The 55367-nt window shown below is 74.6% G+C and carries 58 protein-coding genes, 3 tRNA genes and 1 pseudogene (2 of these 62 only partly in view); 13 read left to right on the top strand and 49 right to left on the bottom strand.

The window, feature by feature from the left end; all coding sequences use genetic code 11:
- Window positions 1–140, bottom strand: the start of a protein-coding gene (locus F593_RS23800) for a purine-cytosine permease family protein (protein WP_022928462.1). Its footprint begins 1462 nt before the window's first position; only the first 140 of its 1602 coding nucleotides appear in the window; its start codon is at window positions 138–140; its stop codon lies off the left edge, out of view.
- 121 nt (window positions 141–261) lie between these two features.
- Here F593_RS23800 and F593_RS0109205 point away from each other — a divergent pair, with 121 nt between their 5' ends.
- Window positions 262–1773 carry a PucR family transcriptional regulator gene (locus tag F593_RS0109205; RefSeq protein ID WP_022928460.1) on the top strand — a complete coding sequence of 504 codons (1512 nt, stop codon included), beginning with the start codon at window positions 262–264 and terminating at the stop codon, window positions 1771–1773.
- Window positions 1774–1858: 85 nt separating this feature from the next.
- Here the strand turns inward: F593_RS0109205 and F593_RS28060 are convergent, their stop codons facing one another.
- The gene (locus F593_RS28060; RefSeq protein WP_022928459.1) at window positions 1859–2566 is read right to left on the bottom strand and encodes a hypothetical protein; all 708 of its coding nucleotides are present in this window, start codon (window positions 2564–2566) and stop codon (window positions 1859–1861) included.
- 88 nt (window positions 2567–2654) lie between these two features.
- Here F593_RS28060 and F593_RS0109195 point away from each other — a divergent pair, with 88 nt between their 5' ends.
- A complete protein-coding gene (locus F593_RS0109195; protein WP_022928458.1) occupies window positions 2655–4100 on the top strand; it encodes an ArnT family glycosyltransferase in 1446 nt (481 codons plus the stop codon).
- Window positions 4101–4135: 35 nt separating this feature from the next.
- Entirely contained in the window at window positions 4136–4639 is a 504-nt protein-coding gene (locus F593_RS0109190) for a GNAT family N-acetyltransferase (RefSeq protein ID WP_022928457.1), read from the top strand.
- A gap of 95 nt (window positions 4640–4734) precedes the next feature.
- On the opposite strand, the gene F593_RS0109185 is transcribed toward F593_RS0109190, so the two are convergent.
- Window positions 4735–4805 (bottom strand) — tRNA-Cys (locus tag F593_RS0109185).
- A 139-nt stretch (window positions 4806–4944) separates the two neighbouring features.
- Between F593_RS0109185 and F593_RS0109180 the strand changes: the two genes are divergently transcribed.
- Window positions 4945–5018, top strand: a tRNA-Val gene (locus F593_RS0109180).
- A gap of 143 nt (window positions 5019–5161) precedes the next feature.
- On the opposite strand, the gene F593_RS0109175 is transcribed toward F593_RS0109180, so the two are convergent.
- Window positions 5162–6247, bottom strand: coding sequence for a hypothetical protein (locus F593_RS0109175; protein ID WP_022928456.1), 1086 nt, complete (start codon window positions 6245–6247; stop codon window positions 5162–5164).
- A complete protein-coding gene (locus F593_RS0109170) occupies window positions 6244–6810 on the bottom strand; it encodes an RNA polymerase sigma factor (RefSeq protein WP_022928455.1) in 567 nt (188 codons plus the stop codon). The genes F593_RS0109175 and F593_RS0109170 overlap by 4 nt, the downstream gene beginning before the upstream one ends.
- 161 nt (window positions 6811–6971) lie before the next feature.
- Between F593_RS0109170 and F593_RS0109165 the strand changes: the two genes are divergently transcribed.
- Complete coding sequence (locus F593_RS0109165) at window positions 6972–7334, top strand: hypothetical protein (RefSeq protein WP_028721558.1); 363 nt, start codon at window positions 6972–6974, stop codon at window positions 7332–7334.
- Between the two features lie 15 nt (window positions 7335–7349).
- Entirely contained in the window at window positions 7350–7676 is a 327-nt protein-coding gene (locus tag F593_RS0109160) for an MTH1187 family thiamine-binding protein (protein WP_028721557.1), read from the top strand.
- A gap of 102 nt (window positions 7677–7778) precedes the next feature.
- Here the strand turns inward: F593_RS0109160 and F593_RS0109155 are convergent, their stop codons facing one another.
- Genes F593_RS0109155 through F593_RS0109135 form a run of 5 tightly spaced genes read right to left on the bottom strand, consistent with a single transcriptional unit; the run spans window position 7779 to window position 12702 of the window.
- A complete protein-coding gene (locus tag F593_RS0109155; RefSeq protein ID WP_051160477.1) occupies window positions 7779–9083 on the bottom strand; it encodes an ABC transporter substrate-binding protein in 1305 nt (434 codons plus the stop codon).
- A 3-nt stretch (window positions 9084–9086) separates the two neighbouring features.
- Window positions 9087–10289, bottom strand: a complete 1203-nt coding sequence (locus tag F593_RS23790; RefSeq protein WP_022928454.1) for a branched-chain amino acid ABC transporter permease — start codon at window positions 10287–10289, stop codon at window positions 9087–9089.
- Window position 10290: 1 nt separating this feature from the next.
- Complete coding sequence (locus tag F593_RS0109145; protein WP_022928453.1) at window positions 10291–11169, bottom strand: branched-chain amino acid ABC transporter permease; 879 nt, start codon at window positions 11167–11169, stop codon at window positions 10291–10293.
- A 1-nt stretch (window position 11170) separates the two neighbouring features.
- Complete coding sequence (locus tag F593_RS0109140; RefSeq protein WP_022928452.1) at window positions 11171–11890, bottom strand: ABC transporter ATP-binding protein; 720 nt, start codon at window positions 11888–11890, stop codon at window positions 11171–11173.
- Window positions 11890–12702, bottom strand: a complete 813-nt coding sequence (locus tag F593_RS0109135) for an ABC transporter ATP-binding protein (RefSeq protein ID WP_022928451.1) — start codon at window positions 12700–12702, stop codon at window positions 11890–11892. The genes F593_RS0109140 and F593_RS0109135 overlap by 1 nt, the downstream gene beginning before the upstream one ends.
- 121 nt (window positions 12703–12823) lie before the next feature.
- On the opposite strand from F593_RS0109135, the gene F593_RS23785 reads away from it, so the two are divergent.
- Window positions 12824–13465 carry a TetR/AcrR family transcriptional regulator gene (locus F593_RS23785; protein WP_022928450.1) on the top strand — a complete coding sequence of 214 codons (642 nt, stop codon included), beginning with the start codon at window positions 12824–12826 and terminating at the stop codon, window positions 13463–13465.
- A gap of 241 nt (window positions 13466–13706) precedes the next feature.
- On the opposite strand, the gene F593_RS28055 is transcribed toward F593_RS23785, so the two are convergent.
- Entirely contained in the window at window positions 13707–14387 is a 681-nt protein-coding gene (locus F593_RS28055) for an RES domain-containing protein (protein ID WP_022928449.1), read from the bottom strand.
- Complete coding sequence (locus F593_RS0109120; protein ID WP_022928448.1) at window positions 14384–14773, bottom strand: hypothetical protein; 390 nt, start codon at window positions 14771–14773, stop codon at window positions 14384–14386. The genes F593_RS28055 and F593_RS0109120 overlap by 4 nt, the downstream gene beginning before the upstream one ends.
- 122 nt (window positions 14774–14895) lie before the next feature.
- On the opposite strand from F593_RS0109120, the gene F593_RS0109115 reads away from it, so the two are divergent.
- Both F593_RS0109115 and F593_RS0109110 read left to right on the top strand, forming a co-directional pair.
- Window positions 14896–15288 carry an ACT domain-containing protein gene (locus F593_RS0109115; protein WP_022928447.1) on the top strand — a complete coding sequence of 131 codons (393 nt, stop codon included), beginning with the start codon at window positions 14896–14898 and terminating at the stop codon, window positions 15286–15288.
- A gap of 136 nt (window positions 15289–15424) precedes the next feature.
- The gene (locus tag F593_RS0109110; RefSeq protein WP_022928446.1) at window positions 15425–17749 is read left to right on the top strand and encodes a penicillin-binding transpeptidase domain-containing protein; all 2325 of its coding nucleotides are present in this window, start codon (window positions 15425–15427) and stop codon (window positions 17747–17749) included.
- A 9-nt stretch (window positions 17750–17758) separates the two neighbouring features.
- On the opposite strand, the gene F593_RS0109105 is transcribed toward F593_RS0109110, so the two are convergent.
- A complete protein-coding gene (locus F593_RS0109105; protein WP_022928445.1) occupies window positions 17759–18439 on the bottom strand; it encodes an alpha/beta fold hydrolase in 681 nt (226 codons plus the stop codon).
- Window positions 18440–18546: 107 nt separating this feature from the next.
- Here F593_RS0109105 and F593_RS0109100 point away from each other — a divergent pair, with 107 nt between their 5' ends.
- Window positions 18547–19626 carry a C45 family autoproteolytic acyltransferase/hydrolase gene (locus F593_RS0109100; protein ID WP_022928444.1) on the top strand — a complete coding sequence of 360 codons (1080 nt, stop codon included), beginning with the start codon at window positions 18547–18549 and terminating at the stop codon, window positions 19624–19626.
- Window positions 19627–19638: 12 nt separating this feature from the next.
- Here F593_RS0109100 and F593_RS28050 read toward each other — a convergent pair whose 3' ends face one another.
- Complete coding sequence (locus tag F593_RS28050) at window positions 19639–20052, bottom strand: Imm63 family immunity protein (protein ID WP_022928443.1); 414 nt, start codon at window positions 20050–20052, stop codon at window positions 19639–19641.
- Between the two features lie 252 nt (window positions 20053–20304).
- Window positions 20305–20378 (bottom strand) — tRNA-Gly (locus F593_RS0109090).
- A gap of 107 nt (window positions 20379–20485) precedes the next feature.
- On the opposite strand from F593_RS0109090, the gene rsgA reads away from it, so the two are divergent.
- A complete protein-coding gene (rsgA, locus tag F593_RS0109085) occupies window positions 20486–21580 on the top strand; it encodes a ribosome small subunit-dependent GTPase A (protein WP_022928442.1) in 1095 nt (364 codons plus the stop codon).
- On the opposite strand, the gene F593_RS0109080 is transcribed toward rsgA, so the two are convergent.
- The 3 genes from F593_RS0109080 to F593_RS0109070 form a co-directional block, all read right to left on the bottom strand.
- Window positions 21577–22353, bottom strand: coding sequence for a hypothetical protein (locus tag F593_RS0109080; protein ID WP_022928441.1), 777 nt, complete (start codon window positions 22351–22353; stop codon window positions 21577–21579). The two genes, rsgA and F593_RS0109080, sit on opposite strands and share 4 nt — an antisense overlap.
- Before the next feature lie 112 nt (window positions 22354–22465).
- Complete coding sequence (gene whiG / locus F593_RS0109075; protein WP_022928440.1) at window positions 22466–23254, bottom strand: RNA polymerase sigma factor WhiG; 789 nt, start codon at window positions 23252–23254, stop codon at window positions 22466–22468.
- Window positions 23255–23317: 63 nt separating this feature from the next.
- Window positions 23318–24199: a tyrosine-type recombinase/integrase gene (locus tag F593_RS0109070; protein WP_245540790.1), complete on the bottom strand. Its 882-nt coding sequence runs from the start codon at window positions 24197–24199 to the stop codon at window positions 23318–23320.
- 52 nt (window positions 24200–24251) lie between these two features.
- Here F593_RS0109070 and F593_RS0109065 point away from each other — a divergent pair, with 52 nt between their 5' ends.
- Window positions 24252–24662, top strand: a complete 411-nt coding sequence (locus F593_RS0109065; RefSeq protein ID WP_022928438.1) for a hypothetical protein — start codon at window positions 24252–24254, stop codon at window positions 24660–24662.
- A 133-nt stretch (window positions 24663–24795) separates the two neighbouring features.
- Here the strand turns inward: F593_RS0109065 and F593_RS28045 are convergent, their stop codons facing one another.
- The 8 genes from F593_RS28045 to F593_RS0109025 form a co-directional block, all read right to left on the bottom strand.
- Window positions 24796–25836, bottom strand: a complete 1041-nt coding sequence (locus F593_RS28045) for a L,D-transpeptidase family protein (protein ID WP_022928437.1) — start codon at window positions 25834–25836, stop codon at window positions 24796–24798.
- A 112-nt stretch (window positions 25837–25948) separates the two neighbouring features.
- Window positions 25949–27157 (bottom strand): Rossmann-fold NAD(P)-binding domain-containing protein, encoded by a 1209-nt coding sequence (locus F593_RS0109055; protein ID WP_157251686.1) that lies wholly within the window; start codon window positions 27155–27157, stop codon window positions 25949–25951.
- A complete protein-coding gene (locus F593_RS0109050; RefSeq protein WP_022928435.1) occupies window positions 27154–27942 on the bottom strand; it encodes a lysophospholipid acyltransferase family protein in 789 nt (262 codons plus the stop codon). The genes F593_RS0109055 and F593_RS0109050 overlap by 4 nt, the downstream gene beginning before the upstream one ends.
- Window positions 27943–27945: 3 nt before the next feature.
- Window positions 27946–29637, bottom strand: a complete 1692-nt coding sequence (gene ilvD, locus F593_RS0109045) for a dihydroxy-acid dehydratase (RefSeq protein ID WP_022928434.1) — start codon at window positions 29635–29637, stop codon at window positions 27946–27948.
- Between the two features lie 129 nt (window positions 29638–29766).
- Window positions 29767–30327, bottom strand: coding sequence for a hypothetical protein (locus F593_RS0109040; RefSeq protein WP_022928433.1), 561 nt, complete (start codon window positions 30325–30327; stop codon window positions 29767–29769).
- Window positions 30324–31277 (bottom strand): bifunctional hydroxymethylpyrimidine kinase/phosphomethylpyrimidine kinase, encoded by a 954-nt coding sequence (gene thiD / locus F593_RS23765; protein WP_022928432.1) that lies wholly within the window; start codon window positions 31275–31277, stop codon window positions 30324–30326. Before thiD ends, F593_RS0109040 begins: the two co-directional genes overlap by 4 nt.
- A 69-nt stretch (window positions 31278–31346) precedes the next feature.
- Entirely contained in the window at window positions 31347–32498 is a 1152-nt protein-coding gene (locus tag F593_RS28040; RefSeq protein WP_022928431.1) for a DNA-processing protein DprA, read from the bottom strand.
- Window positions 32495–34003 (bottom strand): YifB family Mg chelatase-like AAA ATPase, encoded by a 1509-nt coding sequence (locus tag F593_RS0109025; protein ID WP_022928430.1) that lies wholly within the window; start codon window positions 34001–34003, stop codon window positions 32495–32497. The genes F593_RS28040 and F593_RS0109025 overlap by 4 nt, the downstream gene beginning before the upstream one ends.
- A gap of 190 nt (window positions 34004–34193) precedes the next feature.
- Between F593_RS0109025 and F593_RS0109020 the strand changes: the two genes are divergently transcribed.
- On the top strand, window positions 34194–34586 hold the full coding sequence (locus tag F593_RS0109020; protein ID WP_022928429.1) for a YraN family protein: 393 nt from the start codon (window positions 34194–34196) through the stop codon (window positions 34584–34586).
- Between the two features lie 19 nt (window positions 34587–34605).
- Here F593_RS0109020 and F593_RS23755 read toward each other — a convergent pair whose 3' ends face one another.
- The 23 genes and pseudogenes from F593_RS23755 to F593_RS23710 form a co-directional block, all read right to left on the bottom strand.
- Entirely contained in the window at window positions 34606–35253 is a 648-nt protein-coding gene (locus F593_RS23755; protein ID WP_051160476.1) for a ribonuclease HII, read from the bottom strand.
- A gap of 22 nt (window positions 35254–35275) precedes the next feature.
- Window positions 35276–35995 (bottom strand): signal peptidase I, encoded by a 720-nt coding sequence (gene lepB, locus F593_RS0109010; protein WP_022928428.1) that lies wholly within the window; start codon window positions 35993–35995, stop codon window positions 35276–35278.
- 142 nt (window positions 35996–36137) lie between these two features.
- Window positions 36138–36476 (bottom strand): annotated as a pseudogene (rplS, locus tag F593_RS23750) (50S ribosomal protein L19); the annotation flags it as partial.
- Between the two features lie 108 nt (window positions 36477–36584).
- Window positions 36585–37286 (bottom strand): tRNA (guanosine(37)-N1)-methyltransferase TrmD, encoded by a 702-nt coding sequence (trmD, locus tag F593_RS23745; RefSeq protein WP_022928426.1) that lies wholly within the window; start codon window positions 37284–37286, stop codon window positions 36585–36587.
- Window positions 37287–37290: 4 nt separating this feature from the next.
- Complete coding sequence (rimM, locus tag F593_RS28035) at window positions 37291–37965, bottom strand: ribosome maturation factor RimM (protein WP_022928425.1); 675 nt, start codon at window positions 37963–37965, stop codon at window positions 37291–37293.
- 2 nt (window positions 37966–37967) lie between these two features.
- Entirely contained in the window at window positions 37968–38237 is a 270-nt protein-coding gene (locus F593_RS0108990) for a KH domain-containing protein (protein WP_022928424.1), read from the bottom strand.
- Window positions 38238–38247: 10 nt separating this feature from the next.
- On the bottom strand, window positions 38248–38496 hold the full coding sequence (gene rpsP, locus F593_RS0108985; protein ID WP_022928423.1) for a 30S ribosomal protein S16: 249 nt from the start codon (window positions 38494–38496) through the stop codon (window positions 38248–38250).
- 187 nt (window positions 38497–38683) lie between these two features.
- Entirely contained in the window at window positions 38684–40108 is a 1425-nt protein-coding gene (gene ffh / locus F593_RS23735) for a signal recognition particle protein (protein WP_084629772.1), read from the bottom strand.
- 63 nt (window positions 40109–40171) lie between these two features.
- Window positions 40172–41173, bottom strand: a complete 1002-nt coding sequence (locus tag F593_RS23730) for an SPFH domain-containing protein (RefSeq protein WP_033206644.1) — start codon at window positions 41171–41173, stop codon at window positions 40172–40174.
- Window positions 41174–41268: 95 nt separating this feature from the next.
- Window positions 41269–41697, bottom strand: coding sequence for an NfeD family protein (locus F593_RS0108970; protein WP_022928422.1), 429 nt, complete (start codon window positions 41695–41697; stop codon window positions 41269–41271).
- A gap of 101 nt (window positions 41698–41798) precedes the next feature.
- A complete protein-coding gene (ftsY, locus tag F593_RS0108965) occupies window positions 41799–42824 on the bottom strand; it encodes a signal recognition particle-docking protein FtsY (protein WP_022928421.1) in 1026 nt (341 codons plus the stop codon).
- 31 nt (window positions 42825–42855) lie between these two features.
- Window positions 42856–46137, bottom strand: a complete 3282-nt coding sequence (locus tag F593_RS23725) for a chromosome segregation SMC family protein (RefSeq protein ID WP_022928420.1) — start codon at window positions 46135–46137, stop codon at window positions 42856–42858.
- A gap of 3 nt (window positions 46138–46140) precedes the next feature.
- The gene (locus F593_RS0108955; protein ID WP_022928419.1) at window positions 46141–46836 is read right to left on the bottom strand and encodes a ribonuclease III family protein; all 696 of its coding nucleotides are present in this window, start codon (window positions 46834–46836) and stop codon (window positions 46141–46143) included.
- Window positions 46837–46844: 8 nt separating this feature from the next.
- Window positions 46845–47096: an acyl carrier protein gene (locus tag F593_RS0108950; RefSeq protein ID WP_022928418.1), complete on the bottom strand. Its 252-nt coding sequence runs from the start codon at window positions 47094–47096 to the stop codon at window positions 46845–46847.
- A gap of 12 nt (window positions 47097–47108) precedes the next feature.
- Window positions 47109–48179: a phosphate acyltransferase gene (locus F593_RS23720; protein ID WP_022928417.1), complete on the bottom strand. Its 1071-nt coding sequence runs from the start codon at window positions 48177–48179 to the stop codon at window positions 47109–47111.
- Between the two features lie 37 nt (window positions 48180–48216).
- The gene (rpmF, locus tag F593_RS0108940) at window positions 48217–48408 is read right to left on the bottom strand and encodes a 50S ribosomal protein L32 (RefSeq protein WP_022928416.1); all 192 of its coding nucleotides are present in this window, start codon (window positions 48406–48408) and stop codon (window positions 48217–48219) included.
- 45 nt (window positions 48409–48453) lie between these two features.
- Window positions 48454–48999, bottom strand: coding sequence for a YceD family protein (locus tag F593_RS0108935; RefSeq protein ID WP_022928415.1), 546 nt, complete (start codon window positions 48997–48999; stop codon window positions 48454–48456).
- Between the two features lie 38 nt (window positions 49000–49037).
- The gene (locus F593_RS0108930; RefSeq protein ID WP_022928414.1) at window positions 49038–50696 is read right to left on the bottom strand and encodes an AMP-binding protein; all 1659 of its coding nucleotides are present in this window, start codon (window positions 50694–50696) and stop codon (window positions 49038–49040) included.
- A 149-nt stretch (window positions 50697–50845) separates the two neighbouring features.
- Window positions 50846–51319: a hypothetical protein gene (locus tag F593_RS0108925; protein ID WP_022928413.1), complete on the bottom strand. Its 474-nt coding sequence runs from the start codon at window positions 51317–51319 to the stop codon at window positions 50846–50848.
- Window positions 51320–51566: 247 nt separating this feature from the next.
- On the bottom strand, window positions 51567–52091 hold the full coding sequence (gene coaD, locus F593_RS0108920; RefSeq protein WP_028721549.1) for a pantetheine-phosphate adenylyltransferase: 525 nt from the start codon (window positions 52089–52091) through the stop codon (window positions 51567–51569).
- Complete coding sequence (rsmD, locus tag F593_RS0108915; RefSeq protein ID WP_022928411.1) at window positions 52088–52627, bottom strand: 16S rRNA (guanine(966)-N(2))-methyltransferase RsmD; 540 nt, start codon at window positions 52625–52627, stop codon at window positions 52088–52090. Before rsmD ends, coaD begins: the two co-directional genes overlap by 4 nt.
- Entirely contained in the window at window positions 52624–54954 is a 2331-nt protein-coding gene (locus tag F593_RS23715; protein ID WP_022928410.1) for an ATP-dependent DNA helicase RecG, read from the bottom strand. The genes rsmD and F593_RS23715 overlap by 4 nt, the downstream gene beginning before the upstream one ends.
- 47 nt (window positions 54955–55001) lie before the next feature.
- Window positions 55002–55367: the 3' portion of a DAK2 domain-containing protein gene (locus tag F593_RS23710; protein ID WP_022928409.1), read on the bottom strand. It continues 1311 nt past the right edge of the window; the window shows 366 of its 1677 coding nt (coding positions 1312–1677); the start codon falls outside the window, past its right edge — the gene reads right to left on this strand; the stop codon is at window positions 55002–55004.

Genomic DNA, 55367 nt, shown 5'->3' with positions numbered 1-55367 from the left:
CAGACGTGGCCGTGGCGCTCGTCCTCGGGCACGTAGTCGATGGAGCGCACCTCGACCCCGCGCAGCGCCCGGGGCGCGGAGGCGTCGGGGTCGCGGGCGCCCGGCGCGCTCGGTGGCGGGAGGGTCTCGGGGTGCGTCATGGTGCCGTGGTCCTTTTCGCGGGGCGGGGTGCGCCCGTCGTCGGGGACCACCCTCTCCGGACGAGCGTCACGCAGCAATGGGAGGCGCCCACGAAGATCGCGCTCTAAGTTGTGGTGTCGCATGAGCCCCCGTCTCCCGTCCTCCCCCGGCGGCCTCACGGTCGACGAGCTCCTGCAGGCCCCCGCCCTGCAGCTGCGGCTGCTGGCCGGCACGGACGGGGTCGGGCGCAAAGTGTCCTGGGCGCACGTGTCCGACCTCGAGGATCCGACCCCGTGGCTGCTCGGCGCGGAGCTGATCATGACCACGGGACTGGCGGTGCCGCGGCGGGCGGCCGAGCAGCGCGCCTACCTCGAACGGCTCGACGACGCGGGCGTCGCCGCGCTCGCGGTGTCCTCGGCCCTGCACGCCCCGCCGCTGAGCCGGACGATGCTCGCCGCGGCCGACGAGCGCGGGTTCCCGCTCATCGAGGTCCCCCTCTCCGTCCCCTTCATCGCGATCACGCAGGAGGCGGCGGCCGCGCTGCAGAGCGACCTCGGGCAGCGGCTCGGCGCGCAGCTGCAGGTCTTCGGGGCGCTGCGCTGGCTCGCGGCGGAGGATCTCGACCCCGCGGCCGTCTTCGCCCGGCTCGAGCAGCTGTCGGGCTACGACCTCTACGCCTGCACCCCGCAGCACCGGCCGCTGCTCCCGGGGATCGCCGTGCCGCCGCCGGCGCAGCTCGCGCTCCTGCCCGACCGCGCCGACGCCCCGCCGACGATCCCCGGCGGCTTCGTCGTCCCGATCGCGTCGGCAGGCGAGCCGGCGGCCGGCCACCTCGTCGTCCTCGAGCGCGAGGGCGCGCGACCCTCGGGACTGGCCGTGGTCCAGCACATGGCGACGGTCGCGGCCCTGCAGCTCACGATGCTCCGCCACCGCCAGGAGATCCTGCGCCGCGAGGGCGCGGAGACCCTGTCGGAGCTGCTGCACCTCGAGCACTCCCCCGCGGTCGTCCGCCGGCGCCTGGACCGCGCGGGGTTCGGCGCCGACGCCACGCTCGCCCTCGCCGCCGTGCGGCTCGAGGACGAGGACGGGCTCGAGACCGTCGTCGTCCGAGCCCTGGCCGAGCACGCCGGCCCCCACCTGGTGCTGCGCACGGCGGCCGACCTCTTCGTGCTCTTCGTCGACAGCGCGGCCCCGCGGCGGGCGCTCGAGTCGGTGCCCGGCCTGCGGGCCGGGGTGTCGCGTCCATTCACCGCGAACGAGCCGATGGCCGTCGCGCGGCGCGAGGCCACGGCCGCGGCGCTGGCCGCCCGTGCCACCGGCCGGGCGCTCGTGGTCTACGCCGACGACGCCACGAGCCGCTGGCTGCCCGACGACCCGGTCGGCCTCGCGGCGCTCGTCGAGCAGGTCCTCGGGCCGGCGCTCCGCTACGACGAGCAGCACGGCAGCGCGCTCGTGCCCTCCGCCCTGCGCTGGCTGGAGCGCGACCGGGCGACGTCGGCGGCCGCGGCCTCGCTGCACGTGCACGTCAACACCCTGGCCTACCGGCTACGACGCTTCGCCGAGCTGACGGGCCGGGACCTGGCGACCACCGCGGGGACGACCGAGGTCTGGCTGGCGCTCCGCGCGGCGCGCCAGCTCGGCCACGTGCTCTGAGGGGCGTACCCGGGGCCTCGGCACGCGCGTGCCCCCCCGGAGCCGACCCGTCCCCGAGGCGCGGCCCGCTCGGGGCGGCCGCCGCTCAGCGGCGGCGCTCGACGCGCCCGCGCAGGAGCGCGTCGAACTCGCGGGAGTACGCGGCCCCGAGGACGGACACCACGGCGCCGATCGCGAAGGCGACCCCGATCGCCGCGTGGTTCTCCACCGCGGCGAGGAACGCGAAGACGATCGCGAACGCCGTGAGGAAGAACGGGCGGGTGTTCTCGATGAGGTTCGTCGTGTTCTTCGCGATCTCGTGCACGTCGGTGTCGCGCAGGGCCTGGACCGTTGCGCTGGCGGCCTGCGAGGCGCGGTCGGCCGCGATCTTGGCGCCCTCGGCGGTGCGCTCGGCGGCCCGGGCGCGCATGCTCGGCCCGGCGGCGCCCGCGGCGGTCGCGCCGCCGGCGGGCTCCCCGTCGGCACCGCCGGCTGACGCCCCCGCGCTGGCGGCCCCCGCGCTCGCGGCCGCCGCGGCCGCTGCGGCGGCCGCTGACGCGGCGGCCGCGGCCTCGGCGGCGCGCACCTCGGCCTCGGACGGGCCGCGCGGGACGTCGATGTCCTCGATCGGGTGCGGCGGGGCCGACGCGGGGTGCGGCGGGGCGGCCGGGGTGCCGGAGACGTTGCCGGTCGGCGCGGGCTCGACCGGCGGGACGACGCGGGTCGGGGCGTCGGCTGCCGCCTCGAGGCGCTCGTCGTCGGGCCCGGGCAGGGGCTCGTCGGCGGGCGGGGTCGGGCGGTGCTCGTCGGCCATGCCCAGACCGTACCGCCGCCGCCGGGCGGCATCCCCGTCCGCGTGGGCCGCGTCGTGGGGTCGGGTCCACCCCGTATCGTGCCCGCGGATGCCCCGGCTGCGATCGATCCCCCGCAACGCGTGGCTCGCCTTCCTGGTCGTCCTGCTCGTCGGGGGCGGGATCCGGGCCCAGCAGGCGCTGGACCCGCAGCCCAAGCTCAGCCCGGACGCCCAGTCCTACACGGGGATCGCGCAGAACATCGCCAAGCGCGGGGAGTACACGGGCCGCACGCGCCGCGGCCCGGTGCCGAAGGAGTCGGAGCGCACCGGCGCCGAGATCCGGCGCGACGGCGAGGTCAAGGCCCTGCACTGGCCCCCCGCCACGCCGCACGTCTTCGCGCTCGCCTACGCGCTGGCGCCCGGGGAGCATCCGGCGTCGCGTCAGGACGTGGAGACGCTGCACTGGGCCCAATGGGGCATCTCGACCCTGACGATCGTGATGGCGTTCGCGCTGGGGTGGGCGCTCACGGGGGCCTGGACGGGCGTGGCCGGTGCCGCGATCGTCGCGCTCTACCCGCCGCTGGCGTGGGGACCCAGCTCGCTGCTCTCAGAGCCACTGGGGGCGTTCTTCGTCGTCTCCGCCTTCACGGCGCTCGCGTTCGCGTGGCGCCTGCGGAGCAGACCGTGGTGGGCGACCGCCGGCGCGCTGTTCGGCGCGGTCCTGCTCACCCGCACCGACCTGCTGTTCGTCCCGCTCTTCTGCGCGCTGATCGGGCTCGTCGTGCTCGGCAACACGGAGGGCTGGAAGCGCGGGATCCAGTCCGCGGCGCTGCTGCTCGCGTTCTGCGCGATCGTCGTGCTCCCCTGGACGATCTACGCCACCGGCAAGGCGGAGAAGCTCGTGCCCGTCACCACGGGCGGCGGCTCGGCGCTGTTCGTCGGCACGTTCCTCCCGGGCAACGGCTCGACGTTCGACATGAAGTTCGCGCTGAAGGACGAGATCGTTCGGCGCCACCCCATCTACGCCGATCGGCACTACACGCGGATCCCGGCCTCGGTGGTGCTCGACGACGTCGCCGCCCGCTACCCCGGGCTTGAACGCGACGCCGCGCTGTCGAAGGCCGCCAAGGAGAACCTGCGGGAGTACGCGCTGGGCGACCCGCTCTCGTTCGGCCAGATGATGGCGTTCAAGGCCGCGAAGATGTGGACCCGCTACGCCCGCGGCGGCTTCGACAAGACGCAGACGCAGTGGACCGTCCTCCACATCCTGATCGTCGTCCTCGCGGGCCTGGGGATCGTGTGGGGCGTCGTCCGCCGCCGCGACCCCGCCGTCGCGAGCATCGGCCTGGGCATCCTCATCGCCACGGGCGTCCACACGCTCGCCGTGGCGCACGGCCGCTACAACCTGCCGCTCATGCCGATCCTCATCGTCGGCGGCTGCGCCGGCTGGACGTGGGCGATCCGCGAGTGGCGGGACAGCCGTCGCGCCCGCAGCGCGGACCGGCCGGCCGAGCCCGCCGCCGACGCGCGGCCGCTCGAGACGTCGGCCGCCTGAGGGCGGGGCGTCCCGGCCGACGTAGGATCGCGGCCGTGCCCGCGATCCGCCCCTGCCGTCCCGACGAGCGCGACGAGATCCTCGAGATCATCAACGCCGCCGCCGAGGCGTACCGTGGCGTGATCCCGGCCGACCGCTGGCAGGAGCCGTACATGGACGCCGCGCACCTCGACGCGGAGATCGCGGCCGGCGTGACGTTCTCGGGCCGGGAGGACGACGACGGGACGCTCGTCGGCATCATGGGGATCCAGGCCGTCCGCGACGTCGACCTCATCCGCCACGCCTACGTGCGCCCCGGTCAGCAGGGCCGCGGCATCGGGGCCGAGCTCCTCGCCCATCTGCGCGCCCACACGGGCCGCCCGATCCTCATCGGCACCTGGGCCGCCGCGGACTGGGCCATCCGCTTCTACCGCCGCCACGGGTTCGAGCTCGTGCCCCGTGAGCGCGTCCCCGAGCTGCTCCGGACCTACTGGGACATCCCGGCCCGGCAGGTCGAGACCTCGGTGGTGCTCGCCTCGCCGCCGATCGCCGCCCGGTAGGCCGGCCCGAACAGCCCCGGATACGCGACGCCCGTGGGGACGGCCCCCCACAGAACGCGAACGGCCCGCGCTCTCGCGCGGGCCGTCGTCTCCAGAGGCACCGACCGGAATCGAACCGGTGTACACGGCTTTGCAGGCCGCTGCGTAGCCACTCCGCCACGGTGCCAGGGACCGGCAATGTACCGATTTCGCTCCCGCGGCCGCGGCCCGGAAGCCGGGCGACGCGGTGTGCGGCGTCCCGGGCGGCCCCGGCGGGGACCGCACGGCGCGTCTGGCGAGGCGCTGCTAATCTGCCGATCCGCAGCGCGCCATTAGCTCAGTTGGTTAGAGCGCACGCTTGACATGCGTGAGGTCACAAGTTCGAGTCTTGTATGGCGCACCTCGCAGGAACCGAAGGCCCCGCACCGCGGGGCCTTCGTCGTTCCGGGGACCGCGTCGACTCAGTCGGGCTCGACCACGGTCGTGGCACCGGACCACCGAAACGCCGGGGCGCGCGGGCCGCGCCGCACCCGCGCCCTCCGCCTACGGCCGGAGACCCGTGCCGAGCGCACCGAGGACGGTCGTCCTCCGGGCCCGACCCGGCCCCCGGACCACGAGCCAGCCGGGGCCCTCGCGGCGGGCGGTCAGCGGGAACATGACGCCGGGACCGTCGACGCGGACCGTGTCGGTCCCGGGGACGGGGACGGCCCCCGGCAACGGCGCGGCCTCGACGGCGGGGTTCTCCGCGTCCAGGAGGTACGCGGCCTGGTACTCGCGGCCCCGGTGCGCGATGCGCGCGGTGGAGACGGAGCGGAACGGCCGCCCGTTGAGGTCGGGCGTCCCGCGGGGCGGCGCGGCGAGCTCACGGCCCGCGCCGATCCGGACGGCCGGGTCCCCCGTGGTGTGGATCGCCCACGGGGACGGGGCCTCCGGTGTGGTCGGGCGCGACGCCAGCGCCTCCTCGCGGGTGCGCAGCTCGGCGTCGGCGTCCTGGATGGGCCGGCCCTCGCGGTCCAGGTAGGCGACGGGGCGGTCCTCCCGCAGCACGGCGACGACCGAGCGGAGCCCCGCGGGCAGACCGGGACCGGAGACCGGTCGCAGGACGCGGCCGTCGTACAGGCGCACCGCGGCGACGCGGGCGTCGACGACGGCAGTAAAGAACGTCCGCATCTCGTCGATCCTCCGGCCCGGGATGCTGGTCGTCGACGTGCTGTCCGCGATCACCGGGGCCCGGGACGACACCGCGTCGTCGTTGCAGCCGCCGCTGCTGATCAGCGACCGGTCGCCGCGCGCCTGGACGTCGGAGACGCACCAGCCCGCGCCGCCGATGGCCAGGTTCGGCGTGATCGCCACGGCGTAGCGGTCGGCCGGGACGCCCCGGCCCGGCACCGGGTTCGTCGGGGGCAGGCGGGTCTCGAGGCCCGGTGCCGGGCTGCTCCGCAGGCCGGTGATCGCCGCGGCGGTGGCGCTCCCGCCGACCGTCAGGCCGACGAGGGCCAGCACGAGCGGCCGGCTGCGCCATCCGCCCGCCCGGCGACGGGGTGCGGGAGCCGCGGCGGGCGCAGGGGCCGCGGCGCGGTCGGCCACGCTGCGGGTCAGCTGGGCGTGGAGGTCGTCGAAGGCGCTCATCGGGGTCCTTCCAGTCGGGCCCGCAGGGAGGAGAGCCCCCGGGCGACGCGCTTGCGGACAACGGCCTCGGAGCACGCGAGGCGCTCCGCGATCTCCGGGTAGGGACGCTCGTCGACGACGCGGGCGAGGATCGCCTCGCGCTGCGCGTCCGGCAGCGCGGCGAGGTGCTCGTGCAGCAGCGCCTCGTCCGTCGCCGAGGCGAGCTCGTCGACGCGCTCGAGGTCCTCGTCCTCGAGCGTGGTCCGCACGTGCCCCAGCCGCTGCCGGGCGGCCTGCTCGACCCGGCCACGGCGCAGGCTCTCGCGGAGCTTGTTCGCGGCGATGCCGAACAGCCAGCCGACGGCCGGGCCCTGCGCCGGGTCGTAGCGGTCGCAGCTCGCCACGACCGTCGCGAAGGTCTCGGCCGTCAGGTCGAACGCGACGTCGCGGCGACCCGTGCGGCGCAGGTGGAACCCGATGATCGCGCTCTGGTGGCGCAGGTAGAACGCCTCGAACGCCCGCTCGTCGCCGGCCACGACACCGGCCAGGAGCGCGGCGTCGTCGGGTGGGGAGTCTTTGGCCATCACTGGTAGTTGACCGCTGGCGGGATCCTGTGACCGATCGGCCGAGACTCGCACGGCGACGGGCGCCTGCCGGTCCCCCGCAGACCGCAGTCGGACGGCCGATGCGACCGCCTCCCACCGCTGGCACGCTCCGTTCCGTCCCCAGAACGACCGGAGCACCCATGTCCCGCACCACCCTCCTGCGCGCCGCCGCCACCGCCGGCGCGACCGCGACCCTCGCCCTCCTCGGCGCCTCGAGCGCCTCGGCGACCGTCGTCACCTGCGACACCGACACGTACGACACGCAGTCTCCGAACGCCCTGTCCGCCATGACGTCGGTCACCAGCGCCCGCGGCCTCAGCTGCGGCCAGGCGCTGCGCGTCGTGCGCCGCAACGCCCGCAAGGCCGGCATGACCGCCTACCGCGAGGGCGGCCGGTTCCGCCTGGGCGCGTACCGCTGCACGAACACGTTCCACGAGAACGAGCTGTACCTCGCGCGCTGCGTGCGCGGCGGCAAGGCGTTTCGTCTGAACTACGGCTCGTAGGGGCACAGGGGTCCCATGGCCACCGCCGATCTGACCGTCCTGGGCCTCGGCCGCGCCGAGGCCAGCGCCAGCGGGTACATCGCCGAGATCCAGCGCCGCCTGCGCGCGCAGGACCGCGTGCGGTTCCGCATGCACGCCATGGGCACCTCGCTCGAGGGCACCACGGCCGACATCCTGGCGGTGGTGGCCGAGCTGCACCGCGTGCCGCTCGACATGGGTCTCCCCCGCGCCTACTCCGTGCTCAAGCTTGACGAGCGCACGGACAAACCGGACCAGACGCTGGACGACAAGGTCCGCAGCGTCGAGGACCGGCTGGCTGCGGACGACGCGTCCGGCGCGTAGCGCCGCACGCCGTCCGCAACCGAGCCGGCCCGCGAGCCGAGCGCGCGGGCCGGCCGAGGCCGACGCGGCGGCGGATCCACTCCCCGCCGCGCCGGCCAGGGGTCAGCGGGTCGGCACGCCGTCCGTGGGCGGCGTGTTCTCCTCCCCCGTGTACTCCTCGACCGGGCCGTCGCCGTCGTCCGTGGTGAACGTGGGGCCGAAGTACTCCTGCTTCCCGCCCTTCACGACGTTGACGCGCGCCCCGGAGTACCCGGAGTGGTTGTCCTTCGAGTAGTTCATCGGGACGAACCCGGCGCCCTTCAGGCCGCCCTTCTGCAGCGTCTCGACGATGGACTCGCGGGTCAGCTCCTTGCCGTTCTTCTGCAGGGTCTCGGCGATGATGTAGCCGATCGACATGCCGTAGAGCGTCTGGCCGTCGAACGGCTTGCCGGCGTTGTACTTCGCCTGGACCTCGTCCTTGAAGAACTTGACCCACGGGTTGCTCGTGTCGTCCACGATCGGCAGGTAGTTCGTCGCCAGGAATCCCTCGAGCAGCGGCTCACCCTTCTTGCCCAGCGTCTCCGCGACCGCGCGGTAGTCCGCCCCGACGGAGGTGGAGATCCACTGGGGCTGGAACTGGATCCGTGCGGCGGTGCCGAGCGCCAGGGCGGTGAAGCCCGGGATCGTCGCCAGGTGCACGACCTCGCAGCCGGCAGCCTTCATCTTGCCGATCTGCGGGGCCAGGTTCGTGTTCGTGGTGACGTAGCGCTGGCGCTCCGTCAGGCCGTCCTTGCCGAGGACCGCCTCGAGCCCGCGCAGGGCGTCGGCGCCGAAGTCGTCGTCCTGTCCGAGCGCGCAGACCTTCTTGCCCGGCATTTCGGCCTTGATGTGGTTGGCCGCGATCTTCGACTCCACCGTGTAGTCGGGGTGGTAGCCGAACGTCGTCGGGTACTTGTCGGGCTGGTTCCACGAGCGGCTGCCCGAGGCCACGAACAGGTCCGGGACGCGGTTGCTCTTCAGGAAGTCCAGGACGCCCGTGTGGGTCGGGGTGCCCAGGCCGTTGAGGACCGCGAAGACCTTGTCCTGGAGCACGAGCTCGCGGACGACCTTCTGGGTGTTGGCGGGGTTGTAGCCGTCGTCCTTGATCTTGTAGACGAGCTTGCGGCCGTGGATGCCGCCCTTCTCGTTGACGTAGTCGAAGTACGCCTTCGTGGCGGGCGAGATCACCGCGTAGCCGGCCGCGGCCGGCCCGGTCAGCGGCTGGTGCGTGCCGAACGTGACCTCGGTGTCGGTCACGCCGGGTGAGGGGGCGCTGCTGCCGCCTCCGCCCCCGCCCCCGTCGTCCCCGCCGCAGGCGGTCAGCCCGACGGCGAGGGTTCCGACGGCGAGCAGGGACGCGAGGCGCCGCGTGCGGTTTCGGTCAGACATCGATCACTCCGTGGTTGTGGAAGGGGATCCGGACGAGGGGGTGCGCGGGCGCGCGGGGTCCGCGGCGGGCTCGGGCCCGCTCGGGCCCGAGGCGTCGGGGCGGTCGGCGTCGACGCCGGGGCCCGGTGCGGCCGGCCCGGCGGGCCCGACGTCGGCGGGGCCCGATGCCGCGGGCCGGCGGCCGCGCAGGCGCCGCACGAGGGCCACGAGCAGGCCCTGGATGCCGCCGGGGACGGCGAGCATCACGCCGATCACGATCAGGCCGAAGACGCCGATGGCGAGGTTGCCGTCCAGCCGCTCCGCGAGGTTCGAGGAGACGGGCATCGCCTCGGCCAGCGAGTCGGCCAGGTCCGGCAGGACGACGATCAGGATCGCCCCCCACACCGCGCCCGCGAGGCTGCCGAGCCCGCCGATCACGACGGCCATCAGCAGGAACAGCGAGAACGTCAGCGAGAACGCTCCCGGGGCCACGCTCTGGGTCAGGACCGCGAGCAGGCCGCCGCCGAGTCCGGCGGTCGCGGCGCTGAGCACGAACGCGCCGACCTTCGTGCGGGCGACGTCGATGCCGGAGAGGCGCGCGGCGACCTCGTCGTCGCGGATCGCCCGCATCTGCCGGCCGGGCCGCCCGTGCACGACGTTGGCGAGGACGAACACGGTGAGGATCGCCGCGGTCAGCGTGATCCACGCCTGCCAGCGCTCGAACGGGAACGCCGCGCCGAGGCCCACCGGCGGCGGGTCGACGGTGACGGAGAGCCCCTGGTCGCCGCCGAGGGTGCCGGCGAACGTCGTCGTGATCGCGGGGACCACGATCACGAGCGTCAGGGTCAGGCCCGCGAGGTACGGACCGTGCAGCCGCGCGCCGGCGAGCCCGAGGACGAACCCGACGACCATGGTCGCGAGGATCGCCGCCACGAGCGAGACGACCAGCAGCGGGATGCCGGTGGTGCCCCCGTCGACGAGCTTGTCCGAGACGAGCGCGTAGGCGTAGGCGCCCGTGGCCATGAGCGCCCCGTGGCCCAGCGAGAGCTGGCCCGTCAGGCCGACGAGGACGGTCAGACCGGCCGTCGCACAGACGTAGGCGCCGGCCGTGGCCAGCTGGTAGTTCCGGTAGGGCGGCAGCAGGTACGTCAGCAGGAGCAGCAGCAGCGCCGCGAGGACCGCGAGCAGCAGGTGCCGCGGCAGCGTGTGGGTGCGGAGGTACGCCACGTCAGACCTGCCGCGCCGTCGTCGAGGCGAACAGCCCGTTCGGCCGCAGGAGCAGCACGCCGATCAGCAGCACGAGGATCGCCACGGCGGAGAGGTCCCCGTCGGCGTAGCCGCTGACGTAGGAGAGGACGAGCCCCACGACGAGCCCGCCGACGACCGCGCCGGCCGGACTGTCGAGCCCGCCGACGACGGCCGCGGTGAACGCGTAGACGAACACGAGGTCCGTGGAGTGCGGGTGCGCCCCGAACTCCGTCGGCACCACGAGCATCGCCGCGAGCGCGCCGACCGCGGCGGCCAGCGCCCAGCTCAGGGTGAGCATCCGCCCGACGTTCACGCCCAGCAGCCGGGACATGTCGGGGGCGAACGCCGCGGCCCGCATCCGCAGGCCGATGTCGGTCCGGGTGAAGACGAGCGCGAGGCCCACCATCACCAGGAGCACGGTGCCGAACACGAAGAGGTCGTAGGGGGAGAGCAGCGCGGTGCCCCCGATCTCGATCGACTCGCGGCTGAACGGGACCTGCATGGCGCGGTAGCGGCTGCCGTAGACGATCCCCAGGATCGAGTGGATCACGAGCACGAGGCCGAGGGCGACGATCACCGCGTTCAGCGGCGAGCGGACGTCGACGAAGCGCATCAGGCCGCGCTCGACGATCGCCCCGAGGACGAGGCCGCCGAAGACCGCGGCGACGAGCCCGAGCCAGTAGGAGTCCGACGCCGCGGTGACGCTGTAGCCGAGGTACGTCGTCGCCGCGGCCATCGCGCCCTGGGCGAAGTTCACGATCCGGGTGCCGCGCCAGATCAGGACGAGCGCCAGCGCGAACGCGGCGAACACCGCCCCGCGCGCCAGGCCGTCAACGGTCAGGAAGAGGAAGCGGTCCATGTCAGAAGCCCAGGTAGGTGTGGCGGAGGTCCTCGTCGGCGGCGAGCGTGGCCGCGTCCGTGGCGGCGACGACCCGCCCGAGGGAGAGGACGACGCCGGTGTCGGCGATGGAGAGCGCGCTGCGGACGTTCTGCTCGACGAGCAGCACGGTCAGCCCCGTGTCGTCCCGCAGCCGCCGGAGCAGCGCCATGATCTGCGCGGTCACCTTCGGCGCGAGCCCCAGCGAGGGCTCGTCGAGCAGGAGCAGCCGCGGTCGCGCGACGAGCGCGCGGCCCACGGCGAGCATCTGCCGCTCGCCGCCCGAGAGCTGGTGGCCGGCGCTCTTGCGCCGCCGGGCGAGCGGCTCGAAGAGCTCGAACACCTCGGCGGTCGCCTTCCGGCCGTCGGCCTTGTCGCGCCGCCAGGAGTGGCCGAGCCGCAGGTTCTCCTCGACCGTCAGCTCCGTGATGACGCCGCGGCCCTCGGGCACGTGGGCGATCCCGTGGCGGACCATGTCCTGCGTGCGCACGCCGCGCAGATCGGTGCCGTCCATGCGGACCTCGCCGGCGGTGGCGCCGACGACGCCGCAGAGCGCCCGCAGCAGCGTCGTCTTGCCGGCGCCGTTCGCGCCGACGACGGCGGCGATGGAGCCGGGAGCGACCTCGAGGTCGACCTCCTGCAGGACGGGTGCGGCGCCGTAGCCGGCGGTGAGGCCGCGGACGGAGAGCAGCGCGTCGGGCATCAGGACTCCACCTCGACGTCGGCGCCCAGGTACGCCTCGGCGACGCGCTCGTCCTTGCGGATCTCGTCCGGCGTGCCGCGCGCGATGACCCGGCCGAAGTCCAGGACCACGAGCGCGTCGCACACCTGCATGACGAGGTCGACGTGGTGCTCGACGAGCATCACGGAGCAGTCCGCCCCCGTGCGCGTGGGCATGGAGCCGATGACGCGCACGAGGTCGTCGATGTCGTCCTGGCCCAGGCCGCCGGCGGGCTCGTCGAGCAGCAGGAGGCGCGGCTCGGCCATCAGCGCCCGGGCCAGCGCGGCCCGCTTGCGCACCGCGTAGGGCAGCGTGGCCGGCGAGGCGTCCGCCACGTCGTTCAGCCGGAACTCCGTGAGCAGCTCACGGGCGCGGTCGCGCAGCTCGCGCTCGTCGCGGTCGGCACGCGGCAGCGCCAGCAGCGCGGAGCCATAGCCCGCACGGGCGCGGTTCGTCGCCCCGGTCACCACGTTCTCGAGGACCGTCTGCCCGTCGAACAGGCCGAGGCCCTGGAGCGTGCGGGCGACCCCCTGCGCCGCGAGGCGGTGCGGCACCGGCCGCAGGCGCTCCCCGTCGAGCTCGAGCGTCCCGGTGGCGGGGCGGACGAAGCCGCAGACGACGTTGAAGAGCGTCGTCTTGCCGGCGCCGTTGGGACCGATCACCCCCACGACCTGACCGGCGGGCACGTCGAAGGAGACGTCCTCGAGGGCCATGAGCCCCCCGAAGCGCACCGTCACCCCCTCGACGCGCAGGCGCGGCGGGACGCCGTCTGTGCGCTGCATCACGGCATTCATGCACGGCGAGTGTAGGTAGTTCGGCGGGCCTGTGGGAAAACTTTGTGGCGCCTCCCCGCTCGACGGACGCGGCGAGGACGCACTTCCCTCCGACCCGGTCGATCTGGCAGTCTCGCCCGCCATGGACGCGACGCCGCCGATCAACAGCGACGGCCGCCTCGCGCGCCGGGAGCGCACCCGTCAGGCGATCGTGGCGGCCCACATGGCGCTGGTCGAGGAGGGCGACGTCAGCCCCACGGGCGCCCGGATCGCCGCCCGCGCCGACGTGTCGGTGCGCACCTTCTGGCTCACGTTCGACGACATGGACCAACTGTTCGACGCCGTCGGACAGGCCGTCCTCCTGCGCATGCAGGACGAGCACCGCCCCATCCCGGCCGGGCTCCCCCTCCCCGAGCGCATCGACGCCTACTGCCGCGAGCGGGCCCGTCTGCTCGAGCTGATCGGCCCCTACGCGCTGGCCTCGGCCCGCCGGGCCCCGTTCTCCGCCGTGCTGCGGTCCTACGAGCGCGAGCACGTGCAGCGCTTCGCCGCCGAGATCGAGGAGCTGTTCGCCGCCGAGCTGCCCGAGGACGCGGCGACCCGCCTGCCCTACGTCCAGGCGATGACCGTCGCCACCTCGTGGGCCTCGTGGTCGACCTCCCGCGGGCCGCTGGGTCTCGACGTCGCGGGGGCGACCACGGTGCTCGCGCGGACGATCACGGACGTGCTCGCGGCGGCGGCCCGGGAGCGCGAGCGGCTCGACCCCGAGCCCTACGACGTTTGACGGACGGCCGGCCGGGTATGAGCACCTCCGTCCCGCGAACGACCCGCGACGACGGACCCGATCACCGGATCCCTCGTCGCGCGGCCGTGACGGTGCAGGCGGCCGCGGCCTCGTCCGCGACCGCCGGATGCACCTCCGGCCCCCGCGGGGCCACCCTCTTGCGCAGCACCCGACGACGGTGGCGGACCGCCCGCCGCCGAGGTCTCGCTCGGCCCCGTCCGAGGCTCGTCCGGCCGGCAGCTCAGCCGTCGTCGTCCACGAGGGTCAGGCCGAAGAGCTCGAGCGCCTCGCGCAGGTCCGGGTCGTCGCGGCGGAGGCCGCGCGTCTCGCCGTCCGGCAGGTCGGCCGGCTCGTGGATCGCCCAGCTCACGCCGTCGTCCCCCAGGCGCGAGAGGTAGCGCACGCCGGCCGCGTCCCCGCGCTCGTAGACGAGGCGCGAGATCTCCTGCGTCAGGGCCCGGGGCGCGCTCATCCGGATCGCCGCGCCGTCGAGGTCGTCGATGCGATGACGCACCAGGTCGGCGCCGAGCGCCTCGCGCAGGTGCGCCAGCGAGCGGTGCGTGCCGATGTCGGCGAAGGGCCAATCGACCTCGAGCGTGCCGACGGCGCGCTTGGCCGTCCAGTCCGCGGGGACGTGCCCGGGCGGGAGCGTGGGGAACTCTGCGTCGCGGGGGTCGGGCGCGACCTCGAAGGCCACCACGTGCGGGTCGGGCCGGAACCGCGCGAGCGTCTCGAGGAAGCAGGTGAGCCGCCGGGAGCTCGCGTAGAGCACCCGGAAGTCCGAGTGCGGGTCGTCGAAGCGGTTGCCGAAGGTGCCGTCCGGGCCCGCGTAGGCCCAGTCGGGCCAGGCCCAGGCGTCCGGGCGGCGCGCGAGGCGGTGCAGCGGCCCGTCGGGACGCGCCAGGTCGAGGTCGGGGCTCACCCGCCGACGACGAAGGCGCGGGCGGCGGAGACGACCTGACCGCCGACGTCGTCGAGGTCGCCCTCACGGATCAGCCGCGCGGGCGAGCGGTCCTCGAGCTGCGGGTTCAGCCCCTGGAACCACGCCTGGGCCGTCGGTCCACCGTCGCGTCCGGCGATCATGGTGGCGAGCTGCAGGGCCAGGCGCAGCCGCCGCTGCGCCTCGGCCCCGGGGGCACGTGTCCCGTCCGCCCACTCGTGCAGCGCGCGGGTCTCGCCCACCCCGGCGACGTAGGCGCCCAGGCGTGCGCCGAGCAGGTCTCGGACCTCGCGGGCGACCGTGCCGATGTCGGCCCGCATGGCGTGGCTGTGGGCGACGAGGTCGGGGCGGGGCTGGGTGACGGTCATGAGCGGTGTCCCCACCATACACCCCCGTGCATACCACCGCGATCCCACCTCGGTCACGACTCTATCCCGGTCGTTCCCGCCCCGTCCCGAGGCCCTCCGACGGAGCGCACTACGATCGCCGGGTGCCCGATCCCGCCGCCCCGCCCCGACGACTGGGATGGCTCCCGGGCCGGTACGCCGTGGCGCTGGCCCCGGACGGCGTCGTGCCCGACGGGGAGTGGCTGGCCCTCGTCCGCGGACCGGAGGGCCTCACGGTCGTCCGTCCCGCCACCCCGGACGACGCCGACCGGTGGGCGGCGCTCTTCGAGGCCACGCCCCACGGCCTCGACGTGCCCGGCATGCTGGCCGCCGTCGTCGGACCGATCGCCGCGGCGGGCATCCCCGTGTTCGTGACCTCGACCCACGACGCCGACCTCGTGCTCGTGCCCGCCGGCCGCCGCGCCGATGCCGCCGACGCCCTCCGCAGCAGCGGCATCGCGGTCGACGCGGTCGGGCCGGAGCACGCTGCAGGCTGACGGTCACCGACCCCGGCGTACGGCGGAAGCGTCATGATCGCGGGGTCCCGTCCCCGCGTGTGGTCGGCCGTCCGCGTCCCCCGGGGCGCACGCCCGCGGTCTCCCACGCGCACCCCGTCCCGTCGAAGGATCCCGCGTGCGCCCGCGAGACCGCAGACCGCCCACCCCGCAGCTCGCCGTCCGCCTGGCGGCGTTCGGCATCGTCGCGTTCGGCATCTTCGCCGTCCTCTTCCTGCGGCTGTGGTTCCTGCAGGTGCTTCAGGGCGACCAGTACCTGCGCCAGGCCACGAGCAACGGCACGCGCGTGATCCGCATCGCCGCGCCCCGCGGCACGATCGTCGACCGTCGCCGCCGCCCCCTCGTCGAGAACCGGGCGACCACGATCGTCGCCCTGCGCGCCGACGCGCTCCCGTCGGCCGACCGGGCGGACATGGCGAACTGGGGCCACGACCAGGGGCAGTACGACGTGGCCCTCGACCGGGTGGCCGACCGCATCGTCGCGGACGCGGTAGCCCGCGACGAGCAGCGGGCCCGCGCCCGGACGCCCGCCCAGCGCCGTCGCGACCGGCGGGAGCGCGAGCGCGAGACGGCCGCCCAGGGCCGCGAGCGGACCCGCCGCGCCGCCCGCGCGGCGGCACGTCGTCGGGACGCCGCCGAACGGACCGCGGCGGCACGGCTCACCGTCACGGGCCCACCCGATCCGCCCGCGTTGAGCGTGCGGCGCGACGCGAGCCCCGAGCTGCGCCGGCTGCTGCACCGCATCGGAGAGCCGCTCGGCCTGACGCCCGCCACCCTCTACCGGCGGATCGTCGCGAGCACCGTCGCCCTGCCCTACGGCAACGTGCCGCTGAAGGCCCGCGGGGTGGGCGACAACCTGCGCGTGTACCTGCGGGAGCGGCAGCGCGAGTTCCCGGAGCTCGAGGTCGGCACGGAGTTCGTGCGCCGGTACACCCACGGGGCGCTCGCGGGGCAGCTCTTCGGCGGCGTGAACGAGATCTCGCCCGCGCAGCTGAAGCAGGACAAGTACGACGGGCTGGCCCCCGGGCAGGTCATCGGCCAGGACGGCCTGGAGTACGAGTACAACAGCTACCTGCAGGGCAAGGACGGGCTCCGGCGCCTCGAGGTCGACGCGCAGGGTGATCCCACCGGCCGGACCGAGGAGCGCCGGCCGCAACAGGGCAGCCGGCTCATGCTCACGATTGACACCGCCCTCGAGCGCTCCGGCCACCGGGCGATGGAGGCCACGATCGGGCGCTCCCTCGACAGCAAGACCGGCTTCCGGGCCGCCGGCGCGTACGTCGCGATCGACCCGCGCAACGGCGAGGTCCTGGCGATGGGCTCCTATCCCACGATCGACCGCAACCGACTGGACCGCCCGATGAGCGCGCGCGCCCGCCGGCGCCTGTTGGACGAGGAGGCGGGCGTGCCGCTGCTCAATCGCGCCATCCAGGGCCAGTACGCGACGGGTTCGACCTTCAAGGTCGTCTCGGCGTTCGCGGCCCTGGGCTCCGGGTTCCGCACGCCGCGGGACCAGGCCCGCGGCGGCAACTCGCGCACGATCGGCGGGCGCCCCTTTTACAACGCCGGTCGGCAGGACCTCGGCCCCGCCGACCTGCGGCGCTCCCTCGAGGTCTCCTCCGACGTCTACTACTACGACGTCGGCCAGGCGCTCTTCGGGCACCGCGACCGGCCGCTGCAGACGTGGGCGCGGCTCTTCGGCTACAGCCGCCGGACGGGGATCGACCTGCCCGGCGAGCAGCCCGGCGTCGTCCCCGACGCGGACTGGCGGCGCACGCGCAACGCGCAGGAGCTGGCGTGCCGCAAGCGGACGCACAAGGAGTCCTGCGGACTCGTCTTCGATCCGCGGGGCGGGTTCTACGCCGGCGACAACGTGAACCTGGCGATCGGGCAGGGCGACTTCCTCGCGACTCCGCTGCAGGTGGCCGTCGCCTACGCCGGCCTGTACGACGAGCCGGGCCGCACGACGGACGAGCTGCGGTTCCCCACCCCGCAGCTCGGCGTGCAGATCCAGGATTCGACCGGGGTGCAGGTGCAGCGCTTCGCGCCGAAGCCGCTCCGCCGGGTGCGGATCGGCGAGGCCGGCTGGAAGCGCGCCGTTCTCGACGGGCTCGAGGCCGTCACGCGGTCCCCCGGTGGCACCGCGTCGGGGGTCTTCGACGGATGGGACCACGGCCGCTACCCCGTCCAGGGCAAGACCGGCACCGCCCAGCGCTGTGCGGAGTCGCGCTGCCCGGACCAGGCGTGGTTCGCGGCCCTCGTCCCGGACGGGGAGCGCCCGATCGTCGTCGTGGCCACGGTCGAGAACGGCGAGGCCGGCTCGTCCACCGCCGCGCCGATCGTCTGCCGGATGCTGCGCACCTGGTACCGCCAGCAGGCGTCCGTGGCGCCGTGCGGCAAGGCGCGGGGGAACGCCGGGGACGGCACACGCAGCCGCGAGTGACGCCGGCCGTCAATCGGCGGACGCCAGGCCCACGAGGGTCGCCGCCAGCTCCTGCGGGCGGCTCAGCGCGTTGAGGTGCCCGCCGGGGACGGGCACGACGTCGAGCCCCAGGCGGCGGCGCGCCACCCGCCGCTGGAACGCGAGCGGGAAGAGCCGGTCGCCCTCTCCCGCCAGCACGGTGGTCGGCACGTCGGGCCAGCGGAGGAAGTCGCACGGCTGAGTGAAGGCGACCTCGGCCTCGGGATGGGCGTGCGCCGCCCCCGCGGCGAGCACGTCCGGGTCGACGTCGTGGAAGAAGTACGCCTCCATGTCGAAGTCCGTCGTCCAGCCGCCGTCGCGGGCGCCGGCGATCCGTGCGGCCTCCCAGTCCGTGGCCAACCACCAGTCGTTGGCACACTCCCGCGGCGCGGGGACCATCGCGTTGTTCAGCACGAGCCGCTCGACGGGCAGGTGACGGCAGGCCGGCACGGCGGTGAACCCGCCCATGCTCTGCGCGACAACCACCAGCCGTCCCCGCCCCTCCCCCGCCCGCACCATCAGGTCGCGGTACTCCGGCAGCCCGGAGCGTTCGTCGGGCCCCGGCAGCTCGAGGGCGATCACGTCGTGCCCGGCGGCCTCCAGCAGCGGGACGACGCGGTGCCAGTACCACGCGGCGCCGCCGGCGCCGGGGACGAGGAGGAACGTGCTCATGCCCCGTAGACGGCGGGGCGGCCGAAAACTCAGCGTCGCCGCGGAGCGCCGTCCCGACGCGGCCGGTCGCACCCCGTCACGGGTGACGCGCGAAGATCGGGGGCGCCATGGCCCTTCCCGTCTTCTTCTCGACCGCGACCGACCCCGGTGCCCGGGGCCGCGAGCTGGGGCGGGCCCATCGCGGCGGCATCCGTGCGACGTGGGAGGGCTACGACGCGTTGTTCGGCGCGTCGGGGGCAGCGCCCGCCGTCGTCCGCCGGGTGGCCGGCGAGGCGCTGGAGCGCACCGCGGCGTGGGCGCCGCAGCTCGCTGAGGAGATCGCGGGGATCGCTGCCGGCGCGAGCCTGGACGTCTGGCGGATCGGTGCCCTCAACGCGCGGACCGAGATCCTGGCCGCCGTCGGGGCGGCAAGCCGCGCGGAGTGCTCGACGTTCGTCGCCCTCGACCCCTCCGGGCAGGCGCCCCGCACCGTCCAGACCTGGGACTGGCACGACCACCTCCGCGGCAGCATGCTGGCCGTCCGCCTGGAGCCGCGCCCCGGCCACCACGTCCACCTGTTCACGGAGATGGGCATCGTCGGCAAGCTCGGCGTCAATGGCGCGGGACTGGGCCTGCACTTCAACATCCTCGCCCACGCCGACGACGGCGGCCCGACCGGGGTGCCCGTCCACGTCGTCGCCCGCCGCATCCTCGACGAGGCGACCACGATCGACGAGGCCACGGCCCTGGCCGCCTCGGCCCCGGTGTCGGCCTCGACGGTCCTCACCGTCGTCGCGTTCGACGGCACCCGATCAGCCGTCCGCGGCCTCGAGCTCTCCCCCGCGGGCCTGGCGATCCTCGAGCCCGATGCCGAGGGCGTGTTCGCCCACACGAACCACTTCCTGGACGCGGAGCTCTCCCGCAGCGAGCGCCACGGGCCGGACGACCCGGGCACCTACGGTCGGCTGGACGAGCTCGTGCGGCGCACGCCGGAGCTCCGCGCCGCCGACGATCCGACGGCCCGCGCGACCGCGCTGCTGGACCACCGCGAGGACCGCATGCTCTGCTGCCACCCCGAGCGGGGAGCGCAGGCGGGCGACCGCTGGGAGACCCTCGTGACGGCCGCGCTGGACCTCGACGCGCGCGAGCTGCTGCTGCACGAGGGCGGGCCGTGCCGCGTGGGCGACGGCGGGTGGATCCGCATCTGACGGCGGTCCAGGTCAGTCGAGGTCGACGCCGTCGAGCCAGCCGTCGTGCTCCTCGGCGAACCGCGCCGCCCACCGCGGCGTGAGGCGGCCGAGCATCGCGTGCTGCTTCTGCGGCCAGTCGTCGCCGGTGGTGTTCGGCAGGCCGGCCCCGGCCTCGGAGGCCGTCACGACGGAGCGGGTGATGTGCTCGAAGATCCAGTAGAGGATCTCCTCCGCCTCGCGCGTCTCGCGACGCTCGAGCTCGAAGTCCCCGGAACGGACACCCCACACGAAGAGGCCGTCCTCGTCGAGCACGTACGGGTAGGAGCGGTTCGTCGGATACCCGAACGTCGGCAGCGACCACAGCGGCGCCTCGATGATCGTCGCGAGCTGCAGCACGGACGCAGCCAGCTGCTGCAGGACGGGATTGGCAGCAGGCAGGGGCACTCCAGGACGGTACCGCGAGTAGGAGGCCCTGGCGACGAATTCGGCGGAGTAACGAGGTGCCGCCGAGGCCCGGTCCGTGCCGTCTGGACCGTCGGCCCATCCGAGACGGACGTGGCGCATCGCCGGTGGACGCCCGTCCGCTGCCGAGGCCGTCCGTGACGCGGGCGGCGGGGAAAACCCGCCTGAGGCGGCGCGCGCGGGGCCCCAGAACGCAGAAACCCCCGCTCTCGCGGGGGTTCCGGGCACTCTAGGAGCGGATGATGGGACTCGAACCCACGACCTTCTGCATGGCAAGCAGACGCTCTAGCCAACTGAGCTACATCCGCGCGGCGAGAAGGAATATAGCGAGGGTTCGAAAAGCGTGTCGGCTCGTCCCCCTCGGGGCCCGGAGCGCGTAGGCTTGGGCGTCGATGCAGCCATTTCTCGGGGGCCGATGAGCGACACGGACGCGGTCGGGGACGACGAGGCCGTCGCCGACCTCTGGGACCTGCCGGACCCGCTCGCCGCGGCCGGCTGGGACGACGCCGTCGCCGAGAGCCTCGAGCCGTACCTGACGAAGGGCCGCATACCCGCCCGCGTCGCGCGCATCGAGTACGGGGGCATCCACCTCGTCACCGCTGACGGGCGCCGGCCCGGTGTCGGCCGCCTCGGCCGCACCTCCCAGCTCGACGACGACCGCTCCGACACCCCGCTGGCGGTCGGCGACTGGGTGGCCACGGAGCGCGACAAGAGCAAGGACCGGCTGCTCGCCGTCGCCGTCGCGCCGCGTCACCAGTGGCTGGGCCGCCGCGATCCGTCCCGCGAGCTGCTTGAGCAGGTCCTCGCCTCGTGGTGCGAGGCGGTCCTCGTCGTCCACGCGCTCGACCGCCCGCTGCGGCCCAGCCGGATCGAGCGCTCCATCGTCATCGCGCACGAGGGCGACGTGCAGCCCATCGTCGTCGCGACGAAGGCCGACCTCGACCTGCCCGACGCCTGGCAGGCGCTGCAGGATGAGATCCCGCCGGGCACGCCCGTGGTGGCGGTCTCCAAGCGCGACGGCCGCGGGTTCGACGAGCTCGAGGCGCTCCTCCCCCGCGGCGGCACGACCGCGCTGATCGGCGAGTCCGGCGCCGGCAAGTCGTCCATCGTCAACGCGCTCGTCGGCCGTGAGGTCCTGGCCACGGGCGCGGTCCGCTCCACGGACGCGAAGGGGCGCCACACGACCACGGCCCGCGAGCTCGTGCCGCTGGGCGGCGGCACGTGCCTGCTCGACACCCCGGGCACCCGCGAGCTCGGCCTCGTGCGCGACACCGGCGGGCTCGACCTCGCGTTCGTCGACGTCGTGGAGCTCGGCGCGCAGTGCCGGTTCGCGGACTGCCGGCACAACAAGGAGGACGGGTGCGCCGTCCTGGCCGCCGTCGCCGCCGGCACCCTGCCCGAGGCCCGCCGCCGCTCCTACCTGGAGCTGCGCGCCGAGATCGAGGACCTCGACCAGAAGCGCGAGGACCGCGAGCGGCGCCTCGGCGAGGGCAAGCGCCCCCGCGCCTAGGCCGAGACGCCGGTCTGCAGGTAGAGGTAGCCGTTCTCGTCGGCGACGGCGTTCGGATCGACGTCGCCGGGCTGCAGCTCCTGCAGCGACGTCCCGTGGCCCGTGGCGCGCACCCCGTCGGCCTCGCGGGCGAGGTCGAGCTCGAAGCGGTACCACGTGAGCTCCCAGGCCAGGACGACCTGCATGCGCGAGCCCTCGAGGGAGCGCACCGTCACCCACGGCGCGCCCAAGGTGCGGGCGATCCCCGCGAGCTTGCGGGGGTGCTCGGAGTGGTTGTAGAGATCGATGGCGCGGGCGACCATGCGCGCGCCCGAGGTCGTGACCTGCGCGTGCGCGCCCTCCGCCGTGGTGGCGTAGGCGGCGAGGGGGGCGGCGGCCGGCTCCTCGGACAGCGCCAGGCCCTCGACCTCGTCCTCGATGCGGTGCGGGCGCCACTCGGGGCGGGACGGCTCGGCCGCCGGATCCTGCCGCTGGATCGGCTGGGGGCCGCGGCGGCGGTTGAGGGAGCGCTGGGCCGCGGGCTCGGCCTCCTGCGGACGCGGGCGCTTGCTGCGCCGCAGGCGGTCCAGGATCGACGCCCCCCGGCGGTTGGGTTCCAGCGTCGGGGCGTCGTTCACGCCGACGCGGATCCAGCCGGCGTGGAGGGCCCGGGGAACGCAGAGTTCGCACACGTCGCGCCGGGAGCCGTCGTGGAGGAAGATCTCGGGCTGCTCGCCGCGCAGCAGATGGCGGTCGCAGACCGCGCACACCTCGTAGTTCCCGGGAGACGACACCCCGAGAGGCTAGCAACGCCAGGGGGGCCGGCGGGCGACCGGGCGGCGCGCTGCGGTGGCCGGCGCGGCGGCCCGCGGCCGGTGGGCGGCGCGCCGCGGGGCGCACCGGGGCTCAGGCCGCCGCGACGTCCTCGGGCGTGAGCCGCGAGCGGAGCCGCAGGACGGCCTTCGTATGCAGCTGCGAGGCACGGGACTCCGTCACCCCGAGGACTTCGCCGATCTCGCGCAGCGTCAGGTTCTCGTAGTAGTAGAGGGCGATCACGACCTTCTCCCGCTCCGGGAGCCGCTCGATCGCCTCCCCCATTTGGTCGCGCAGGTCCTGCTCCGCGAGCGCCGCGGCGGGGTCGGCGGCCTGCTCGTCCTCGATCGTGTCCAGCAGGGAGACCTGGTCCCCCGTCTGGTCGCCGACCGACCACATCTCGTCGAGCGCGTGGATCGTGGACTGCGACACCTGCACCAGCGCGTCCTGGAACTCCCGCACGGAGATGTCGAGCGCCTGCGCCATCTCCTCGTCCGTGGGGGCGCGGTGCAGCTTGTGCTCGAGCCGGGCGTGCGTGCGCTCGATCTCGCGGGCCCGCTGACGGACGGAGCGCGGCACCCAGTCCTGGGAGCGCAGCTCGTCGATGATGGCGCCGCGGATCCGGGTGACGGCGTAGGTCTCGAACCGCACCTCGCGGTCGATGTCGAAGCGGTCGACGGCCGTCGTCAGGCCGATCAGGCCGTACGAGATGAGGTCCCCCTCCTCGACGTGCGGCGGCAGCGTGGCCGCGACGCGGCCGGCCACCCACTTCACGAGCGGGGAGTAGTTCAGGACGAGCTTCTCCCGGGCGAGAGCGTCGTTGTTCTCGCGTAGACGCCGCCACAGATCGCGGACGTCATGGGGTCGAGGCTCTGATGGCACCTGACGGACTCCGTGGGCGGGGGCGGGGGCTGACGCCGACGTGTTCCGCCCCACGGCGCACGCTCACGCGCGAGGATGACTCCGTCGGTACGCCGTCTTCAGTCGGCTCGACTCTACACGGGTGTAGACCTGCGTTGTGGACAACCGTGCGTGTCCGAGCAGCTCCTGGATCGAACGAAGGTCTGCTCCGCCGTCCAGAAGGTGGGTGGCGAAGGAGTGCCGCAGAGCGTGCGGGTGCAGGTCGCTGGGCAGTCCGGCCGCCCGGACCCACAGGTCCATGCGGCGTCGGACGTCGCTGGTGGACAGCCGGCGCCCCCGGCGGGAGAGCAGGAGCGCGGGCTCGGCGGCGCCGGTGTCGGGTGCGACGGCGAGCGCCGGGCGGCCGCGCGCGAGGTAACGCCGGATCGCGTCGGCCGCCGGATCGCCGAGGGGGACGGTGCGCGTCTTCTCGCCCTTGCCGGTCGTGCGCAGCGCCCGTCCCTCGAGGTCGACGTCGGTCACGTCGATCCGCACGAGCTCGGCGGCGCGCAGCCCGCAGCCGTAGGCGACCTCCAGCATCGCGCGGTCGCGCAGCGCCAGGGCGTCGTCGTCGGCCGGGATCTGGTCGAGCAGCTTCGCGGCGTCGTCGGGCTTGACGACGCGCGGCAGGTGCTGGGGCCGGCGGGGCCCCGGGGCCAGCTCGGCCGGGTTGCCCTCGACGATCCCCGCACGGACGAGCGCCCGGAAGGCGGCCCGGAGCGCGGCGAGCGCCCGGGTGACGGACGACGCGGCCGCCCCGCGCTCCGTGAGCGTCTGGGTGTAGCGGCGCACCGTGCGGACGTCGACCGCCGCGGGATCGCCCACCCCGTGGGCGGTGCACCAGCGGGCGAAGCGCTCCACGTCACCGGCGTACGCGCGGCGCGTGCGCTCGGCGGAGCCGCGCCGCGCGAGGTCCTGGTCGAGCACGTCGGCGGCCCGCCGCCATGCGTCCGGCAGTGGCGCCGTATCCTCTGGTGTTGTGGGCACGTTCTTCATCGACACGGACTCCGGCAGGGTCGCGACCCGTCGGCAGCTGACGACGGCGGGGCTGGCCGACGACCGCACCGAGCCGCCGCGGCCGTGGTTCGCCATCCGGGCGAGCGTGGACTGCTCGACCCTGTGGTTCGCCGTGCTGCGGAAGCAGGAGCGCGGGATCTGGCTGGGCACCCTCGTCCTTCGCCACAGCGACCATCTCTCCTCGTTGCTCTCGCAGGGCTGGGAGGAGGTCTCCGTCCAGGAGATCGCGTCCTTCGGGCCCATCGACCCCGACGGGCAGCAGGGCATCGCGGATCTCGACGAGGCGATCCGCGCCCTGGCGGAGGCCGACATCGCCGGCCACGACCCCGCGATGCGCGCCCTGGGCGGCGAGGCCCCGGCCGACCGCACCTGAGCGGCCGGCGGGAGGCCTCGCGGCCGACCGTGGCCGACCCGCCGACGGGAGGCGTCGCGGGCGACCATCGCCGGACCGCCGACGGGAGGCGTCGCGGGCGGCGACCGAACGGCCGGCGGGGGCGCCGCGGTCCCTAGAGGATCCAGATCGGCGCGCCGACCGGGACCCGCGGGAAGAGGTCGATGACGTCGGGCACGTGCATGCGCAGGCAGCCGTGCGAGGCGTTCGTGCCGATGGACGCATCGTCGCTGGTGCCGTGGATGCCCACGCCGTCGTAGATGCCCATCCAGCGCGCCTTGATCGGGTTCTGGGGATCGCCCGCGGGGATCACCTTGCCGGCGAGGTCTCCGGCCCAGTCCGAGTTCGGCACGTGCCACGCCGGATTCGGATCCTTGTTGCCGATCGTGTACTGCCCCGCCGGCGTGTCGTTGCCGGCCTTGCCGACGGAGATGCCGTAGGTCTTGACGACCTTGAGGTTCTTGTAGAGCGTCAGCTTGAACGTCGCGCGGTTGGCGACGAGCACCGTGCCGTACTGCTTCTTGACCTCGGCGGTGGTCGTCTCGGGCTGCTTCTTCGTGGTCTTCGCCGTGATGCGGTGCGGCGCGGACGGGTTCAGCAGCGCCTTGCGGACGGCCTTGGCGACCGGCGCCCGCTTGAGCTTCAGGCCGACCCGGCCCTCCGTCACGTCGAGGGAGCCGCCCTCGAAGGTGACGCTCGCCTCCTTCGGCGAGCGGTCCACATCCTTCTCGACCCGGTCCAGGAGCTTCGTGATCGCGGCGCGGGAGTACGAGCTCGACGGCGAGAACTCGCGGTCGACCTTCTCGCCCTTCACGTTGCGGTAGACGCGGGAGAACGCGTTGCCCGTCGTGCCCAGGCGCGCGGCCTCGTCGACGGCGGCGTCGAGGTCGACGCGGATCTTCGCCGCCTTCGGCGTCAGGGTCCAGCGGCGACCGCCGTGCGTGACCCGCACGGGGCGCTCGAGCTGGTTCAGGAGCTCCGTCTGCGCCTTCGTCTTCGCCTTCGCGGGCGTGAGCCCGCCGACGTCGACGCCACCGATCGTCACCCCTTCCGGGATCTTCGTCGGGGTGCTGGCGTCGGCGACGAGCACGCCGCCGCACGCGACGAGCACGATCGCGAGGACAGCAGTGAGGAGGAGGACGGAACGTTGATGCATGGCGGCGCAGAGGATGGTAGCGATGTACGCGGCCGACGCCCACGGTTGCATGGCGCGTCCCGTCGATCGACCGACACGCCGTCTGCCCCGTGAGGGGCCGCCGCAAGCGTCGTCAGCCGCGGCGCAGGAGCAGGTCGATCTCGCCGAGCACGCGCGGGCGGGCCGGGCCGGCGGCCTCGTGGGCGCGCAGGGCGGTCAGCGCGGTGCGGTCCAGCGAGGGCAGCAGCGCGAGCAGGTCGTCGGCGTCGAGCGCCGCCACGCCGTCGGGGGCCTGCCGCGACGGCTCGGGCTCCGGGGCGACGGCCGACGGGCTGTAGCGCAGGAACGCCTCGACCTCCGGCTCGTACGGGGCCGGTACGCCGGGGTGCAGCACCCGCCGGCTGCCGCGGGCCCCGGCGGTGGCGAGCGCCTCGCGGGAGGTGGACCGGTAGGCGAAGCCCGTGGCCTTCAGCCGCCGGTTGTCGATTCCGCGGCCCCGGCGCAGCTGCCCCGCCAGGTCGTGCACGGCGCCGACGCCGGCACGGGCGAGGACGGAGGCCAGCACGCCGGTCCCCCACGGGGGCAGCACCGGGGCGTGCGCCCGACCGAGGGTGCTCAACGCCTCGGAGAGCGCGAGCGTGCCGTCGGCGGCCACGAGGTACGGGCCCTGCAGCGCGCGGGCGACGACGTGGGCGACCGCCCGGGCGGCGTCCTCCTCGTGGACGACCTGCACCGGCGGGTCGAAGCCGAGGACCGTGGGGAGCAGCGGCAGGCGGTCCGCGGCCCCGAGCAGGCCGGCGCCCGCGGCGCCGACCGCGTCGGCGAGTCGCACCGTCGTGACCGCCAGGTCGGGGCGTCGGGCGGCGGCGGCCGCCGCGGCGCGCTCGATCTCGGCCAGCGCCTGCGCGAGCGACCCCCGCGGCCGGCCGGGGACGTCCGTCGTCTCGGTGACGAACGCCGGCAGCCCGCGGTCCCAGCCGAAGCGGTGGACGGAGCCGACGGTGACGAGCCGTCGGACGGGCGAGCCGTCCTGGAGCACGGCGGCGCCGACGCGCTCCGTGACGGGGCCGTGGGCGACGAGGGCGCGCTCGTCCAGCGGCGTGAGCGCCGCGGCCGCGCGCAGGTCGACGAGCACCTCGGCCCCCGCCCCCTGCACGACGCGGGGCAGCTGGGCGAGCCCCTCGCCCAGGCGTACGAACTCGGCCCGCGCGAAGGGGCCGGCGGGCGGGCGGGCGTCGACGGCGACGACGGTGTCGACGTCGGGACGGCGCTCCAGCTCGGCCACGACGAGCGCCCCGAGGCGCGACGCCGCGGCGGTCACGACGACCCGTGGGCCGCTCACCCGACCCACCTCGAGCCGCGCTCACGGGCCATGTCGGCCGTCTCGTGCCGCAGGCGGCGGGCGACGGACAGCGCGAGGCGGAGCGCCTCGGCGTCGACGTCCTCCCCCGCGTCGGGCTGCAGCGGTGCGAGCGCCCGCAGCCGCAGCTTCGCCGGCAGGTAGGCCAGCAGGGCGAGGGGGCCGAGGTGCGGGAACCCGAGCGTGACGGGCAGCCGCCGGCCGCCCGGCAGCGGGACCCGTGCGAGCACCGGCTGGGCATCGTCGGCCCCGACGGCCGCGACGGGGATCACGGGAACGCCGGCCCGCACGGCCGCCAGCAGCGCCGGGTGCCGGCCGAGGTGCCGTTCGGCGGGACCGTCGGCGAGGCGGTCGCTGCGCACCGCGAGGACGACGAGCTGCTCCTCATCGCCCAGCAGCCGCTCGAGGTCGTCGGGGTGGTCGGCGACCGCCCCGGCCCGCGCGAGCACGACGGAGAGCCCGGGCTGGTCGAGCAGCCCGCGGTCGACGCACAGCCGCGGGTCGCGGCGCTTGGGGTGCTCCTCCCGGACCGCCTTGGCGAGCATCGGACCGACGGGCGAGAGCACGCCTCCCCCGTTGACGACGAGGAGCGCGCCGCCGCGGTCGGGGATCCGCCGCGGCTCCTGCAGCGCCACGCGGAACCACAGCTTGTGCGCCGCCTCCCAGACCGTCCGGTCGAGCACTTCGCTCAGGCGGGCGGAGCGTCCCCAGTCGTCCAGGTCGCGGTCCGGCTCGACGACCGGGAGGATGTCCCGCGCGTCCGTCATCGCTCAGCCCGTGGTGACGGCGCCCTCGCTGGCGGGGCCGACGAGCTTTGCGTACTTCGCCAGCACGCCGGTGGCGTCCGGGCTGAGGACGGGCTCGTAGGCGGCGCAGCGCTCGGCGATCTGCTCGTCCGTCAGGTCGACGGACAGCTCGCGGTTGTCGACGTCGATCGTGATCTGGTCGCCCTCGCGGACGGCGGCGATCGGCCCGCGGTGGAACGCCTCGGGTGAGACGTGCCCGACGGAGAAGCCGTGCGTGGCCCCGGAGAACCGGCCGTCGGTGATCAGCGCCACCTCGCCGGAGATCCCCATGCCGGAGAGCGCGGAGGACACGGCGAGCATCTCGCGCATCCCCGGGCCGCCGGTCGGGCCCTCGTTGCGGATGACGATGACGTCGCCGGGCCGGATGCCGCCGGCGGTCACGACCTCCATGGCCGCGGCCTCCTGCTCGAACACGCGCGCGGGCCCGACGTGGCGGCGGCGCTCGTGGCCCGAGAGCTTGACGACGCAGCCGTTCGGCGACAGGTTGCCCCGCAGGATGGCCAGGCCGCCCGAGTCGCGCAGCGGGTTGTCCAGGGGGCGGATGACCTGCTGCCCCTCGGGCTCGACGCCCTGGTCGGCGAGCTCGCCGATCGTGGGGCCGGTGACCGTCGGCAGGTCCTCGTGCAGCTGGCCGGCCTGCTTGAGGCGGCCGAGGAAGACGGGGGTGCCGCCGGCGTGCCACAGGTCGACGGCGTTGTAGCGGCCACCCGGGAGCAGGTCGCAGAGCAGCGGTGTGGAGCGCGAGATGCGGTCGAAGTCGTCGATGTCGAAGTCGACGCCCATCTCCTTCGCGACGGCCAGGAGGTGCAGGACCGCGTTGGTCGAGCCGCCGGAGCCGGAGACCGCGGCGACGGCGTTCTGCAGCGACTCCTTCGTGATGACGTCGCTCGGGCGCAGGTCGCGGCGGAGGACCTCCATTGCGAGCTCGCCGGTCCGGAACGCGACCTCGGCCTTGCTGGGGGCCTGGGCGTGGACCATGGCGGCGCCGGCGGGGCTGATGCCCATCGCCTCGAACGCCATCGCCATCGTGTTGGCCGTGAACTGGCCGCCGCACGCGCCGGCGCCGGGGCTCGCGACGTTCTCGAGCTCGTCGAGCTCCTCGTCGGTCATCTTGCCCGCGGCGTGCTGGCCGACGGCCTCGAAGACGCTCTGGATCGTGACCTCCTTGCCGTGGAGGTGGCCGGGCGGGATCGAGCCGCCGTAGAGCATGAGGCCGGGGATGTTCAGGCGCGCGAGCGCCATGACGCCGGCGGGGATCGTCTTGTCGCAGCCCGTGATGACGACGAGGCCGTCGAAGAGATGGCCGCGCGCGACGAGCTCGATGGAGTCCGTGATGACCTCGCGCGAGACGAGCGAGGTCTTCATGCCGCTCGTGCCCATCGTGATCCCGTCGGAGATCGCGATGTGGTTGAGCTCCATCGGCGTGCCGCCGGCGGCCCGGATGCCGTCCTTCACCTTCGCCGCGAGCACGCGGTGGTTGAAGTTGCACGGCATCGTCTCGATCCAGCCGTGCGCGACGCCGATGATCGGCTTGGAGAGCGCCTCGTTGTCGAAGCCGATCCCCTTCAGGTACGTGCGTGCCGCGGCGCGCTGGGGACCTTCGGTGACCTGGCGGCTGTTGCGCTTCAGGTCGACGCCGTCTGACTCGGTGCTCACGCGGCGGAACGCTACTCCCCCGGGCGGCCGGGGTGCGCGGCCGGGCCGCGGCGCCGCTCAGCGTGGCCGCCGGGCGTCCCGCCGCGGACGCCGGGTCGCTCAAGCGGCGGTGCGCCATAGACCGGGGCCTCAGCCGGCGGTGCGGCCGCGGGCCGGGGCGGTGCGGTAGACGGCGGCGACCCGCTCGGCGCGCTCGCGTTCCCACTCGCGCAGGCGCCAGAGGTCGCGGCGGACCGCGCGACGCGCCAGCTCGGTCCCGGGCGTCTGGATCCGCGCGGAGGCGATCACGCCGGTCTCGTCCTGCGTGAGCGCCATCCAGTGCGCCAGGACGTCGTCGCTCGGTGCCAGGCGTCCCGCGGAGCCCAGGCCCGCGAGCTCCACGCGACACTCGCCCAGCAGCGTCGTCGTCTGCGGCAGGTAGACGACGTAGGGCCGGTGCGGGTAGACGAGGTAGGCGTAGGCGACTCCGGGCGCGGGGCGGCGGCCGGATGGCGCGGGCGCCCGTCCCGCCCCGCCCCAGACCCGGGCGAAGCCGAGGTCGCGGTACATCGCCCACGATTCGTCGTCGAGGCAGGTGCGCAGCAGGTCCCGCGCCGTCGCCTCCTCGGCGCGGCGGCGGGCACGGCCCTCACGACCGAGCGCGAGCCAGGTGCGGATCCCCTCGGTGCGGCCGATGCGCTCGCCGCTCACGAGGACCGGACCTCCTGCGCATCGCCCACGGCGTGCGCATCGGTGACGGCCTGCGCGGCAGCGATCGAGCGCGTCGTGCCCCCGGAGCGCGCGTCGCGCACCGCGGCGTCGGCGGCGGACCCCGCGCGCTCGCGCAACGCGGGCAGGTCCAGCACGTCGACGGGGCCGGCGCCCTCGCCGACGTCCCGCAGCCCGCGACGCACGGCCTCGCCGGCGACGTGCCGGGCGACCGTGGCTGCGCGGACGAGGTCATCGCCCAGCGCGAGCCGGGCGGCGAGGGTGCTGGAGTGCGTGCAACCGGAGCCGTGGGCGGCCCCGTCGGGGTGCCGGGCGCCGCCGAGGACGGTGACGGTCCCGTCGGCCTGCAGCAGAACGTCGTCGGCGCTGCCCCGGTGCCCGCCGGTGATGAGCACGTTGTCCGGACCGAGGTCCTGGATCGCCCGCGCGATCGCCACGACGGCGTCGTCGTCGCCCACCGAGGCGGGGTCCTCGTCGCGGCCGGCGAGGACGAGCGCCTCGGGCAGGTTGGGCGTCACGACCGTGGCGAGCGGCAGGAGCTCGCGGACGAAGGCCGACTGGGCGTCGGCCTCGAGCAGGCGTGCGCCGGACTCGGCGACCATCACGGGGTCGAGGACCACCGGGGTGCCGGCCGGCAGGAGCCCGAGGGCGGTGACGACGGCGCGGATGCTGGGCTCGGAGCCGACCATGCCGATCTTCACGGCGTCGAGGCCGAGGTCCTCGATCACGGCGCGGGCCTGGGCCACGATCATCTCGGGCGCGACGGGATCGATTCGCGCGACGCCCGTCGTGTTCTGCGCGGTCAGGCCCGCGATCGCGCTCGTCCCGTGGACGCCTTGCGCGGCGAAGGCCTTGAGATCCGCCTGGATCCCGGCACCGCCTCCGGAGTCGGAGCCGGCGATGGTCAGGCAGATGGGCGTCGTGACGACCATGCAGACCGAGGCTACCGCGCGGCCGCATCCGCGGCGCACCCCGTATGTCCACCCCGCACGCAGCGGGCCTCAGACCGCGCGGGGCGACACGAGCTCGAGCTCGCCGGACAGCCCGCGGCGCAGCCGGCCGGCGGCCTCGAGATCGCCCAGCGCGGCGAGGAGCGCCGGCGCCTCGTGCTCGTTCACGAGCGACTCGATCGTCCGGGGGCCGGCAAGCAGGGCCGTGCCGATCTCGCGAGCCACGCCCTCGAGGCCGGAGAGCGGGTCCGCGCGGGGCACCGGTGGCTCGTGCTCCCCGGCCTCCCCGAGGATCGTGCGCAGGTCGTCGGGCACGATCAGCGGCCGGTTCTCGCCCCGTAGGAGGTCGTTGCTCCCGCCGTAGGCCGGGTCGGTGATGGGCCCGGGAACGACGCCGATCCGTCGCCCGAGCTCGTCGGCGTGCTTCGCCGACGTCAACGACCCCGACCCGTGCGCCGCCGCCACGACGATCAGGGCGTCACCGAGCGCCGCGATGATGCGGTTGCGGGCGGGGAAGCTCCACCGTCTCGGCGTGGCCCCGGGCGGAAGCTCGCTGACGACGACGCCCTCGACGCGGATCCGCTCGTACAACCGGCGGTTCGTGGCGGGTGTCGGCCGCTCGACGCCTGCGGCGAGCACCGCGACCGTCGTGCCCGCCGGCCGGCCGGGACCGGATGGCCCGGCGCGCCGGCCGGCCAGCGCGCCCTCGTGGGAGGCGGCGTCGACGCCGAGCGCCATCCCGCTGACGACGGTCCAGCCCGCCCGGGCGAACGCCTCCGCGAACCGACGTGCGTTCTCCGTCGTGTCCCGTGGTCCCCGGCGCGAGCCGACCATGGCCACCGTCGGCGCGTCGCCGCCGGGACCGAGGACGGCGGCGAGGCGCTCGACGCCGCCCAGGACGTGCAGCACCGCGGGCGGGTCGCCCAGCTCGCGCAGCCGCGCCGGATAGGCGGGGTCATGACGGCACACGGACTCGACGCCCAGACGTCGGTGGTCGGCCGCCGCCTCGCTCAGGAGGTCGTCGTCCGAGCGGTCCAGGACCGCGAGCCGCGGCGACCCCGGTTCGCGGAGCGCCTCCACCATCGCCTCGGGCAGCAGGGTCAGCACCTGGGGCGGGCGCGAGGCTCCCGGCCGGCGGTCCAGGTCGGGCGTGAGCGCCTTCAGCGTCTGCGCCGCACGGACGCAGGCGGCGCAGGCCCTCACGCGGCCACCGCCTCGTCCTCGCGGGAGACGTGCTGGCGCAGGAACAGCGCCTCGTCGAGGTGCTCCGCCGTCACCTCGCCGCTGAGGGCGAGGTCGGCGATCGTGCGAGACAGACGCAACACCCGGGCACGGCCACGCGCCGACAGCGTGCCGCCGTCGTACGCCCGGTCCAGGCGTCCACGGGCCGCCTCGCTCAAGTCGGCCTCGAGCCCGCGCGGCCCGCACGCCCGCCGCCGGTCCGCCCGGAACGCCCGCGCGGCGAGGACCCGCTCCCGCACCTCCGCCGTGCTCGGCGCGGGCGCCCCGGAGATCTCGTCGCCGCTGGGTCGGGGACAGGCGACGTGCAGGTCGATGCGATCCAGCAGGGGACCGCTGAGCTTGCGCCGGTAGCGGTCCAGGTCCACGGGGCTGCAGCGGCAGCGGGCCGTCCCGAGATGGCCACACGGGCAGGGATTCGCTGCGGCGACGAGCAGGGTGCGCGACGGGAACGAGCGGGTCCGTCCCTGTCGGACGAGCACCACCCGCGCATCCTCCAGGGGCTGACGGAGGGCCTCCAGCGCGTCGCGTCGGAACTCCGGCAGCTCGTCGAGGAACAAGACGCCTCGGTGGGCCAGGGTGATCTCGCCGGGCCGGGCGACGCTCCCACCGCCGACGAGTCCGGGCGCGGAGGTGCCGTGGTGCGGGGCACGGAAGGGCCGCTCGGCCACGAGGCCCGCGCCGTCGTGGAGCCCGCACACGCTGTGGATCCGCGTCACCTCGAGCGCCTCGCTCGTCCGCATCGGCGGCAGCAGACCGGGCAGGCGCCGCGCGAGCATGGTCTTCCCCGTCCCCGGCGGACCGACCAGCAGCAGGCTGTGGCCCCCGGCCGCCGCCACCTCCAGGCCGCGGCGGGCCAAGGACTGACCGCGCACGTCGGCGAGGTCCGGGCCCAGCGGCGGCCTACCGAGCGCACCCGAGCCGTCGACCGCGTCCTCGTCGCGCCGGTCGTCGCGGCCGGGACTCGCCAGCGCCTCGACCCCCTCGCGCAGGGTCTGCACACCGCGCACCGCGATCCCGGGGACGAGCGCGGCTTCCCGCGCCTGCCCGCGTGGGAGCACCACGGCCTCGAGCCCGGCCGCTCGTGCCCCCTCGGCGACCACGAGGGCCCCGCGGCCCGCCCGCACCACGCCGCCGAGCGAGAGCTCGCCCACGACGGCCACCCGGTCGAGCTGCACGCCCGGCGCCTGCCCGCTCGCCGCCAGCAGGCCCACGGCGATCGCCAGGTCGAATCCCGGCCCGCCCTTCGGCAGGCTCGCGGGCGCCAGGTTCACCGTGATCCGCCGCTGCGGCAGCTCGAACCCCTGGTTGCCCAGCGCGGCCCGGACACGCTCGCGCGACTCGCGCACCGCGAGGTCACCGAGCCCCACGATCGTGAACGACGGCAACCCGGGCCGGACGTCGACCTCCACGACCACCGGACGCGGCTCCAGGCCGTCGATCGAGAACGTCTGCACGCGGGCCAACATGGCCGCCACGGTAGGTCCGGGCTCCGTGCCCGATCCAGCGCCGAACGGTGTCGGAACCGTGCCCGCGGAGCGCCGGTTCCGCGCGTCGGGCGGCAGCGACCAGGGTGATCAGGACCGGCACACGGGCGCCGCGCTTTCGGCACGGCTGGACCCTGGTTCGCGCACGGGGCACGGGCCTAGCGTCGGCGGCGTGTCCGCGTCCTCGTCCTCCCCCACCCCCGACCACCGGCCCGCCGTCGGCCTCGCCGGCGAGCGCTTCGCCCGCGACCACCTCGAGCGGCTCGGCTACACCGTCCTGGCCGCCCGGGCCCGCACGCGATGGGGCGAGATCGACCTCATCGTCCACGACGGGCGCTTCATCGTCTTCTGCGAGGTCAAGGCCCGGATCGCGCGCGGGACCGGATCGCCCTGGGCGTCGCTGCACGAACGCAAACGCCGGCAGGTGCGCCGGCTGGCCGCCGCGTGGCTGGCCGACACGCGCGACCGGCCGACCGGCCGCGACGTGCGCTTCGACGCCATCGGGGTGCTGATCGACCCGTCCGGCGGGCTGGTGCGCCTCGACCACATCGAGGCGGCGTTCTAGCTCCCGCGCCGGCCGGCCCCTACGAGGCGGCGGGTTCGAGCAGGCCCTCGTACGCCACGGAGCGGAAGGAGCGGCGGTGCAGCTCGGAGACGCCGTGGGTGCGGATCGCGTCCTGATGGGCGGGGGTGCCGTAGCCCATGTGCTGGTCGAACCCCCAGTGCGGGAGGCGCTGGGCGGCGCGGTGCATGAACCGGTCTCGGGTGACCTTGGCGACGATGGAGGCCGCGGCGATCGCGGCACTCCGGCCGTCGCCGCCGACCACGGCTCGCTGCTCGTGGCCGTTGTCCGGCACGCGGAAGCCGTCGATGAGGCACAGCGCGCCGGGGCGGGCGACGCGGCCCGCGGCCGTCGAGAGCGCTTCGAGGTTCGTCACGTGCAGGCCGCGGCCGTCGAGGCCCTCGACGCAGCGCGAGACCGCGACGACCCGGACGGCGATCCGGAGCACGACCCCGAAGAGGCGCTCGCGCTCCTCGGCCGTGTGGCGCTTGGAGTCGTCGAGCGCGCCGAGGGCGCGGACCTCGCGCGGGCCGATCCGCTCGAGGTCGAAGAGCACCGCGCCGGCCACGAGGGGGCCGGCGAGGCAACCGCGGCCGGCCTCGTCCGCGCCCACGACCCAGCGGACGCCGAGGCCGCGATCGTGGCCGAAGAGCTTCCGGCCGCGACTCACGCCGTGAGGCGGGCGGGGCGCACTAGACGCCGCCGATCTTCTTCGGCGGCCAGTAGGTCGCGAAGGCGTTGCCGATGACCCAGTCCCGCGGGACGGGTCCCCAGAAGCGGCTGTCGTTCGACGCTCCACGGTTGTCGCCCATCATGTAGTACATGCCCGCCGGAACCGTGATGGTCTTCGGCAGGGTGCACGACGGGTTGTCCGCCTCGGGGTCGCACGCGCCCTTGATGAAGGGCTCCTTCGTCGGCTTGCCGTTGCGGATCACGCGACCGCCGCGGACCGAGATGCGGTCGCCCGGGCCGCCGACGACGCGCTTGATGTAGTTCTCGTCGGACCACTCGCCGCCGACGCTGCGGTCGCACGGGCGACCCTCGTCGAGGTTGTCAGGATCGGCGCACTCGCCGGCCGACTCCTCACCGGGGACGTCGAGGCCGGACTTGCCGCCGTCGGCCCCCCGGGGCGGATGGAAGACGACGACGTCACCGACGGACGGATCGCTACCGAGATGGTGCGAGAGCCGGTTGACCAGCACGCGTTGCCCGATGTCGAGCGTGGGCTCCATCGAACCGCTCGGGATCTGGTACGGCTTGACCAGGAAGGCCTGGATGCCCAGCGCGAGGAGCAGGGCGATCGCGACGAGCCCGACGAGCTCCACGATCGGGTTCAGCTTGCGCTGCTTCTTCTGGTGCTGGGCGGCCGAAGCCCCGGTCGAGGACCGGGGCTTGGGAACGTCGTCGCTCACGGGTGGAGCGGGGTGACTAGGAGTCCGAGGACTCCGTCGCGGGCGTCTCGGGCTCGAGGACCTCGGCGGCGGGAGCCTCGTCGGCAGCGGCAGGCGTGGGCTCGTCGACGGGCGCGGCGGCCGTCTTCTCCGGGGCCACGTAGCGCTTCTCGCGGACGCGGGCGGCCTTGCCGACGCGGCCACGCAGGTAGTAGAGCTTCGCGCGGCGCACGTCACCGCGGGCGGCGACGTCGATCTTCTCGATCTTCGGCGAGCTCAGCGGGAACGTGCGCTCCACGCCGACGCCGAAGCTCTGCTTGCGGACGGTGAACGTCTCGCGGGCGCCGTGGCCCTGCCGCTTGATGACGATGCCCTCGAAGACCTGCGTACGGCGACGCGTGCCCTCGACGACCTGGAAGTGGACGCGAACGCGGTCGCCGGGCTGGAAGTCGGGCTGCGAGCGGAGCTGTTCACGCTCGAGCTTCTCGATTACGGTGGTCATCAGCGAGGGGCCCGGACTGGTCGGAAAACACGCACCAGCGCGTGATCCGGGCAAGATTCGGAACCTTAGCGGAGCAGGGGGTTTCGCGCGGTCTGCCCGCGCCGCCGCTCAGCCGTCGCGGCCGAGGCGCGAGCCTGCGTCGCCGCGCTCGCGGCTGCGCGCCCGGCGCCAGGTCTCGATCTCCGCGTGGTGCCCCGAGAGCAACACGTCGGGGACCTTCCAGCCGCGGTACTCGGCCGGCCGGGTGTAGTGCGGGTACTCCGGGTCGCCGTCCAGCGCGACGCTGAAGCTCTCCTCGACCGCCGAGTCGGCGTGCCCGAGGGCGCCCGGGAGCTTGCGCAGGACGGCGTCGCAGACGACCATCGCGGCGAGCTCACCGCCGGCCAGCACGTAGCGGCCGATGGAGAGGGTGTCGGAGCAGAAGTTCTGGACGATGCGCTCGTCGAAGCCCTCGTAGCGGCCGCAGAGCAGCGTGATGCCCTGCTCCTCCGCGGCGAGCTCGTCGACGAAGGCGTCGTCGAGCACGCGTCCGCCGGGCGTCAGGGCGATGACGCGGCGCTCCTTCTTGAGCTCGACGGGGTCCTGCCCGTAGATGCCCTGCAGCGCACGGTCCATGACGTCGACGCGGAGCACCATGCCGGCCCCGCCGCCGAAGGGCGTGTCGTCCACCTGGCGGGCGGACATGTCGCTGTGCTCCCGCGGGTTGAAGGTGCGCACCTCGTGGCCGTCCTGCGCGGCGTTGCGCACGTGGCGCTGCTGGCGGAACCAGTCGAACCAGTCGGGGAAGAGCGTCAGGACGTCGAGCTGCACCCGGTCATCCTGCCGCAGGCGCGCCGGGCGCGCCGCCCGCGTCCTCGTCCTCGCCCATGAAGACGAGGTCGACCACCACGCGGCGGCCCGGGACGTCGAGCTCGGGCACCGCCTCGCGGTGCAGCGGTACGAGCAGGTCGGGGGCGCCGGGGCGCGCGACCTCGAGGACGTCGACGGAGGGCAGCACCCGCACTTCCCGGACCTCCCCCACCGGCTCGCCCGCGGTCGACGTGACGGGCAGGCCGACGAGGTCGTCGGGCCAGTACTCGTCCTCGTCCAGCTCGGGGAGCGTGTCGCGCGGCACCAGGATGTCCTGGCCGCGCATCCCCTCGGCGACGTCGATGCTCTCGATGCCGGCGAAGCGGACGATCGGCTTCGCGTCCGAGCCGCTGCGCCGGACGATCTCGCGTTCGACGCCGCCGACGAGGACCTTGCGGCCCTTCACGAGCAGGTCGGCCTTGGGCTTCGTCACCGTCACGGACCCGTCGAGACTGTGGGCCTTGCCGACCCGCCCGAGGGCGTACATCGGCACGCCGGGGGTGGCGTCCGTCGCCTCGCCGCCCGGTGCGGGCGCCGCGGAGGAGCCGTCCGGCGCGTGGTCGGCCCGGGGCGCGACCGGGGCGTCGTCCGGCGGGACCGGCGCGGAGGACCGGCGGTCGTCGGAGGGAACGGCGGGCACGATCAGTCGTCGACGATGTCGACCAGCACCCGCTGGTCGTGGTGCGCCGCGGCGACCTTGACGACGGTCCGCAGGGCGTAGGCGGTACGACCGCCGCGCCCGATGACCTTGCCGTAGTCGCCGTCGTCCACGCGGAGCTCGAGGACGACGCTGCCGTCGTCCTCGTCCGCGAGGGGGGTCACCTGGACGGCGTCCGGCTCATCGACGATCGCGCGCGTCAGGTCGCCGAGGAGCTCGGCGACCACGGCGGGATCGGAGGCGGACGCCGACACGGACGGGGTGCTAACGGGCGTCGATGCCCTGCGTGCGCAGGAGCTTCTTGACCTGGCCCGAGGGCTGGGCGCCCACGGAGAGCCAGTGACGAACGCGCTCTTCCTTGAGCACGATGGTGGACGGCTCGGTCTGCGCGTTGTACTGACCGATCGTCTCGATCACCCGGCCGTCACGCTGGTTGCGCGAGTCAGCAGCGACCACGCGCCACACCGGGTTCTTCTTGCTCCCCACGCGGGTGAGCCTCAGTCGAACAGCCACGAACGTCCTTCGATCAACGGTCTCGGAAAAAACAGAACAGGCGCAGGCCGACCAGAGGCCCGACGCCGAAGACGGAGATCGTATCGCGATGGCCCCGCCCCTGCGGCGACCCTGTGGGTGGACCGTGCCCTGCCGAAGTCCTACGCGGCCGGACCCGAGAAGCACGGGCCGGGGCCCGCCCCCCTGTCTACTTCTTGCGGCGACGGGCCGCGCGGCTGCCGCCGCGCACCCCGATCTGGGGTTGGCCGCCACCGCCGCCCATGCCGGCGGCGCCACCGGGCATGCCGGCGCCGCCCATCATGCCCTCCAGGCCCTTCATCCCGCCCTTGCTCATCTGCTTCATCATCTTCCGCATCTGCTGGAAGTTCTTGACGAGCTGATTGACCTGCTGGACGGAGGTGCCGGAGCCCTTCGCGATGCGCAGGCGGCGGCCGCCCTTGATGAGCTCGGGGTGGCGCCGCTCCTTCGGGGTCATCGACAGGATGATCGCCTCGACGCGGTCCATCTCGCGGTCGTCGACCTGGGCGTCCTTGAGCTGGGCCCCGACGCCCGGCAGCATGCCGAGCACCTTCGAGAGCGGCCCCATCTTGCGGATCATCTTCATCTGCTTGAGGAAGTCCTCGAGCGTGAACTCGTTGCGCCGGAGCTTGCGCTCGAGGTCCTTCGCGTCGCCCTCGTCGAACTGCTTCTCGGCCTGCTCGATCAGCGAGAGGACGTCGCCCATCCCGAGGATCCGCTGGGCCATGCGGTCCGGGTGGAACGCCTGGAAGTCCGGGAGCTTCTCGCCCGTGGACGCGAAGAGGATCGGCTTGCCCGTGACGGCCTTGACCGAGAGGGCGGCGCCGCCCCGGGCGTCGCCGTCGAGCTTGGACATCACGACGCCGTCGAAGCCGGCGGCCGCCGCGAACTGCTCCGCGACGTTGACCGCGTCCTGACCCGTCATGGCGTCGACGGTCAGCAGGACCGTGTCCGGGCGGACGGCGTCGCGGATCTGGACCAGCTCGTCCATCAGCGCCTGGTCGACGTGCAGACGACCGGCGGTGTCGACGATCAGGACGTCCTTGCCGTCCTGCTTGGCCTGGTCCAGCGCCCAGCGGGCGACCTCGACGGCGGACAGCTCGGTGCCGCGGTCGTAGACGGTGGCACCCGCCTGGGCGCCCACGAGCCGGAGCTGCTCGACGGCGGCCGGTCGCTGGACGTCGCAGGCGGCGACGGCGACGGAGGAGCCCTTCTCCTCCTTGAGCCAGCGCGCGAGCTTGGCGACGGCCGTCGTCTTGCCCGAGCCCTGCAGGCCCGACATGAGGATGACCGTGGGGGGCCGCGACGAGAACGTCAGGCCCTCGGACTCGCCGCCCATGAGGGCCACGAGCTCCTCGTGCACGATCTTGACGACCTGCTGGCCCGGGTTGAGCTGGCCGATCACGTCGGCACCCAGGCTGCGCTCCTTCACCGTGTTGGTGAAGGACTTGACGACCTTGAAGTTGACGTCCGCCTCGAGCAGTGCGAGACGGATCTCGCGCATCGCGGCGTTGATGTCGGTCTCCGTCAGCGTGCCGCGCTGGCGGACGTCGTCGAGGGTCGCCTGGAGTTTCTCTGAGAGGGCGTCGAACACGGCCCTTGGAGTCTCGCACGCGACGGGGGTCGCGGGACCGCGCGCCCCCGTCGGTGCTGCGGGCTACGCCGGGCGGGCCGGGTCCTCGGGGCGCGGGGCGTCCAGCGAGCGCGGCGCGTCGGCCGGGCGGGCCGGATCCTCGGCGCGTGCGGGCGGGCCGCCGTCGACGGCGCCCGTCGGGGCACCGCCGCCGACGCCGCCGCGCAGGCCGTCGACCACGCCGCCCAGGCCGGCGAGGGCCTGCGTGAACTCGGACGGGATGACGAAGAGCTTGTTCGCCTCGCCCTTCGCGAGCTCGGGGAGCATCTGCAGGTACTGGTAGCTCAGGAGCTCGCGGTCGGGCCGGCCGTCGTGGATGGCCTGGAAGACCGTGCCGATGGCCTTCGCCTCGCCCTCGGCGCGCAGGACGGCGGCGGTCTTGGCGCCCTCGGCCTTCAGCACCGCGGCCTCCTTCTCGCCCTGCGCCGTGAGGATCGAGCTCTGCTTGGAGCCCTCGGCCGTGAGGATGGACGCGCGACGGTCGCGCTCGGCGCGCATCTGCTTCTCCATCGCGTCGAGGATGGAGCTGGGCGGGTCGATCGCCTTGAGCTCGACGCGGCCGACGCGGATGCCCCACTTGCCGGTCGCCTCGTCCAGCACCGTGCGCAGCTGGCCGTTGATCTCGTCACGCGAGGTGAGGGCCTGCTCGAGGGTGAGCCCGCCGATGACGTTGCGCAGCGTGGTGGCCGTGAGCTGCTCGATGGCCTGCAGCGGGTTGGCGACCTCGTAGGTGGCGCCCTTCGGATCCGTGATCTGGAAGTAGAGGACCGTGTCGATCGAGACGGAGACGTTGTCCTCGGTGATCACCGCGTTGGGCGGGAAGCTCACGACCTGCTCACGCAGGTCGAGCAGGGGGAGCAGCCGGTCGATGAACGGGACGGTGATCCGCAGTCCCGGCTCGAGGGTCTTCTGGTATCGGCCGAGACGCTCGACGATGCCCGCGCGGGCCTGCGGGATGATCCGGACCGTCTTCGCGGCGAGCAGCAGCGCGAAGACGAGGAGGACGGCGAAGACGATGAGGACCACGGGGGTTCCTTCGGACGGGCGGGGGCACGGACGCCGGTGCCCGGGAGGAGCCCCGACAGGGCCAGCCTATAGGGCGGACCCTCCCCCGGCCCCGGTCAGTCGGAGACGACGACCGTCGCGCCGTTGATCTCGAGCACCGTCACGACCTCGCCCGGCTGCACGGGCTCGAGACCGGCGTGACGGGCGGTCCAGACCTCGCCGTCCAGGCGGACCTGGCCCATCAGATCGGGGCCCTCGAGCGCGCTCGTGACGACCGCGGTGCGGCCGACGAGCGCCGCGGCACCGGTGCGGGTCGACGACGGCTGGCGCAGGTGCCGCACGGCGATCGGACGGACGAGGCCGAAGACGAGCGCGGTCACGACCGCGAAGACGAGGACCTGGATCGCGAGACCACCGCCCGCTCCGGCGGCGGCCGCGGCGCCGAGACCGCCGACCGCGAAGGGGCCCAGGAACAACGAGAGGGTCAGCACCTCGCCCACCCCGAATCCGACGCCGACGAGGAGCCAGACGATCCATGCGTCCATGGCGCCACACTACCGGCCCGCGGCCCGGAGCTCGCCGGGTATCGGACGGCGCGGGCCCCCAAGCGCCCCGCCCCGTGGTGTCGCCGGGCCCGCCGGCCCGCTCAGCCCTGAGGCGCGACGACCTCGTCCGGCTTGACGAGCGCGCCGGCGAAGTCGTCCGCGTCGAACGGGCGCAGGTCCTCGAGGGCCTCGCCGATGCCGATGAGCTTGACCGGGATGGAGAGCTCCTGGGCGATCGCGATGGCGATGCCGCCCTTCGCGCTGCCGTCGAGCTTCGTCAGCACGATGCCGGAGACGGGCGCGACCTTGGAGAACTCGGCGGCCTGCCGCAGGCCGTTCTGACCCGTGGTGGCGTCGACGGTGAGGAGGATCTCGTGGGGGGCGCCCGGCATGAGCTTCTCGACGACGCGGCGCACCTTCGAGAGCTCCTCCATGAGCGGGAGCTGCGTGTGCAGGCGGCCGGCCGTGTCGACGATGACGACGTCGGCCCCGGACTCCCGGCCTCGGCGGACGGCCTCGTAGGCCACGGACGCCGGGTCCGTGTTGGGCTTGCCCGTGACGACCTCGACGCCGGCGCGGGTGCCCCAGATCTGCAGTTGCTCGACGGCCGCGGCGCGGAACGTGTCGGCCGCGCCGAGGACGACGCGCTGGCCGAGCTCGTGGGTCAGGACGTGGGCGAGCTTGCCGATCGAGGTGGTCTTGCCCGTGCCGTTGATGCCGCAGACCATGATCACCGTGGGACCGTGGCGCAGGTCGATCCGCGGGTCGCCGGCGGGCTTGGCGGCCGCCGCCAGCAGCTCGGCCAGCCGCGCCTGCAGGGCCTGTGGGTCCGTGACGCCGCCCGTGGTGGCCTCCGTCTCGAGCCGGCCGACGATCTCCGCCGTGGCCTTCGCCCCGACGTCGGCCATGATCAGCGCCTCCTCCAGGCGCTCCCAGGTCTCCTCGTCGAGCGTGTCGAAGAGGGTCTGCGTCAGCTCCGCGCCCAGCGCCTCGCGGGTCTTCTTGAGGTTCTGGCGTAGGCGCTTGAAGAAGCGGCCCCGCTTCTCGGGCTGCTCCTCCTGGCTCGCGACGGCGGCCCGGGCCCGCTCCTCGTCGACGGTGAAGAGATCGGTCCACTCGCGCGCCATCCCTCCGAGGGTAGCGAGCGACCGGGGCTCGTCAGCCCACGCCACCCAGCCCGGGCAGCGGCTCCGCCCGGGTCGCGGACTGATCCAGCCGGCGCGAGACGACCTTCGACACCCCGTCGCCACCCATCGACACGCCGTAGAGGGCGTCGGCGACGTCCATCGTGCGCTTCTGGTGCGTGACGACGATGAACTGCGCGCGGTCGCGGTAGCGACGCAGGAGCTGCAGGAAGCGGTCGATGTTGAGGTCGTCGAGCGCGGCCTCGACCTCGTCGAGCACGTAGAACGGGCTGGGCTTGGCGAGGAAGACGGAGAAGAGGAACGCGATCGCGGTCATCGTCTTCTCGCCGCCGGACATGAGGGTCAGGCGCTTCATCTGCTTGCCCGCCGGGGTGATCTCGATCTCGACGCCGAGGTCCTCGTCCTCCCCCGTCCCCGCGCCCTCGGCGTCGTCGAGGGCGGCGTCGGAGGGCTCCCCGCCGTCCTCCGTGTCGCCCGCCTGCGCGTCGTCGGATTCGCGCACCAGCCGCAGGCGGCCGCGTCCACCGGGAAAGACGTGCTCGGCGAGCTCCTCGAAGTTGCGGGCGCACGCCGTGAAGGTCTGCTCGAACGTCTCGCGGATCTGGCGGTCCGTGTCCCGCACGAACGCCCGCAGCTCGCGCAGCGCGGTCTCGAGGTCGGTGCGCTGCGTCTCGAGGGTCTCGACGTGCTCGCGAGCCTCGTCGTACGCCTCCGTCGCCAGGGGGTTCACGGGCCCGAGCTGCTCGCGCCGGCGCGTGAGCTTGGCGATGCGGTCGCGCAGGCCCTGCACCGTCTCGGGGTCCAGGGCGTCCTCGGCCGGCTCCGCGGGCAGGCCCAGCCGCTCGGCCAGCGTGCCGAGCTCGACGAGGATCTCGGCCTCCTGGTCCTTCGCGCGCTGGAACGCGACCTCGGCGGTGGTCAGGCGCTCGCCCGTGCGACGCAGCGCCGTGGCGAGCTCCGCCTCGCGCCCGGCGCAGGAGCGCAGGCGGCCGGCGACGTCGTCGCCCGCGGCGCGGTCCTCCTGCACCGCGCGCTCCAGGGCGGCGGCGCGCTCGCGCACGACGCGCAGCGCCTCGAGCAGCAGCTCCGTGATCCGCTCGCCGGTGGGCACGACGGCCTCGTCGGCGCGCAGCGCCTCCTCGAGGCCGGCCACCCGGGCCGCGCGCTCGGCGCGCTCACGGGTCAGGCGCTCGGCGGTGCGGCGCTCGGCCTGCAGCTCGCCGACGATCTGGGCGCGACGGACAGCGGCCGGACCCTCGTCCGGGGCGAGCTGGCGGCGCTGGACGGCGCGCACCGCGTCGCGCACGGCCTCCTCCGCGTCGACGACGCCGCGTCGGGCCTCGCGCGCCGCCTGCTCCGCCGACTCGCGCTCGCGGTCGACGGCGGCCAGCTCGCCGCGGAGCGCCTCGACGGCCTGGACCGCGGCGTGCTCGGCGCGCGCGGCCTGCTCGCTCTCGGCCACCAGCCGGTCGCGCCGGTTGCGCTCGGCGAGGACCCGTTCCTCGCCGCCCTGCGGGCTGCGCTGCAGCTCCCCCGCGCCCACGCGCCAGACGAGGCCGTCGACGGTGACGAGCGTGCCCGTGAACCCGACCGGGACGGCGTCGGGCAGCGCGTCGACGAGCCACGCGTCGGCCAGGGCACGGCGGGCGATCGCCACCGCCCGCCCGTCGCCGGAGACGTGGGGACCGAGCGGCTCGGCCCCCGGATCGGGCCGCCCGTCGGCGTCCGCGGCGGCTCCGTCGGCCGTCGCCGCGTCGGAGTCGGCCAGCAGGACGCGCAGGCCGTCGCGCCCGGCCTGGCCCAGCAGCTCCCGCGCGCCCGCGGGGTCGTCGGCCACGGCGGCGCCCAGGCGGCCGTCGAGGGCCGCGGCGACGGCCAGCTCGTAGCCGTCGTCGACCCGCAGCCCGTCGCTCAGGGCGACCGCCTGCAGGGCTCCCCCGCGCCCTCGGCCGCCACGGCCCGCCGCCAGCCCGCCCGCGCCGCGGAGGAACTGGTTGGCGGCGGCCAGCTGGGCGCCGACGGTGGCGGCCTCCCGTCGCGCGCGTTCCACGGCCTGGTCGAGCTCACGCCGACGGGCGCGGACCTCCTCGGCGCGCCGCTCCGTGGCGGCCCCGGCGTCCCGAACCTCCTGCGCGGCGGCCTGGGCGGCGGCGAGCTCGCGCTCGGCGGCCTCGCGGGCCTCCTGCAGCACGGCGACCTCGCGCTCCAGCGTCTCCTGGCGCTCCTGGTCGAGGCGCTCCATCTCCGCCTCGAGCGCCGCGATCCGCGACGCACCGACCTCGTCGGGGCGGTCCGCGGCCGCGGCGGCCTCGAGCTCGCCGAGGGCCTCGCGGCGGCGCTCGATCCGCTCGGCCAGCGCCTGCCGCCGGTCCGAGACCCGCTCGACCCGCAGCTCGATCCGCTCGGCGGAGGACGCCACCCGGCGGGCCCGGGACGACAGCCGGTCGCGCCGCTGCGCCTGCTGCGCCAGCGCCTCTTCGGCCTCTCGTCGCTCGGCCACGACGGCGTCGAGCCCTGCCTGCAGCGCGGCCTGCTCCGCGCGGGCCGCCGTCGACTCGGCAGCGGCCGCGGCGAGCTGGGCGCGGCGCTCACGCAGACCATCCCGCACGAGCTCCCAGCGGGCCTCGACCGTCTGACGCTCCAGGCGCTCGTGGAGCTCGGCCGCCTCGGCCTGGCGCTTCAGCGGGCCGAGCTGCTTGCGGGCCTCCTGCTCCACCAACAGCGCCTGGTCGAGGTTCCCGCGGGTGCGGTCGAGCTTGAGCTGGGCGCGACGCCGGCGCTTGCGGTGCTTGCCCAGGCCGGCGGCCTCCTCGATCAGGAGCCGCCGGTCCTTCGGCTTCGACGTGACGATCGCCTCGACGCGCCCCTGCGAGATGACGGAGTGCGCCTCCTTGCCCAACCCGGTGTCCGAGAGGACCTCCTGCACGTCGGTCAGGCGCGCTTTGGCGCCGTTGAGCCGGTAGCCGCCCTCGCCGGAGCGCTCGAGCCGGCGGACCACGGAGATCTCGCCGACGGGCAGATCGACGGTGCCGTCGCTGTTGTCCAGGACGAGCTCGACCTCGGCCGCGTTGCGCGCCGCGACCCCGCGGCCGCCGCCGAAGATGACGTCCTGCATGGACTGGCCGCGGATCGCGAGCGGCTTCTGCTCGCCCAGCGCCCAGAGGATCGCGTCGGTGACGTTGCTCTTGCCCGAGCCGTTCGGGCCGACGACGACCGACACGCCCGGATCGAACTCGAGCCGGGTGCGGTCGGGGAAGGACTTGAAGCCCTTCAACGTGACCGACTTGAGGTGCATCGCTCAGTCGCCGGCGCCGAGGGAGGTGAGCGCCTCCCGCGCGGCCTCCTGCTCGGCCAGCTTCTTCGACCGCCCGCGGCCCGCGCCGACCGCCTGCTCGTCGACGAGCGCCTCGACGACGAAGGTGCGGTCGTGCGGCGAGCCGATCTCGTCCGTCACCCGGTAGGCCACGGTCTGACCGCGGGCCATGAGCCACTCCTGCAGCCGGCTCTTGCTGTCCGCGGGGTGGTCGAGGGCGTCGCCCAGCTCGGGGGCGAACGCGGCGACCACGGCCTCGGCGGTGCGCTCGTAGCCGTACTCGAGGTAGCAGGCGCCGATGATCGCCTCGCACACCGACGCGAGCACGCGCTCCGTGCGCGTGAGCTCGGAGACCCGGCGGCGGAGGTTGTCCGGCGCGGTCTCCGCCATCCGGCGCGGGACCTCGAGCCGCTCCGCCACGCGGCGGCACGGGTCCGCCGAGACGGTGCCCGCCCGGACCTCCGTCAACCGACCGGCGCCGAAGCGCTCCGCGTCGAGGGTCCGGAAGAGGTGCGTCGAGATCGCGAGCTCGAGGACGCTGTCGCCGAGGAAGGCGAGGCGCTCGTAGGAGTCTGAGCGGCGCGACGTCCACGACGCGTGGCTGAGCACGGGCCGCCGCGCGGACTCCGGGAGCCCGTCGAGGAGGTCGCGCAGCGCGCGGGTGGAGACGTCGTCCGACACCCGCGCCTCTACGCGCCTGCCGGCAGGTGACGCAGGACGCAGTCCGCGGCCTCACCCACCGTCGTGATGCGCGACGCCTCGTCGTCCGGGAGCTTGACCCCGTGGGAGTCGTCGAGCTCCTGTACGAGCGTGAAGAGGTCCAGCGAGTCGGCCTCGAGGTCCTCCTTCAGGCGGGTGTCCTCGCCGATCGCGTCGGCGTCCACCTCGAGCTCGTCGGCCAGGTGGCGCCGCACGATGTCCAGTACCTCGTCGCGCGTCATGGCCCGGAGACGCTACTCGCTGGGGCGGTCGGCGCCCGGGCCGACCGGCGCGGGGACGGCGGCGGTCGGGGGGCGCCGCAGTGCGCCGGCGGCCTCGAGGTCCCCGTGGATGAGGTCGGTGACCCGCCGGTCGTGCCCCTGGGCCGCCAGCTCGATCGCCCGGGCGAACCCCGTGCGCGAGAACCGGCCGTGCGGCACGACGCCGAGGCTGCGTAGCCCCAGCAGATAGGCCCCGCCGGACCCCTCCGGGTCGATGGAGGCCTTGAAGCGGTTGAGCGCCGGGCGCAGCAGCAGCCCGCCGAGCATCGCCATCGGGTTGGACATCGCCGCCTGCTTCACGCCGGAGACGACGGACTGCGAGACGCCCTCCATGAGCTTGAGGGCGACGTTGCCGGTGAACCCGTCCGTGACCACGACATCGGCGACGCCGGCCGTGATGTCGGTGCCCTCGACGTTGCCGATGAACTCGACGTACTCGTTGTCCTGCAGCCGCGCCCGCAGGAGCGCGTGGACCTCGACGACGTCGGGCGTGCCCTTCGTCGGCTCCTCGCCGTTCGACAGCAGTGCGACGCGCGGGCGCTCGATGCCGAGCACGGTGCGCGCGAGCGCGGCGCCCATGAACCCGAACTGCACGAGGTGGTCCGGGCGGGCCTCGACGTTCGCGCCGACGTCGACGAGCGTGACCGGGCGGCCCAGCGTCGGGATCGGCAGGGCGAGGGCCGGGCGGTGGATGCCCCGGGCGCGACGCACGTGCACGAGCCCCGCCGCGAGGGCGGGGCCGGTCGCGCCGGCCACCACGAACGTGTCGGCCTCGCCCGTGGAGACGGAGCGGACGGCCTGGACGATCGAGGCGTCGGGGTTGCCACGGACGGCGAGCGCCGGGTCCGGGGCCTTGGCGATGGAGAGCGGGGCGTCGACGACCTCGATGCCCGCCACGCCGTCGACGACGGGCAGGAGCTCCGAGGCTGGACCGAAGAGGCGGACGCGGACATCGCCGCGACGGACGGCGAGGAGCGCGCCCTGCGCGACCTCGGCCGGTCCGAGGTCCGCCCCGGTCGTGTCGACCGCGACGGTGACGGTCATGCGAGGAGACGGCCGGCGTGACGCCGGCCGCGGGGTCCTAGAAGTCGAGCGAGCTCTTCGGTGCGACGACGACGCGGCCGTCGTAGTAGCCGCAGGTGCCGCATACCCGGTGCGGGATGCGCGGGCTGTGGCACTGCGGGCACTCGTTGACCGTGGGTCGGGCAGCCTTGTGCTGCGCCCGGCGCTTGGCGGTGCGCGCGTGGGACTGGCGTTGCTTCGGTACGGCCATAAGACGAGTGACGATACGGGAAACCGCCCGGCCGCGTCGGCCGGTCTACGGTCCCTGCAGGAGGTTCCCGTCCTCGTCGAAGCGGATGCTCGCCAGCGCCGACATCCGCGGGTCGGGCTTCGGGTCGTGCGTGTGGTCCGGGTCGTCGTTGAGGTGCGCGCCGCACTCGGGGCACAGCCCGCGGCAGTCCTCCTTGCAGAGCACGCGCACGGGGAGCGAGAAGACGAAGGAGTCGTTCGTCCAGCGGGCGAGGTCGAGGTCGTCGCCGGCGACGTACTCCGAGTCGAACTGCTCCTCGGGGTCGCGCTTCTTCTGCTCGAGCTCGCGGACGTCCACGCTCACGGGGCTCGTCGTATCGGCCAGGCAGCGCATGCACGGCCCGTGGATGCTGGTGTCGAAGCGCAGCTGCAGGGCGTAGCCGCCGCCGAGCATCCGCGAGATGTCGAGGCGGACCTCCTGCGTCGGGGGGTCCGGGACGTACCCCTGCTCGCTCAGGCGGACCGCGTCCAGCTTGACGGGGAGGTCCAAGCGGCGCCCCTCGCCGGGGCCCATGCGCAGCCCGGAGAGGTCGATCAGGTCGGTGGGCTCCATGGCTCCATGGTACTCCGGGCGGCTTGGGGACCCGACCGTCAGGCGGGTCGCAGCTCGCGCTTGAGCACCTTGCCGGTGGCGTTGCGCGGCAGCTCGTCCACGAACGCGACCTCACGCGGCGCCTTGAAGCCAGCGAGCGAGGCGGAGACGCGCCGTCGCAGCTCGTCCTCCGCCAGTCCTGCGCCGGGGTGCAGGACCACGACGGCCTTCAGGACCTCGCCCCAGCGCGGGTCGGGGATGCCGAAGACGGCGACCTCGCGGACCTCGGGCATGTCGGCCACGAGGTCCTCGACCTCGCGCGGGAACACGTTCTCGCCGCCCGAGACGATCATGTCGTCGTCGCGGCCGTCCACGAACAGCCGGCCGTGGGCGTCGACGTGTCCCACGTCACCGGTGGAGAGCAGGCCGTCGATGGCGTCCTTGCCGCCCCCGCCCGTGTAGCCGTCGAACCGCATGTCGTTGCCGACGAAGATGCGTCCCACCTCGCCGGGGCGGGTGACCACGCGGCCGTGCTCGTCGTAGAGCCGCACCGTCGTGCCACGCGGGGCCTTCCCGGCCGTGCCCGGCGCGGCCCGCAGGTCCTCGGGGGTCGCGATGGTCGCCCAGCCGACCTCGGTGGAGCCGTAGAGGTTGTAGACGACGTCGCCCAGGCGGTCCATCGCCCGGATCGCGAGCTCCCCGGGGAGCGCGGAGCCCGACAGCGCGACGATCCGCAGGCTCGAGAGGTCGTGGCGGGCGAGGGTCTCGTCCGGCAGCTCGAGGATCCGCTGCAGCATCACGGGGACGAGGGGCAGCACCTGGCAGCCGTGCCGCTCCACGGCCTGCAAGGTGCCCTCGGGCGTGAAGCGCCGGCGGAGCACGAGGGTGGAGCCGAGCGCGAAGCCCAGGGTGAAGTGCAGGTACCCCCACGAGTGGAACATGGGCGCCGCGAGCATCGTCCGCTCCTCGGACCGCAGCGGCATCCGGGACAGGATCTGCGCGGCGGGCGCGAGGGACCGGGGCTGCTGGCGGGCCGCGCCCTTCGGCGTGCCCGTCGTGCCCGACGTGAGGATGATCATCCGCCCCTTCTCGGCGGGCGGGTCCAGCGAGGAGCGGTCGCCGCGGGCGATCAGGGCCTCGGCCTCCGGCGCCGCTCCGACGGCGGCGGGCGCCGACGGGTCCGCGGGGTCGGCCCACACCACGTGGCGCAGCCCGAGGGGGAGGTCGCCGTCGCGGAGCAGCGGGGCGAACTCGGCGTCGTAGACCGCGGCGACCGGCGCCTCGCGCTCGAGCACGTCGCGGATCTGCGGGCCGCTGAACATCGTGTTGAGCAGCAGCTGGTGCGCGCCGAGCTTGCTGGCCGCGACGATCGTCTCGACGAACCCGCGGTGGTTGCGGCACATGATCGCCAGGACGTCGCCCTGCCGCACCCCCATCGCCCGCAGCTCGTGGGCCAGCGCGTTGCTGCGCTCGTGCACCTGCGCGAAGGTCAGCTCGCCCTCGTCGTCGACGAGGGCCACGGCGTGCGGCCGGCGCGCCGCGTTCATCGTGTAGCCGGCGGCCGGGGTGGGGCCGAAGGCGCGCAGGCCCTTCAGGACCTCGGCCACGACGGCCGGCCGCATGGGGCCGACGATGCCCGCCCCGACCAGCTGGCGCAGGAGGAACGCGCCGTCCCCCGCCTGTGTCGCGACCCGCTCGATCGGCCCTCGGAGCTCCATGGCGCGATCCTACCCCGAGTACGGACTCGGTGACAGGGGCGTCACGTATCTGCCGGAGGGCGGTGGGCGCGTGGTCGCGCGCCGCCCGGGAGCTGGGTCACCGGGTCCTGCGACCGGGAGGGCGCGGGGGCGCCGTCCCGGGGAAGCGTCTAGCGCTCCGCGCCCTCGAGCTCCGCGTCGTCCTTGCCCTGCAGGCGCTCGCGCCCGCGGCGGACGGCCGCGATGAACTTCATAAGGTTGACCTCGAGGGTGTTCAGGATCTCGTCGGCGTAGTCCTCGGCGCCCAGGCGGATCTCCCGCTCGCGGGCCCGTGCCTCGTCGACGATGTCGTCCGCCTCGCGCTCGGCGAGCTTGACGACCTCCTGCTCGGACACGAGCTCGACCTGCTGCTCCTTGCCCTCCTTGATGATCCGCTCGGCCTCCCGCTTGGCCTCCGCGAGCATCTCCTGCCGCTCCTTCACGATCCAGCGCGCCTGCTTGATCTCTTCCGGGATCGTCGCGCGCATCTGGTCGAGGATGTCGAAGATCTCCTCGCGGTCAACGCGTACCTGGTCCGTGAGCGGGACCGGCTTCGCGTTGTGCACGAGGTCGTCGAGTTTGTCGATGAGGACCAGAACGTCCATGGCACACTTCCGTTTCGCGGTCGACCGGCGAAGTCCTTCCCCGCCGGGGGAATCCGCGTAGGGCGGAGATCGAGGGGCTTGAACTCCACATCCTGCCCTATCCGGGGCGGGGAACCAATCGCGGGGCCCCGTCCTGCAAGACGGCGCCCACGCGTCGCGCGGTCGACCGGGTCGCCGCGGAGCGCCCGCAGGGGTCCCGAGAGGCCCGGGCCGGGCCGCTCCGGGCCCGACCGGGACGCCCGAACGCCTAGGTGTCGTCGCGGGCGCGCGGCACCCGCTCGGCCAGCATCGCGGCCACGGGCGCGGGCACCAGCTCGTCGATGCGGCCCTCGAAGCGGGCCAGCTCCTTCACCCAACTGGAGGAGAGGAACGCGAAGCGCGGGCTGGCCATGACGAAGACCGACTCGATCTCCGGCGCCTGCTGACGGTTGAGGTGCCCCATCTCGAGCTCGTACTCGAAGTCGGAGATCTGGCGCAGGCCCTTCACGATCGCCTGGGCGCCGATGCGCCGCGCGTAGGCGACGACGAGCTCGTAGAACGGCTCGACGCGGACGTTGTGGACACCGGCCTCGGCGAGCGCGTCGCGGATGAAGGTCAGGCGCTCGTCGATCGTGAACAGCGCCTTGCTCTTGCGCGCGGACTGGTTCACGACGGCGACCACGACCTCGTCGAAGAGGCCGGCGGCGCGCTTGATGATGTCGAGGTGCCCGTTCGTGACCGGGTCGTAGCTCCCCGGCACCACGGCGATGCGTTTGTCGTCGGCTGGGCTCATGGGCGATGGATGCGGATCAGGGTGTCCCCGTAGCGGCGTTCGTCCGCATCACCGAGGTCCGGGATCGCCAGCGCATGACGGTCGGACTCCGTCACCACCCTCGCCCCCTCCCCCAGCAGCGGCCGCAGCACCGGCCCGAGCCCCGGGGTCAACCGGGGCCAGTCGCGGTACGGCGGGTCGAGCAAGACGAGATCGTATGCATCGCCGCGCCGGGTTGCGTCCCGGAGGTGACGGGTGTGGTCCCCCGCCACGATCGTCGCCCGCTCGCGGCCCATCCCGAGGGTCTCGACGTTGCGCCGCAGGGCCTGCAGCGCCCGACGGTCCCGCTCCACGAACGTCGCGTGCGCCGCGCCGCGCGACAGCGCCTCGAGCCCGAGCGCGCCGGTGCCGGCGAAGAGGTCGAGCACGCGCGCGTCGTCCAGCGGGCCGAGGATGGAGAACAGCGCCTCGCGGACCCGGTCGCTCGTGGGGCGGGTGTCCTCGCCCGGCGGCGCCACCAGCCGCCGGCCGCGGTGCTCCCCGGCGACGATCCTCATGCGGGGATCGCCTCGAGGTCGTCCTGCGCCCGCAGGCGCTCCAGGAGCGCGTCGCGCAGCGGGGCGTGGACGGGGTGCTCGAGATCCGGGTCCTCGCGGTGCAGCTCCTCGGCCACGTCACGTGCCCGCAGCAGCAGGTCCGCGTCGTCGGGCAGCCGGGCGGTCGCGAAGCGGGCGACGCCGGACTGCCGGGTGCCCAGCAGCTCGCCTTCGCCGCGCAGCTGCAGGTCGACCTCGGAGAGCGCGAACCCGTCCGTGTGCGCGGCCAGCGCCCGCAGCCGCGCGGTGCTCTTGGGCCCGAACAGCAGGCAGGTCGACGCGTTGCCGCCCCGGCCGACGCGGCCGCGGAGCTGGTGCAGCTGCGAGATGCCGAAGCGTTCGGCGTTCTCGATCAGCATCACCGTCGCGTTCGGGACGTCGATCCCGACCTCGATGACCGTCGTGGCGACCAGGACGTCGGCGGCGCCGGCGGCGAAGCGCTCCATCACCGCCTGCTTCTCCGCCGGGCGCATCTGGCCGTGGAGCAGCTCGACCCGCAGCTCCTTGAGCTCGCCCGTGGAGAGCCGCTCGTGCTCCGCGACGGCCGACCGCGCGTCGAGCGCCTCGGAGTCGTCGACGAGGGGGCAGACGACGAACGCCTGCCGGCCCTTGCCGACCTCCTCGCGGATCCGCTCGTAGGCCCGCGCGCGCTCGCGGTCGCTGGCGCAGACGTACGTCGAGATCGGCTTGCGGCCCGCCGGGAGCTGGCGCAGGGCCACGACGTCGAGGTCGCCGTAGGCGAGCAGCGCCATCGTGCGCGGGATCGGCGTGGCCGTCATGTGCAACAGGTGCGGCGCGTGGCCGACGGGCGCCTTGCGGTCCAGAGCGCTGCGCTGGCGGACGCCGAAGCGGTGCTGCTCGTCGACCACCGCGACGGCGAGGGAGCGGAAGACGACGGGGTCCTCGATGAGCGCGTGGGTGCCGACCAGCAGGGGGAGCTCGCCCGATGCGAGGCGCGCCAGCAGGGTGCGGCGGCGCGACGCGGACGTCGAGCCCGTGAGCAGCTCGACGGGGACGAGGACGTCGCCCAGGAGCTTCTGCAGGGTGCGAAAGTGCTGCTCGGCCAGGGTCTCCGTCGGCGCCATGAGCGCGGCCTGGTGACCGCACTCCACGGCGCGGAGCATCGCGTGCAGCGCGACGACGGTCTTGCCCGAGCCGACCTCGCCCATCAGGAGCCGCTGCAGCGGCTCCGTGCCCGCGAGCGCGCGGGCGTTCGTCGCGACGGCCTTCTCCTGGTCCCCCGTGAGCCGGAAGGGCAGCGCCTCGGCGACCCAGCGGTCCGTCAGGCCGGTCGGACCGTCGAGCGCGGTGGCCGGGCGGCCCTTGCCGTGCAGCCGGCGGCGGCGGAGGTAGTCGAGCTGGCCCAGCAGCAGCTCGTCGAACGCGAGCCGGCGGCGACCCGCCTCGTGGTCCCCGAGGTGCGCGGCGCGCAGGGCGTCGACGCGGGCGGGCAGGCGCTGGCGGGCCCGGAGCCGAGCCGGCAGCGGGTCGACGGCCTCGTGGAGGTCGTCCTGCAGGTCGCGCACGCGGGCGAGGATCTCGATCGACGTCAGCCCGTCCGTGGCGGGGTAGCGCGCCATGGACGGGCCGTCGTACGCGGTCTCCTCCTCGCCGCCTCCGTCGCCGTCGGCCGCCCCGTCGGGGTCGGGGCCGTCGGGGACCACGCCGTCCTCGAGCCGCGGGGCGGGCTCGGGGAGCGGGTCACTGCTCGGGGCGTGCGCGGCGACGGAGAACCGGCCGGGGCCCTTCGAGGTGCCGCTGATGAGCAGGCGCGTGCCGGGCGGGTAGCGCTCGAGCAGCCAGGGCTGGTTGAAGAAGGCGATCCGCAGCACGCCCGAACCGTCCGTCACGAGCGCCTCGACGAGCGGGCGCATGCCGCGCCGGTGGACGGGGCGGCTCGCGATCCGCTGGACCTGGACCAGCAGCGTGGTCCGCTCGTCCTGGCGCAGGCCGCCGATCGTGCCGACGCGGCCGCTCTCGACGGGCAGGTGCTGCAGCAGACCGCCGACGGTGTCGATGCCCAGCGCGCCCGCGGCCTTCAGGGCCTTCTTGCCGGAGAACCCGCTCGCGCGCTCCCAGCGGGAGGGCCGCGGGGTGCGGACGGGAGCCGCGCGCAGGGCCGCGGTGTCGAGGGGCTCAGCCGTCGCGAACGCGCGGGCGGCGGGGCCGTCGGGGGCGGCCGGCGGGGCGCCCGTCCCGGGGCCGTCCGCCACGGCCGGCGGGACGACGCCCTCGAGGGCCTCGGGCCCCGCTCCGGGCGGGTGCGTCTGGGGTGCGTCGGCGACCACGGTCAGCGATCGTCCCGGACGGACCGGATGGGACGCCTTCGGACCGGTCACTCGGCCGCGACGAGCCACCACCAGGCGGGCTGGCCGCCGGCGATGACGTCGGGCTCGCTGCCCGCGGGCGCGAGGGCGACGACCGCGTCGTCGTCCAGCGGCGCGTCGTCCGCGGCGGAGAGCACGACGAACTCGCGGTCGTCCCCCACGCGCCCCAGCACGGTGCGCAGCACGTCGTCCGGGGCGCCCCAGGCGACGAGCTCCTCCTCGACGTAGCCCAGCGCGTCGCCCACGGCGAAGCGGCCCGCCGGATCGGGGCGCGCGGCCGGGGCGACGCCACCGATCGTCAGCGCCTGCAGCGCCTCCGTGATTGCGGCCGCGCCGTCCGTGGACGACGCGTCGGGCAGGTGCGCGGCGGTGAT

It is taken from the genome of Patulibacter americanus DSM 16676 (assembly GCF_000420025.1).
In the GTDB taxonomy this organism is placed as follows: domain Bacteria; phylum Actinomycetota; class Thermoleophilia; order Solirubrobacterales; family Solirubrobacteraceae; genus Patulibacter; species Patulibacter americanus.
Note: the sequence above shows the minus strand (reverse complement) of the source record. Positions and strands in the feature narration are given on the sequence as shown.

Bases quoted from the DNA above. Each gene is read 5' to 3' on its own strand.
- F593_RS0109205 (WP_022928460.1), top strand. From the start codon at position 262: ATGAGCCCCCGTCTCCCGTCCTCCCCCGGCGGCCTCACGGTCGACGAG.
- F593_RS28060 (WP_022928459.1), bottom strand. From the start codon at position 2,566: ATGGCCGACGAGCACCGCCCGACCCCGCCCGCCGACGAGCCCCTGCCC.
- F593_RS0109195 (WP_022928458.1), top strand. From the start codon at position 2,655: ATGCCCCGGCTGCGATCGATCCCCCGCAACGCGTGGCTCGCCTTCCTG.
- F593_RS0109175 (WP_022928456.1), bottom strand. From the start codon at position 6,247: ATGAGCGCCTTCGACGACCTCCACGCCCAGCTGACCCGCAGCGTGGCC.
- F593_RS0109170 (WP_022928455.1), bottom strand. From the start codon at position 6,810: ATGGCCAAAGACTCCCCACCCGACGACGCCGCGCTCCTGGCCGGTGTC.
- F593_RS0109165 (WP_028721558.1), top strand. From the start codon at position 6,972: ATGTCCCGCACCACCCTCCTGCGCGCCGCCGCCACCGCCGGCGCGACC.
- F593_RS0109160 (WP_028721557.1), top strand. From the start codon at position 7,350: ATGGCCACCGCCGATCTGACCGTCCTGGGCCTCGGCCGCGCCGAGGCC.
- F593_RS0109155 (WP_051160477.1), bottom strand. From the start codon at position 9,083: ATGTCTGACCGAAACCGCACGCGGCGCCTCGCGTCCCTGCTCGCCGTC.
- F593_RS0109145 (WP_022928453.1), bottom strand. From the start codon at position 11,169: ATGGACCGCTTCCTCTTCCTGACCGTTGACGGCCTGGCGCGCGGGGCG.
- F593_RS0109140 (WP_022928452.1), bottom strand. From the start codon at position 11,890: ATGCCCGACGCGCTGCTCTCCGTCCGCGGCCTCACCGCCGGCTACGGC.
- F593_RS0109135 (WP_022928451.1), bottom strand. From the start codon at position 12,702: ATGAATGCCGTGATGCAGCGCACAGACGGCGTCCCGCCGCGCCTGCGC.
- F593_RS23785 (WP_022928450.1), top strand. From the start codon at position 12,824: ATGGACGCGACGCCGCCGATCAACAGCGACGGCCGCCTCGCGCGCCGG.
- F593_RS0109120 (WP_022928448.1), bottom strand. From the start codon at position 14,773: ATGACCGTCACCCAGCCCCGCCCCGACCTCGTCGCCCACAGCCACGCC.
- F593_RS0109105 (WP_022928445.1), bottom strand. From the start codon at position 18,439: ATGAGCACGTTCCTCCTCGTCCCCGGCGCCGGCGGCGCCGCGTGGTAC.
- F593_RS0109100 (WP_022928444.1), top strand. From the start codon at position 18,547: ATGGCCCTTCCCGTCTTCTTCTCGACCGCGACCGACCCCGGTGCCCGG.
- rsgA (WP_022928442.1), top strand. From the start codon at position 20,486: ATGAGCGACACGGACGCGGTCGGGGACGACGAGGCCGTCGCCGACCTC.
- F593_RS28045 (WP_022928437.1), bottom strand. From the start codon at position 25,836: ATGCATCAACGTTCCGTCCTCCTCCTCACTGCTGTCCTCGCGATCGTG.
- F593_RS0109050 (WP_022928435.1), bottom strand. From the start codon at position 27,942: ATGACGGACGCGCGGGACATCCTCCCGGTCGTCGAGCCGGACCGCGAC.
- thiD (WP_022928432.1), bottom strand. From the start codon at position 31,277: ATGGTCGTCACGACGCCCATCTGCCTGACCATCGCCGGCTCCGACTCC.
- F593_RS0109025 (WP_022928430.1), bottom strand. From the start codon at position 34,003: ATGTTGGCCCGCGTGCAGACGTTCTCGATCGACGGCCTGGAGCCGCGT.
- F593_RS0108970 (WP_022928422.1), bottom strand. From the start codon at position 41,697: ATGGACGCATGGATCGTCTGGCTCCTCGTCGGCGTCGGATTCGGGGTG.
- ftsY (WP_022928421.1), bottom strand. From the start codon at position 42,824: ATGGCGCGCGAGTGGACCGATCTCTTCACCGTCGACGAGGAGCGGGCC.
- F593_RS23725 (WP_022928420.1), bottom strand. From the start codon at position 46,137: ATGCACCTCAAGTCGGTCACGTTGAAGGGCTTCAAGTCCTTCCCCGAC.
- F593_RS0108950 (WP_022928418.1), bottom strand. From the start codon at position 47,096: ATGACGCGCGACGAGGTACTGGACATCGTGCGGCGCCACCTGGCCGAC.
- F593_RS23720 (WP_022928417.1), bottom strand. From the start codon at position 48,179: ATGACCGTCACCGTCGCGGTCGACACGACCGGGGCGGACCTCGGACCG.
- rpmF (WP_022928416.1), bottom strand. From the start codon at position 48,408: ATGGCCGTACCGAAGCAACGCCAGTCCCACGCGCGCACCGCCAAGCGC.
- F593_RS0108935 (WP_022928415.1), bottom strand. From the start codon at position 48,999: ATGGAGCCCACCGACCTGATCGACCTCTCCGGGCTGCGCATGGGCCCC.
- F593_RS0108930 (WP_022928414.1), bottom strand. From the start codon at position 50,696: ATGGAGCTCCGAGGGCCGATCGAGCGGGTCGCGACACAGGCGGGGGAC.
- F593_RS0108925 (WP_022928413.1), bottom strand. From the start codon at position 51,319: ATGGACGTTCTGGTCCTCATCGACAAACTCGACGACCTCGTGCACAAC.
- coaD (WP_028721549.1), bottom strand. From the start codon at position 52,091: ATGAGCCCAGCCGACGACAAACGCATCGCCGTGGTGCCGGGGAGCTAC.
- rsmD (WP_022928411.1), bottom strand. From the start codon at position 52,627: ATGAGGATCGTCGCCGGGGAGCACCGCGGCCGGCGGCTGGTGGCGCCG.